The 47,946-nt window shown below is 65.5% G+C and carries 55 protein-coding genes and 1 tRNA gene (1 of these 56 running past the window's edge); 22 read left to right on the top strand and 34 right to left on the bottom strand.

The window, feature by feature from the left end:
- Window positions 1-373: the 5' portion of an extensin family protein gene (locus tag Q0139_RS15205; RefSeq protein WP_298024020.1), read on the bottom strand. Its footprint begins 359 nt before the window's first position; 373 of the gene's 732 nt are visible here — the first part of the coding sequence; its start codon is at window positions 371-373; its stop codon lies beyond the left edge, outside the window.
- A gap of 87 nt (window positions 374-460) precedes the next feature.
- Here Q0139_RS15205 and Q0139_RS15210 point away from each other — a divergent pair, with 87 nt between their 5' ends.
- Window positions 461-1,297 carry a class I mannose-6-phosphate isomerase gene (locus tag Q0139_RS15210; RefSeq protein ID WP_298024023.1) on the top strand — a complete coding sequence of 279 codons (837 nt, stop codon included), beginning with the start codon at window positions 461-463 and terminating at the stop codon, window positions 1,295-1,297.
- Here the strand turns inward: Q0139_RS15210 and Q0139_RS15215 are convergent.
- Entirely contained in the window at window positions 1,294-1,899 is a 606-nt protein-coding gene (locus tag Q0139_RS15215) for a hypothetical protein (RefSeq protein WP_298024025.1), read from the bottom strand. The genes Q0139_RS15210 and Q0139_RS15215 overlap by 4 nt on opposite strands.
- A 74-nt stretch (window positions 1,900-1,973) precedes the next feature.
- Window positions 1,974-2,756: an NUDIX domain-containing protein gene (locus tag Q0139_RS15220; RefSeq protein ID WP_298024027.1), complete on the bottom strand. Its 783-nt coding sequence runs from the start codon at window positions 2,754-2,756 to the stop codon at window positions 1,974-1,976.
- 172 nt (window positions 2,757-2,928) lie between these two features.
- On the opposite strand from Q0139_RS15220, the gene Q0139_RS15225 reads away from it, so the two are divergent.
- A tRNA-Leu gene (locus Q0139_RS15225) sits at window positions 2,929-3,015 on the top strand.
- Window positions 3,016-3,147: 132 nt separating this feature from the next.
- Complete coding sequence (locus tag Q0139_RS15230) at window positions 3,148-4,293, top strand: nitronate monooxygenase (protein WP_298024031.1); 1,146 nt, start codon at window positions 3,148-3,150, stop codon at window positions 4,291-4,293.
- 217 nt (window positions 4,294-4,510) lie between these two features.
- On the opposite strand, the gene Q0139_RS15235 is transcribed toward Q0139_RS15230, so the two are convergent.
- The 4 genes from Q0139_RS15235 to Q0139_RS15250 all read right to left on the bottom strand — a co-directional run bounded on the left by Q0139_RS15235 (window position 4,511) and on the right by Q0139_RS15250 (window position 9,422).
- The gene (locus tag Q0139_RS15235; protein ID WP_298024034.1) at window positions 4,511-7,192 is read right to left on the bottom strand and encodes a carboxypeptidase-like regulatory domain-containing protein; all 2,682 of its coding nucleotides are present in this window, start codon (window positions 7,190-7,192) and stop codon (window positions 4,511-4,513) included.
- A gap of 34 nt (window positions 7,193-7,226) precedes the next feature.
- Entirely contained in the window at window positions 7,227-8,060 is an 834-nt protein-coding gene (locus tag Q0139_RS15240; RefSeq protein WP_298024036.1) for a molecular chaperone, read from the bottom strand.
- Window positions 8,061-8,249: 189 nt separating this feature from the next.
- A complete protein-coding gene (locus Q0139_RS15245) occupies window positions 8,250-8,744 on the bottom strand; it encodes a DUF4402 domain-containing protein (protein ID WP_298024039.1) in 495 nt (164 codons plus the stop codon).
- Between the two features lie 141 nt (window positions 8,745-8,885).
- A complete protein-coding gene (locus tag Q0139_RS15250; RefSeq protein ID WP_298024043.1) occupies window positions 8,886-9,422 on the bottom strand; it encodes a DUF4402 domain-containing protein in 537 nt (178 codons plus the stop codon).
- A 99-nt stretch (window positions 9,423-9,521) separates the two neighbouring features.
- Here Q0139_RS15250 and Q0139_RS15255 point away from each other — a divergent pair, with 99 nt between their 5' ends.
- The 5 genes from Q0139_RS15255 to Q0139_RS15275 all read left to right on the top strand — a co-directional run bounded on the left by Q0139_RS15255 (window position 9,522) and on the right by Q0139_RS15275 (window position 15,116).
- On the top strand, window positions 9,522-10,586 hold the full coding sequence (locus Q0139_RS15255) for a type III polyketide synthase (protein WP_298024046.1): 1,065 nt from the start codon (window positions 9,522-9,524) through the stop codon (window positions 10,584-10,586).
- Entirely contained in the window at window positions 10,583-11,275 is a 693-nt protein-coding gene (locus Q0139_RS15260; RefSeq protein WP_298024049.1) for a methyltransferase domain-containing protein, read from the top strand. The genes Q0139_RS15255 and Q0139_RS15260 overlap by 4 nt, the downstream gene beginning before the upstream one ends.
- Window positions 11,254-12,342 (top strand): FAD-dependent monooxygenase, encoded by a 1,089-nt coding sequence (locus tag Q0139_RS15265; protein WP_298024052.1) that lies wholly within the window; start codon window positions 11,254-11,256, stop codon window positions 12,340-12,342. The genes Q0139_RS15260 and Q0139_RS15265 overlap by 22 nt, the downstream gene beginning before the upstream one ends.
- Window positions 12,343-12,373: 31 nt before the next feature.
- Window positions 12,374-12,769: a peptide-methionine (R)-S-oxide reductase MsrB gene (gene msrB / locus Q0139_RS15270; RefSeq protein ID WP_298024055.1), complete on the top strand. Its 396-nt coding sequence runs from the start codon at window positions 12,374-12,376 to the stop codon at window positions 12,767-12,769.
- A 256-nt stretch (window positions 12,770-13,025) separates the two neighbouring features.
- Window positions 13,026-15,116 carry a transglycosylase domain-containing protein gene (locus Q0139_RS15275; protein WP_298024059.1) on the top strand — a complete coding sequence of 697 codons (2,091 nt, stop codon included), beginning with the start codon at window positions 13,026-13,028 and terminating at the stop codon, window positions 15,114-15,116.
- Window positions 15,117-15,247: 131 nt separating this feature from the next.
- Here Q0139_RS15275 and Q0139_RS15280 read toward each other — a convergent pair whose 3' ends face one another.
- Genes Q0139_RS15280 through Q0139_RS15290 form a run of 3 tightly spaced genes read right to left on the bottom strand, consistent with a single transcriptional unit; the run spans window position 15,248 to window position 16,996 of the window.
- Window positions 15,248-15,958 carry a M48 family metallopeptidase gene (locus Q0139_RS15280; protein WP_298024062.1) on the bottom strand — a complete coding sequence of 237 codons (711 nt, stop codon included), beginning with the start codon at window positions 15,956-15,958 and terminating at the stop codon, window positions 15,248-15,250.
- Window positions 15,939-16,334, bottom strand: coding sequence for a YcgN family cysteine cluster protein (locus Q0139_RS15285; protein ID WP_298024180.1), 396 nt, complete (start codon window positions 16,332-16,334; stop codon window positions 15,939-15,941). Before Q0139_RS15285 ends, Q0139_RS15280 begins: the two co-directional genes overlap by 20 nt.
- Before the next feature lie 47 nt (window positions 16,335-16,381).
- A complete protein-coding gene (locus Q0139_RS15290) occupies window positions 16,382-16,996 on the bottom strand; it encodes an SCO family protein (RefSeq protein ID WP_298024065.1) in 615 nt (204 codons plus the stop codon).
- A 60-nt stretch (window positions 16,997-17,056) separates the two neighbouring features.
- Here Q0139_RS15290 and Q0139_RS15295 point away from each other — a divergent pair, with 60 nt between their 5' ends.
- On the top strand, window positions 17,057-17,674 hold the full coding sequence (locus Q0139_RS15295) for an ankyrin repeat domain-containing protein (RefSeq protein WP_298024067.1): 618 nt from the start codon (window positions 17,057-17,059) through the stop codon (window positions 17,672-17,674).
- Between the two features lie 145 nt (window positions 17,675-17,819).
- On the opposite strand, the gene Q0139_RS15300 is transcribed toward Q0139_RS15295, so the two are convergent.
- The 10 genes from Q0139_RS15300 to Q0139_RS15345 form a co-directional block, all read right to left on the bottom strand.
- Complete coding sequence (locus Q0139_RS15300; RefSeq protein ID WP_298024070.1) at window positions 17,820-18,320, bottom strand: MmcB family DNA repair protein; 501 nt, start codon at window positions 18,318-18,320, stop codon at window positions 17,820-17,822.
- 53 nt (window positions 18,321-18,373) lie between these two features.
- Window positions 18,374-18,715: a DUF1491 family protein gene (locus tag Q0139_RS15305; RefSeq protein WP_298024072.1), complete on the bottom strand. Its 342-nt coding sequence runs from the start codon at window positions 18,713-18,715 to the stop codon at window positions 18,374-18,376.
- On the bottom strand, window positions 18,712-19,188 hold the full coding sequence (locus Q0139_RS15310; RefSeq protein ID WP_298024183.1) for a PaaI family thioesterase: 477 nt from the start codon (window positions 19,186-19,188) through the stop codon (window positions 18,712-18,714). Before Q0139_RS15310 ends, Q0139_RS15305 begins: the two co-directional genes overlap by 4 nt.
- Window positions 19,181-19,648 (bottom strand): PTS sugar transporter subunit IIA, encoded by a 468-nt coding sequence (locus Q0139_RS15315; RefSeq protein WP_298024074.1) that lies wholly within the window; start codon window positions 19,646-19,648, stop codon window positions 19,181-19,183. Before Q0139_RS15315 ends, Q0139_RS15310 begins: the two co-directional genes overlap by 8 nt.
- A gap of 74 nt (window positions 19,649-19,722) precedes the next feature.
- Entirely contained in the window at window positions 19,723-20,304 is a 582-nt protein-coding gene (gene raiA, locus Q0139_RS15320) for a ribosome-associated translation inhibitor RaiA (RefSeq protein ID WP_298024077.1), read from the bottom strand.
- A 64-nt stretch (window positions 20,305-20,368) separates the two neighbouring features.
- On the bottom strand, window positions 20,369-21,076 hold the full coding sequence (gene dnaQ, locus Q0139_RS15325; protein ID WP_298024080.1) for a DNA polymerase III subunit epsilon: 708 nt from the start codon (window positions 21,074-21,076) through the stop codon (window positions 20,369-20,371).
- Window positions 21,064-21,678, bottom strand: coding sequence for a dephospho-CoA kinase (gene coaE, locus Q0139_RS15330; RefSeq protein ID WP_298024083.1), 615 nt, complete (start codon window positions 21,676-21,678; stop codon window positions 21,064-21,066). The genes dnaQ and coaE overlap by 13 nt, the downstream gene beginning before the upstream one ends.
- A gap of 10 nt (window positions 21,679-21,688) precedes the next feature.
- Window positions 21,689-22,495 carry a shikimate dehydrogenase gene (locus Q0139_RS15335; RefSeq protein ID WP_298024086.1) on the bottom strand — a complete coding sequence of 269 codons (807 nt, stop codon included), beginning with the start codon at window positions 22,493-22,495 and terminating at the stop codon, window positions 21,689-21,691.
- On the bottom strand, window positions 22,492-23,043 hold the full coding sequence (locus Q0139_RS15340; protein WP_298024089.1) for a Maf family protein: 552 nt from the start codon (window positions 23,041-23,043) through the stop codon (window positions 22,492-22,494). The genes Q0139_RS15335 and Q0139_RS15340 overlap by 4 nt, the downstream gene beginning before the upstream one ends.
- A 32-nt stretch (window positions 23,044-23,075) precedes the next feature.
- The gene (locus tag Q0139_RS15345; protein ID WP_298024093.1) at window positions 23,076-23,906 is read right to left on the bottom strand and encodes a pyruvate, water dikinase regulatory protein; all 831 of its coding nucleotides are present in this window, start codon (window positions 23,904-23,906) and stop codon (window positions 23,076-23,078) included.
- 325 nt (window positions 23,907-24,231) lie between these two features.
- Here Q0139_RS15345 and hemE point away from each other — a divergent pair, with 325 nt between their 5' ends.
- From hemE to Q0139_RS15365, 4 genes are all read left to right on the top strand, one after another.
- A complete protein-coding gene (gene hemE / locus Q0139_RS15350) occupies window positions 24,232-25,269 on the top strand; it encodes a uroporphyrinogen decarboxylase (protein WP_298024096.1) in 1,038 nt (345 codons plus the stop codon).
- On the top strand, window positions 25,266-25,712 hold the full coding sequence (locus Q0139_RS15355; RefSeq protein ID WP_298024099.1) for a CopD family protein: 447 nt from the start codon (window positions 25,266-25,268) through the stop codon (window positions 25,710-25,712). Before hemE ends, Q0139_RS15355 begins: the two co-directional genes overlap by 4 nt.
- Window positions 25,713-25,869: 157 nt before the next feature.
- Window positions 25,870-27,126 (top strand): transcription termination factor Rho, encoded by a 1,257-nt coding sequence (gene rho, locus Q0139_RS15360; RefSeq protein WP_298024102.1) that lies wholly within the window; start codon window positions 25,870-25,872, stop codon window positions 27,124-27,126.
- A gap of 22 nt (window positions 27,127-27,148) precedes the next feature.
- A complete protein-coding gene (locus Q0139_RS15365; RefSeq protein WP_298024105.1) occupies window positions 27,149-27,871 on the top strand; it encodes a TerC family protein in 723 nt (240 codons plus the stop codon).
- A 4-nt stretch (window positions 27,872-27,875) separates the two neighbouring features.
- On the opposite strand, the gene Q0139_RS15370 is transcribed toward Q0139_RS15365, so the two are convergent.
- The 5 genes from Q0139_RS15370 to Q0139_RS15390 are packed head-to-tail and all read right to left on the bottom strand — an operon-like array spanning window position 27,876 to window position 30,687.
- On the bottom strand, window positions 27,876-28,766 hold the full coding sequence (locus Q0139_RS15370; RefSeq protein WP_298024109.1) for a retroviral-like aspartic protease family protein: 891 nt from the start codon (window positions 28,764-28,766) through the stop codon (window positions 27,876-27,878).
- Between the two features lie 53 nt (window positions 28,767-28,819).
- On the bottom strand, window positions 28,820-29,212 hold the full coding sequence (locus tag Q0139_RS15375) for a nuclear transport factor 2 family protein (RefSeq protein WP_298024112.1): 393 nt from the start codon (window positions 29,210-29,212) through the stop codon (window positions 28,820-28,822).
- A 19-nt stretch (window positions 29,213-29,231) separates the two neighbouring features.
- A complete protein-coding gene (locus tag Q0139_RS15380; RefSeq protein ID WP_298024115.1) occupies window positions 29,232-29,519 on the bottom strand; it encodes a hypothetical protein in 288 nt (95 codons plus the stop codon).
- Window positions 29,516-30,223 carry a dienelactone hydrolase family protein gene (locus tag Q0139_RS15385; RefSeq protein WP_298024118.1) on the bottom strand — a complete coding sequence of 236 codons (708 nt, stop codon included), beginning with the start codon at window positions 30,221-30,223 and terminating at the stop codon, window positions 29,516-29,518. Before Q0139_RS15385 ends, Q0139_RS15380 begins: the two co-directional genes overlap by 4 nt.
- Complete coding sequence (locus Q0139_RS15390; RefSeq protein ID WP_298024120.1) at window positions 30,211-30,687, bottom strand: methylated-DNA--[protein]-cysteine S-methyltransferase; 477 nt, start codon at window positions 30,685-30,687, stop codon at window positions 30,211-30,213. Before Q0139_RS15390 ends, Q0139_RS15385 begins: the two co-directional genes overlap by 13 nt.
- Window positions 30,688-30,715: 28 nt before the next feature.
- Between Q0139_RS15390 and Q0139_RS15395 the strand changes: the two genes are divergently transcribed.
- Genes Q0139_RS15395 through Q0139_RS15420 form a run of 6 tightly spaced genes read left to right on the top strand, consistent with a single transcriptional unit; the run spans window position 30,716 to window position 36,515 of the window.
- Entirely contained in the window at window positions 30,716-30,988 is a 273-nt protein-coding gene (locus tag Q0139_RS15395; RefSeq protein WP_298024123.1) for a DUF6489 family protein, read from the top strand.
- A gap of 18 nt (window positions 30,989-31,006) precedes the next feature.
- The gene (gene mnmE / locus Q0139_RS15400; RefSeq protein WP_298024126.1) at window positions 31,007-32,290 is read left to right on the top strand and encodes a tRNA uridine-5-carboxymethylaminomethyl(34) synthesis GTPase MnmE; all 1,284 of its coding nucleotides are present in this window, start codon (window positions 31,007-31,009) and stop codon (window positions 32,288-32,290) included.
- Window positions 32,291-32,348: 58 nt separating this feature from the next.
- The gene (gene mnmG / locus Q0139_RS15405) at window positions 32,349-34,211 is read left to right on the top strand and encodes a tRNA uridine-5-carboxymethylaminomethyl(34) synthesis enzyme MnmG (protein WP_298024129.1); all 1,863 of its coding nucleotides are present in this window, start codon (window positions 32,349-32,351) and stop codon (window positions 34,209-34,211) included.
- The gene (gene rsmG, locus Q0139_RS15410; RefSeq protein WP_298024132.1) at window positions 34,208-34,840 is read left to right on the top strand and encodes a 16S rRNA (guanine(527)-N(7))-methyltransferase RsmG; all 633 of its coding nucleotides are present in this window, start codon (window positions 34,208-34,210) and stop codon (window positions 34,838-34,840) included. Before mnmG ends, rsmG begins: the two co-directional genes overlap by 4 nt.
- The gene (locus Q0139_RS15415; protein WP_298024134.1) at window positions 34,837-35,619 is read left to right on the top strand and encodes a ParA family protein; all 783 of its coding nucleotides are present in this window, start codon (window positions 34,837-34,839) and stop codon (window positions 35,617-35,619) included. Before rsmG ends, Q0139_RS15415 begins: the two co-directional genes overlap by 4 nt.
- Complete coding sequence (locus Q0139_RS15420; protein ID WP_298024138.1) at window positions 35,616-36,515, top strand: ParB/RepB/Spo0J family partition protein; 900 nt, start codon at window positions 35,616-35,618, stop codon at window positions 36,513-36,515. Before Q0139_RS15415 ends, Q0139_RS15420 begins: the two co-directional genes overlap by 4 nt.
- A 121-nt stretch (window positions 36,516-36,636) precedes the next feature.
- Here the strand turns inward: Q0139_RS15420 and holA are convergent, their stop codons facing one another.
- The 4 genes from holA to Q0139_RS15440 form a co-directional block, all read right to left on the bottom strand.
- Entirely contained in the window at window positions 36,637-37,662 is a 1,026-nt protein-coding gene (holA, locus tag Q0139_RS15425) for a DNA polymerase III subunit delta (RefSeq protein WP_298024141.1), read from the bottom strand.
- Window positions 37,659-38,186: an LPS assembly lipoprotein LptE gene (gene lptE, locus Q0139_RS15430; protein WP_298024186.1), complete on the bottom strand. Its 528-nt coding sequence runs from the start codon at window positions 38,184-38,186 to the stop codon at window positions 37,659-37,661. Before lptE ends, holA begins: the two co-directional genes overlap by 4 nt.
- 92 nt (window positions 38,187-38,278) lie before the next feature.
- Window positions 38,279-40,810, bottom strand: coding sequence for a leucine--tRNA ligase (leuS, locus tag Q0139_RS15435; RefSeq protein ID WP_298024144.1), 2,532 nt, complete (start codon window positions 40,808-40,810; stop codon window positions 38,279-38,281).
- A 47-nt stretch (window positions 40,811-40,857) separates the two neighbouring features.
- Window positions 40,858-41,292, bottom strand: coding sequence for a DUF3576 domain-containing protein (locus Q0139_RS15440; protein ID WP_298024147.1), 435 nt, complete (start codon window positions 41,290-41,292; stop codon window positions 40,858-40,860).
- A gap of 217 nt (window positions 41,293-41,509) precedes the next feature.
- Between Q0139_RS15440 and Q0139_RS15445 the strand changes: the two genes are divergently transcribed.
- Complete coding sequence (locus tag Q0139_RS15445) at window positions 41,510-42,226, top strand: porin (protein WP_298024149.1); 717 nt, start codon at window positions 41,510-41,512, stop codon at window positions 42,224-42,226.
- A 12-nt stretch (window positions 42,227-42,238) separates the two neighbouring features.
- Here Q0139_RS15445 and Q0139_RS15450 read toward each other — a convergent pair whose 3' ends face one another.
- Complete coding sequence (locus tag Q0139_RS15450) at window positions 42,239-42,823, bottom strand: thiamine phosphate synthase (protein WP_298024152.1); 585 nt, start codon at window positions 42,821-42,823, stop codon at window positions 42,239-42,241.
- Between Q0139_RS15450 and Q0139_RS15455 the strand changes: the two genes are divergently transcribed.
- Entirely contained in the window at window positions 42,822-43,505 is a 684-nt protein-coding gene (locus Q0139_RS15455; protein WP_298024156.1) for a YggS family pyridoxal phosphate-dependent enzyme, read from the top strand. The two genes, Q0139_RS15450 and Q0139_RS15455, sit on opposite strands and share 2 nt — an antisense overlap.
- 108 nt (window positions 43,506-43,613) lie before the next feature.
- Window positions 43,614-44,282: an HAD family phosphatase gene (locus Q0139_RS15460; RefSeq protein WP_298024159.1), complete on the top strand. Its 669-nt coding sequence runs from the start codon at window positions 43,614-43,616 to the stop codon at window positions 44,280-44,282.
- Window positions 44,283-44,285: 3 nt separating this feature from the next.
- On the opposite strand, the gene ribA is transcribed toward Q0139_RS15460, so the two are convergent.
- The 4 genes from ribA to Q0139_RS15480 all read right to left on the bottom strand — a co-directional run.
- Window positions 44,286-45,350, bottom strand: coding sequence for a GTP cyclohydrolase II (gene ribA / locus Q0139_RS15465; RefSeq protein WP_298024162.1), 1,065 nt, complete (start codon window positions 45,348-45,350; stop codon window positions 44,286-44,288).
- On the bottom strand, window positions 45,343-46,137 hold the full coding sequence (locus Q0139_RS15470; RefSeq protein WP_298024165.1) for an exodeoxyribonuclease III: 795 nt from the start codon (window positions 46,135-46,137) through the stop codon (window positions 45,343-45,345). Before Q0139_RS15470 ends, ribA begins: the two co-directional genes overlap by 8 nt.
- Window positions 46,138-46,629: 492 nt before the next feature.
- Complete coding sequence (locus tag Q0139_RS15475) at window positions 46,630-47,262, bottom strand: outer membrane lipoprotein carrier protein LolA (RefSeq protein WP_298024168.1); 633 nt, start codon at window positions 47,260-47,262, stop codon at window positions 46,630-46,632.
- A 111-nt stretch (window positions 47,263-47,373) separates the two neighbouring features.
- On the bottom strand, window positions 47,374-47,946 hold a 573-nt coding region (locus Q0139_RS15480), incomplete at its 5' end, for a DNA translocase FtsK (RefSeq protein WP_298024171.1).

Consider the following 47,946-nt stretch of genomic DNA (forward strand, 5'->3'; position numbering starts at 1 on the left):
ATTCCCAAAGCGACAGCGCCGCAACCACCGGGCAGCTGATCGTAACGTCCGTCGGGGCGAGCACGACCTGCTGCGGCCCCGATGCAGCGGTCGGGCGCGTCGCGTCGGAATAACTGCAGTTCGGCCCGGAATCGCGTGGCGGCAAGGCTTCATAGGCTATCCCCGCATCGTCGAGCAGGTTGCGGCATAACGGCGTATCGCCGGTCAGCCGGGAAAGCTTTCGGCCCGTAAAGGCACCCACCGGGTCGGCAAGATCGAGCTGGGTCCAGGGCAGGTCTTCGGGATTGGATCGCGCCCAGAGAAGCGCCATCGCGATGGCGGCGAGAATGATCGCGGCTACCGCCAGACCTTTGACGATATTCAGCGTGCACATGGATTGTCACGATATTTTTGCATATCAGGGCCATAACGCATGGTGGCGGCAAACGTCCCGCCAAAGCGAGAAGCCGGAAGGATCGTCATGCCCGCCACGCGCCTTGCGACGCGTACCGTCGAAAAAGTCTGGGGCCGGTACAAGCTCGGTCTCGGCTTCGGCGACGCGCCCGAGGGCGGCGAACCGGTCGGCGAGATCTGGTTCGAGGGCGGTGAGGGCGTTCCCGATACGCTGCTCGTCAAATATCTGTTCACGAGCGAGAAGCTCTCCGTCCAATGCCATCCCGACGACGCGACGGCGCAGGCGCGCGGCCATCGCAGCGGCAAGGAGGAATGCTGGCTGATCCTCGATACAGAACCCGGCGCAACAATCGGCATCGGGCTGAAGGAGCGTGTTTCGCCCGAAGAACTGCGCGCGGCGGCGCTCGACGGGTCGGTCGAGAATATGCTCGACTGGAAGCAGGTGGCGCCGGGCGACATCTTCTACCTGCAGGCCGGGACGATCCATGCCATCGGCGCGGGCGTGACGCTGCTGGAGGTGCAACAGAATGTCGACCTCACCTACCGGCTCTACGATTATGGCCGCCCGCGCGAACTCCATCTCGACGAAGCGATGGGCGTCGCCGAGCCCGCACCGTGGGCGGCGCCGGACTGTCCCGGCGCGCCGGAGCCGGGACGCGAGATCCTCGCCGCCGGGCGCAAATTCGTGCTCGAACGGTGGAACGGCGCGGTTTCCGGCACCCTGGCGCCCGTGCCGGGCCGGCCGCTCTGGCTGATCCTGCGCGACGGCACAACGTTATTGGGCGGAGAACGGCTCACGCCCGGCGAGGTCTGGGTGTGCGATGAGTCGGCACCGCTCGCACACGATGGCGACATGCTGGTTGCCTATGCGGGCAGCGACGTCGCCGAAACGCTGATCGCCTAGTCGCGCGCGTCGAGTATGGCGCGGACGCGGTCGCGCAGCTCCTCCGGAACCGCCGTGCCGATCAGCGCATCGCTGTCCTCCGGATCGCGAATCGCGATATCGCGCGCGAGCCGGTCGCCGAGCCCCGCGGCGCGCATCGCGACATAGCGGCGGGCGGTCTCGGCGGGCGTGCCGAAGATCGGCGCCGAGCTCTGCGCCAGCCGGCTGCTCGCATCGCCGCACAGGAAATCGACGATCGCTGCATCGCCGGCCGAATTGCTGGCGCGCGTAAAGCTGATCGGGGGCGCGGCCTGCCCGCTGGGCAGGGGCACCTGGCGCCCCGCTTCGTCGAGCAGGTCGGTGATCCGCGCCGTCGCTTCTCCCGCCGCACAACGCGCCTCGGTCGTCGCGCGCGCAGCACCGCCGAACTGCCCGTCTCCGTAAAAGAACAGCACCATCGGCCAGCGCCCGGCCCCGGCGAGCGCCGGCTCGTAGGAAGCGAAAGCGACGCCGTCCTCCTCGGCGTACACAAGATAGGTGCCGCGCGGCGTTCCCGCCTCTTGCGCGACGGCGGTGGCGGGGATTGTCGACGCCGCGACGAGCGCGGCCATACGCAAGGTCATGCAAATTCCTTTCGCCCGCCGCCATCCGGCCGGCGGCATGAATTGCCGATGAAGGGCAAAGCTGGCCGGGCCGGTCAGGCGCGGCGCTCATTGCCGAGCGGCTGACCCGTCACGGGATAACCCGCATCGTCCGGAATGCAGATCCAGCGTTCGCCGTCGCGCTCTTCGGTCCAGGGGGTGATCATCCGGACCGGGATCGATTCGGCATGTGCACGGGCGGTCGCGAAATCGCTCCATTGCGCGAGCCGCTCCAGATTGCGGTGCGTGGGGAAGATGATCGAACATTTGCCGGCCTCCGCCTCGTCGATCACTTGCTGCGCCGCCGCCCAGCGGCTCGATACGCTTTCGCCGCCATCGGCCTGATGCGCGTCGCGTTCGGGCGCGCGGGCGATGAAGAACCAGGTGTCGAAGGTCCGCTCCTGCCGGAAATTCGGCTTCCACCGTGCCCAGGGGGTCATCACCGAAAGGTCGAGCCGGTGCCCCGCCGTCGCCAGCATCGCGCCGAAATCGCCTTCCTCATGCAATCCTTCGCGCATCTGCGCCGCGCCGATCTCGTCGGGCATCGGATCGAAACCGACGGCGACGCCCGTTTCTTCCAGCGTCTCGCGAATCGCAGCGACCCGGCCGGCCGTCTCGAGCTTGTCGTCCGGCGCTCCCCGAACCAGCGCCTCGTTGGCGGCCAGCGCATGATCGCCTTCGTCGATCCGCCCACCCGGGAAGACCATCGCGCCCCCGGCGAACGCCATTTTCGCGGCGCGCTCGACCATCAGGACTTCGGGCGGCCCGTCCGCGCTGTCGCGCATCAGCACCAATGTGGCGGCGGGGATGCCCGCCTTGTCTTCGACTTCTTCCAACATGCCGGCCTTGCTACACCGATGATCGGACACCGCAAGGGAGGACGCCGCTTCCACCGCGAGTTCGGCCCTTCGGAGCCGAGCCGCGCAAGGCCATTGCGCCCCCCTGTAGCCTTTGCTAGAGGCACGCGCCTGCCGAAGGCCGGACCCCGCGTCCGCGCCCCTCCCGGACTGTGCGGTCGTGGCGGAATTGGTAGACGCGCAACGTTGAGGTCGTTGTGGGCGAAAGCCCGTGGAAGTTCGAGTCTTCTCGACCGCACCAAAGATGTCCGGGCAGGCGTCCATATTCTAACCTATTGATATAAAATCGTTATTTGTGACGTCATGGCTGCACGCTTGACAGCGCGCGGCCAGCGGTTTCTGACATCGGCAAATCCGAAAGAGGACGTGTCCGATGATGAATTCCCCGATCTGCGAGATGCTGGACATCGAATTCCCGCTGCTCGCCTTTTCGCATTGCCGCGATGTCGTCGCCGCTGTTTCGAAGGCGGGCGGCATGGGCGTGTTCGGCGCGGTCAACCTTTCGCCCGACCGGCTGCGCGAAGAACTCGACTGGATCGACAAGAATTGCGGCGGCAAGCCCTATGGTATCGACCTGATCGTACCGAACAAGTTCGAGGGCAAGGGGGAGAAGCGGACGGCGTCCGACATCGCCGCGGCCTTGCCCGAACAGCACAAGGCCTTCGCCGCGCATATCCTTGAGGATCACGATGTCGACGCCTCGGGGCTCGACGAATCGCGCGGGATTTCGTCGAACTTCGCCAATAACATGCAGGCGGAAGGCGCGGCGAGCAGCCTCGAGGCGGCGTTCGAATATCCGATCAAGCTCGTCGCCAACGCACTCGGCGTTCCGCCGCCCATCATGCTCGAACTCGGCAAGAAGCACGGCGTACCCGTCGCCGCGCTGGTCGGCGCGAAGGAGCATGCGATCGCGCAGGTCCATGCCGGGGTCGATATTCTCGTCGTCGCCGGCGGCGAGGCGGGCGGCCATTGCGGCGAGGTCTCGACAATGGTGCTCGTGCCCGAGATCGCGCGCGGGCTCGAAGCGATCGGCGCCGATACGCCGATTCTCGCGGCCGGCGGGATCACGACCGGTGAGCAGATGGCCGCCGCGATGGCGATGGGCGCGGCCGGCGCCTGGTGCGGGTCGGTCTGGCTGACCACGGCCGAGGCCGAAACCAATCCGGTGGTGAAGGAGAAGATGCTGGCCGCGACCTCGCGCGATACGGTGCGTTCGCGTTCGCGCACCGGCAAGCCCTCGCGCCAGCTCCGCTCGCCCTGGACCGATGCCTGGGAGGCCGAAGATGCGCCGAAGCCGCTGCCGATGCCGCTGCAATCGCTGATTTCCGAGCCCGCGCTGCGGCAGATCGACAAGCTGAGCCAGGGCGGACATGAGGGCGCAAAGAGCCTCGCCACCTATTGGGTGGGGCAGGGCGTGGGGCTGATGAACCAGAGCATGTCGGCCGGCGACGTCGTCCAGCAATTCAAAGAAGAGTTTGCGGCGGCTTACGAGCGGCTGGCGGGCGCAATCGGCGGGTAACTGGGGTTTTTGAACAGTCAAAAAGTTGCGCCAAGTCGTCTGGCGCAACTTTTCATAGTCAGGACCTCGCTGTCGCGAGATCGCCTCACCAGCCCGCACCCCCACCCGGCCTCCCATTCAGGATACGCTCGTGGGAGGCCGGGTGGGGGTGCGGGCTGGTGCGGCGCTTTGGCGCTAGCCAAAGTCTGACAAACAATTCCGGTGCGGCGAATTCCCGCTAGGGAATTTCTGACAGATCAGCACGCGCGCTACCATCGATGGCAATCGTACCCAGCCGTACGCTGTCATCTTCGTCCGATACGAACGCCCGGCGGCCGAGCGTGGGACTGATACGCAGCGCCTGGGCGGAAAGTTGCGCCACGCGGACCGAATATTCGCCATAGGGCACGCCTTCGAACAGGAAAAAGCCGTCGAAATCGGTGCGAACCGTCTTCACGGCGCGGCCCTCGACATCGACAAGCTCGAGATCGACCCCTTCGAGCCCGGATCCGTTGCGGACGAGCACGCCTTCGACCTCGCCAGCGCTGACGAGCGCGATTTCGACCTCGGCCGCGACGCCCGGACGCGGCGTGACGACCACGCCGGGTCCGCGCGGCTGCACGAACGGGTCGGAAAGCGAGGATGTATCTATGCCGATCAGCACCGGGCGATAGGGTGTTAGGTTTTCGGCAATGGCGAGACCCTGATCGTCGGTCGGCTGGTCGGTCAGCGCGCGCCCGGCCGTGATTTCGACGTCCGGTTCGAGCGGTTCGTCCGGCTGGCGAATGCCGTCATTGTTGAGATCGCGATACACACGCACCACGGCCTGCCCGCCGGTCGCCTGACGCGCGGAAGTGACGCGAACGCCGCCGCGCGGATCGGGTCCGATCGAGAATGCGAGGTTCAAACCGGCCGCGACCGAGCCGTCGGTCGCCGCTTCGGCCGATGCGGTCAGCGCGAAATGCTCGAAACGCCGAACATAGCCGATCGAAGCGCGCGCGCGATCATATTCGGCCTGGTAACCGAGCTCGGCACGCCACGAACTGCGCTCGCCGCCGCCCCATTCGCCGGTCAACGTCGCGCTTTCGAAACGGCGATCGGGACTGAGCCGCCATCTCGCCTCGCCCCGCAGCCTGACTCCGCCGATGCGGCCGTTCGCCAAAATCGCCGCGGTCGTATCGCGCGGCGGATCGGGGCCGATACGGCCGCGCTGATCGCGCAGGCCCACTTCGCCCGTCACCGAAAAGCCGCGGAAATTCGCCGAAACCCGTCCGGCCAGCTCGAATTCCTTCCGGCCGTTGGTGAATTGCTCGTAATTCGCCTGCAACCGCACGGGCAGCGTGACGCGCCCGAGCTGCACCGAATAATCGGCCGCCACTTCGTGCTTCCATTTGAGCGTGTCGCCATAGCGTTCGGTTCGGAAATCGTTTGCATAGAGCGATTCGGCGCTCAGATAGAGCCGCCCGAACCGGCCGAGCAGCTGCGCGCGCGCCGCATAGCCGCCATTGTCGGCCCAGGCGCCCGTCACTTCGATCAGCGCCGGACCGATAGCGCGGCGAACCGATCCTTCCATGACGGTCAGCCGCTGATCGTCGATCACGAGGTTGTTGAGCTGGAAAGCGAGCGCCGTGCGCGCATCGATCCCGCGTTCGAGCCCGAAACCGGCGCGCCAGTTCGACGAACGCCCGAAACTGTAATCGCGCAGATTGACGAGATCGCGATTGTCCTGGCTCGCGCCGGCCCAATACCAGGTCGTACGCGGCGGAATGCTCGAAGCGCCGACATTGATGATCTCGGTATCGCGGCGAGTCTGGCCTTGCGGGCCGTAGAGTATGATTTCGAACCGGTTGATGCCGTAGCGCAGCTCGACATCGGCGAATTCGTACCGCCCGTCGCCGCGCTCCTCCGCAAAGGCGAGCAACTGGCCGTTGCGATAGAGCTCCGCATCCCATCCGGCCGGCAATTCGCCGCGAAATGTCTTGCGGTCGAACGAATCCGGCCGGTCGATCGGCCGGTTCGACACGAAAAAGCCGCGGCCGGGCATCGATTGCACGGCGATCGGCGAGCTCTGGCTCGATACGTCGCCGAGCGCGAACTGCGTCGCGCGCAGCGGGCCGAGCAGGTTCGGCTCGTTCGAGTTGCGAAAGGCGCGCATCCGGAGCGAATTGGGCACGCCGTCCGTGTCCGAAGCGAGCCGGGCATCGACCGATGCCGTCAAGAGTTCGCCCGAGGCGTAGATCTCGTAGCGGCGGTCGAGCCGTGTCCGGCCGCCCGCGCGGCGATCGCGGATCGCGCCGATATTGACCACCGCGTCGACCGACGGGGTGCGCCACATGCGGTAGGGGGTATCGGCCTGGGGCAGGCTCGACAGGTCGAAATCGATGTCGCGGCGGATCCGCGTCGCGCGATTCCGCCGCTGCATCGCCAGTTCGACCGGCAATGGCTCGTCCGAGGTGACGGTCAGAACGGCGTTGCGCATATCGGGATCGAATTCGACGCCGAGCCAGCGGCTGAGCGCGCCCGTTTCGATGCACCAGCCTTCCGGCGCATCGTGGATCGCATCGGCGGGGATCGCGCCCTGCGCCTCGCCATAGCGGACACGTCCGCTGGCGCGGTTGATATCTATCTGATTTTCTTCGTGAAATGCCCAGCCGCTCGCACGATTTGCGCCCTCGTCGATGGCGACAGGCACGTCGAGCGCCTCGATCGTATCGCCCAGGTCGACGCAGATGCCGTCGGGCGTCTGATAGCCGCGCACGCCATCGCCCAGCCGATACTGGCCGAGGCGCAGGTCGAACAGCAGCGAATCGTCGGGATGCGGCTGCCAGCCGCCCTGCGCCGGCGCCATGACGGCGCCGAACAGTGCGACAAGGCCCGCAATCCCGGCCTTGATCGAAGGAAGGAGGCGCGGTTTCGCCATCAGGGCGGCTCCGGCATCGCCGGGCTCCCCGCCCTTACTGCAGCGTCGCCGAAAGCTCGGCGATCAGGCCGCCGCCTTCCGATTCGGGCGCGCGATACTGGATCCGCACCGGGCCCGCGAGCGAACCCTGATACTCCTCGCTGACCGGCAGCGTGACCGTACGCTCGCCGATTTCCGCATAGGCGGCGATGCCGCGCGCGCGGACCACTGGGATATCGACACCCGGCTTGGTCACGACGATTTCGCCATAGGTCGATCGGTCGCCATTGCGGCTCAGCGTGAAACTCAGCGATTCGCGGCCATCCTGGCGCACGATGCGCGGATTCGAGATGGCGGCGGTAACCTGCAGATCGCCGTTGCGAACGATGATCGGGATGGTGACGCCGTAGATCGGGATCAGCCGGATCGAAAAGCCCTCCGCGCTGTCATCGGTCTCCGCGGTGACGGGCGTCGGTCGCGGAACCGCACGAAAAAGCATGTGGACGCGATATTCGCCATCGGCGAGTTCGGGCGGCACGCGCGCGCCGATCCGGATCGCCTGCGGCTGGTTCGGCGGCAGCGTCACCCGGCGGGGCGCGTAGCGGATCATGTCGAGCGCGGCCTGTTCCGCGGCATTGGGCGTTTCGACCTCGGCCAGGCTGCCATCGGGCAGCATGCGCCGAAGCTCGAGCGAGATCCGATAATCCGCCTCTTCGGTGCCGATATTGTTGAGGATCACCTCGGTCCCGCGATTCCCGTCGAGCACGACGCGCGTCGGCGCGACCAGCAGGTCGTTGGCATGGGAAGCAGTGGTCGCGGTGAGCGCGGCGACGCTGAGAAGGGCGCCGGCGGCCAGCCCGCGCAAGCGCGAAGAACGAATAGACGTCATGGAAAATAATCCCCCGGAAAAACGGCGCGAAATGCCCCGCAACGCCCGAAGAACCTGCCAAAATATGGTTATTATTCGGTCAAGATTTCGGGCGCCGGCACAAACAAAAACCCGGCGGCGCAGTGAGGGCGCCGCCGGGTTTTCTCCAAGGCACGGCCGAGGCGCAAAGGCCCCGGCCGCTGGAGGAAGCTATTGATAGTCGACCTGGACCGTGAAGTTGCCGGTGTAGCTGCCGGCCGCCTGGTTGGCGCCGACGGTCAGGTTGCCACCGACATAGAGCGTGTCCGAACCCGAGCTCATGTCAAGCGTGGAGCCGGAAAGGCTGATCGGCATGTTCGCGCCCGGGCCGGTCAGCGCGGTCAGGCCGCTGAGGCCCGAAACCGTGACCGCAAGGCCCGACGCGCCGGTGACCGTGAAGGCCGCCGAGGCCGGCGTGCCCGAACAGGTCAGCCCGCCGCAGTTGCGCGTGCCGGCAGCGTTCGCGGCGACCGTGACACTGGCCGAAGCCGACGTGCTCGGAACCAGCGAGCCGAAGCTCAGATCGGCGGTCTTGGTAACGGCGACCTGCTGCAGGATTTCGGCCGTCGCGGTGGCGCTGGCCGTCGCGGCATTCGCGGTTCCCGCACCGAGCGCAACCGAAGCGGTAGCGGCGGCAACGGCCGCCAGCTTGATCATCTTGTTCATTGCAAAAGTTCCCTTTTTCGCATCCGATTAAAAAGAACGGTGCGTCCCCCGCGCCATTCGAGAGTGCTTTTCGCCGAACGCGCTTCAGATTTTCCGAAGAGATGTGGTTAACGTGGAATAAATTTTCGACGACGGCCCAGCCTATTCGTATTCGGCGGAAATCCTTAATCTTCCCCGGAAATTTCCGGCATCGGTACCGTCGACATCGATCCGCCCGCCGATCCGGAATTCCAGCCGGCCGTCGGCATCGAGCCGCGGCTGGCCCGGAAGCGTACTGCTAAGGTTCGTCAATTCGATGCGGTCGCCACCCGCCGCGCGCAATTCGATCGTGGCCGGCAGGTCGACGCGGACGGCGCGATTCGGCTGCCCCCGCAACGTCACCCGCGCGGTCACGGCAAGTCCGCCCATATCGCCCAGCCCGCCATAGGTTCGGCGTTGCCCGGTTACCGGATCGAGTTCGGCGGAGCCGCCGGCGTCGCTGAGTACCGCATAGCGCGCGAATTCGAGATCGGTCTCGATATCGATACGCAACGGCCGGCCCGGCAATATGCCGCCAAGGCCCGGCGGGCCGTCTCCGCACAGCCGGCATTGCTGCGCGCTGGCGGGAGCCGGCGCGACAGCCATGACGACCGCGCAGCCAATTGGCACAAAGGCGGAAATGACGGGTTTCACGGGCATCATTTTGCGCCATTTTGCGTCTACAATTCGTTAACTGTGGTAATTGCGCGATGCCCGGCCCAGATAGGCCGCGTCGCAATCGGAAAGTTCTCCCGCCCCTTGTCCCAGCCCGTCCCGCATATCAACGCGCTCGCCACCGCGACGCCCGATCACGACATCCATGCCGCCTTTATCGGCTGGGCGCGCGAGCAATTGTCGGATCCGCGGGAACGCGCACTTTTCGAACGAATGGCGAAGCGCGCGGAGATCGGCCATCGCTGGTCCGTGCTGCCGAAAACGGCCGATGGCGGCTCGCCGATCGCCCCGGGCGGCTTTTACGCCGACGGAATGCCGCCGACATCGGCGCGAATGGCGGTTTACGGCAAAGCGGCCCCGGAACTGGCCGAAGCCGCCGTTCGCGGCCTGCCCCACCTTTCCGGCATTACCCATCTCGTCGTTGCCAGTTGCACGGGCTTCACCGCGCCCGGGATCGACCAGTTGCTCGCCGATCGGCTCGGCCTGCCCGGCACCATCGAGCGGGTCCTGGTCGGTTTCATGGGCTGTTACGGCGCGGTCACGGCGCTGCGCACGGCGCGGCATATCGTGCGGTCCGAACCCGATGCGCGCGTGCTGGTGGTGACGGTCGAGCTTTCGACGCTGCATCTGCAGCCCGAAGCGGCGCTGGAGCCGCTGCTCGCGATGCTTCTTTTCGGCGACGGCGCGGCGGCGGCGCTGGTGACGGCCGACAAGGCGGGAATGACGCTGGAAGCCCCGTTTTCGGCCACGCTCCCCGATTCAGGCGAACTGATCCAATGGGCCGTGGGCGACACCGGTTTCGCCATGCACCTTTCGGGCGAAGTGCCCGGCCTGATCGCCGAGGCGCTGAGCGATGGAGGCTTTCGCGAAGCCTTGTGCGGCGGCGCGCCATGCGAGGCGATCGACGGCTGGGCCGTCCATGCCGGGGGGCGCTCGATCCTCGATGCCGTTCAAAAGGGCCTCGAACTCGATCCGGGCGCGCTCGACGTCTCGCGCAGCGTGCTCGGCGACCATGGCAATATGTCCTCGGCAACGCTGATGTTCGCGCTCGAACGCGTAATGGCCGGGCCGCCCGTCGAACGCGGCGTCGCGCTCGCCTTCGGTCCGGGGCTGGCCGCCGAGGGCTTCGGCTTTTCGAGCGCATCATGACCGGGCTTGCCGCCCGCACCATCGCCGAAGAGCAGATGGATGCGGCGGACCTGCCGCCCGAAACCTATGCCAGGGTCCTCGAAGACCTTGAAAGAGCCAATCGCTGGACCTTTTCGGCGCGCCCGACGCTGGGCTTTCTGAAGCGTGCTGTCGGCGATCGGCGGGAATTCTCGCTGCTCGACGTCGGGTTCGGCGAGGGCGGGATGCTTCGCGCGATCGCGCAATGGGCGCGAAGACGCGGTATTGCCGCCCGACTGACCGGGGTCGATCTCAATCCGAAGAGCCGCGCCGCCGCCGAGGCAAAGACGCCCGCCGAACTCGGCATCACCTATACGACCGGCGATTATGCCGATCTCGGGCGGTTCGATCTGATCGTGTCGAACCTCGTCGCGCACCATATGACGCCCGACCAGCTCACGGCGTTCATCCATCACATGGAGGCGAACGCGAAAATCGGCTGGTTGATCAACGATCTCCACCGGCACCGCTTTGCCCATGGCGGCTATCCGCTGCTCGCGCGGATCATGGGCTGGCACCGCATCGTGCGCGAAGACGGGACGCTGTCGATTGCCCGCAGCTACCGCCCGCATGAATGGCCGCCGATTCTGGCGGCGGCAAGCATCGCGCCCGAAACCGCGCGCGTGTTCCGCGCCTTTCCCTTCCGGCTATGCGTCGAACGGCTGCGCTGATCGTCGGCGGTGGGCCGGCCGGATCGGCCGCCGCCATCGCGCTCGCGCGCGGCGGGGCGGAGCCGGTGCTCGTCGAGCGGCAAGCCGAGATCGGCGATGCATTATGCGGCGGATTTCTAAGTTGGCGGACGCTGGCGCAGCTCGACGCCCTGGGCCTCGATCAGGGCCAGCTCGGCGGACATCGGATCGATCGCGTGGCGATTTTCGCCGGAGATCGCACGAGCGAGTCGAAATTGCCGCACCCATCCATGGGTCTTTCGCGCCACAGGCTCGACACCCTGCTGCTCGCGCGCGCTAAGGCCGAAGGAGCCGCGATCCTGCACGGGATCGGCGCGCGATCCGCAGCGGGCCCCGGCGAAGTTCTGCTCGACAATGATGACGTCATGGACGCAGACGCGCTGTTTCTCGCCACCGGCAAGCACGAGCTGCGCGGGCTGAAACGCGACGCGGTGCCCGAAGAGGATCGCTGGATGGGGCTGCGCTACCGCTTCGCGCCGAACGCGGCGATGACGCGGCTTTGCGCAGGCGCGATCGAGCTGCATCTGTTCGACCATGGCTATGCGGGGCTGCTGCTGCAGGAGGACGGCAGCGCCAATCTGTGCATGGCGCTGCGCAAATCGCGACTGAGCGAGGCGGAAGGCGATCCGGCCTCGCTGCTCGAACGGCTCGTATCGGACCATCCGGCGCTGGCGCAGCGCGTGGAGGCGGGCGCGCCGGTCGCGCAGGACGCCATCGGGCTTGTCCCCTATGGCTGGCGGGCGCGCGAGACGCAGCCGGGCCTGTTCCGGCTGGGCGACCAGGCCGCGGTCATTCCGTCACTGGCGGGCGAAGGACTCGGTATTGCGATCGCCAGCGGCACGGCCGCCGCCGAAGCCTATCTTGTCGGCGGGCCCGATGCGGCGCCGCGCTTCCAGCGCGACTTCGCCCGGCGCGCGAAAAGGCCACTGGCGCTGGCCGGGCTGTTCAAATCGCTGGCCGAGAAGCCTGCGAGCGCCATTCGCCTGGCCCGTCTGGCGCGATTGCCCGGCCTGGTGTCGCTGGCCTCGCGCCTGACTCGCATCGCTTGAACGGACGCGGCGCAACGGCCATATTCGCGCCATGGAAAAGCTCGACCTGACAGACGCCGAATGGCGCGACCGCCTGACCCCCGAACAATATCATGTGCTGCGCGAAGCGGGCACGGAACGGGCGTTCGGCGGCAAATACAACGACAACCATGCGGACGGCGTCTATCATTGCGCCGGATGCGGCCTTCCGCTGTTCGACAGCCGCGACAAATATGACAGCGGTTCGGGCTGGCCCAGCTTCACCAGGCCGATCGACGAGGAAGCCGTCGCCGAAAAGACCGACCAGTCGCACGGCATGGTGCGCACCGAGAGCCTTTGCGCGCGCTGCGACGGCCATCTCGGCCATGTCTTCCCCGACGGCCCTCCGCCCACGGGCCTGCGTTACTGCATGAACAGCCTGTCGCTGGATTTCGAGGAGAGGGAATAGGGATCTGATCGTCAGACTCGATCTTTCGGTCGAGCGCCGCACCGGCCCGCACCCCCACCCGGCCTCCCACGAGTGTATACTGAATGGGAGGCCGGGTGGGGGTGCGGGCCGGTGCGGCGATTTTCCGGCAGGAAAATTCTGACAATCAAAATCCACACGCCAACGAAAGCAAAGCCTCTCCTCCCCCGATTCACTCCCCATTCAGCCGCAGGATTGGCTTGTGAGCGCTCAGGTTCGCGCTTAGGGCAAACGCAGCATGGCGGCATCACGAGCATCTGAGCGCGGATGGTTCTGGCGCTTCACGATCGGCACGATCAAATATGGGCTGTATTTCGCCCTTCTGGCCCTCGTCGCGCTCGTCGTGGCGGTCGGCATCGCGATGTCGTCGCTGCCCGATTACGAGACGCTGCAATCCTCGCCCAACGGCCAGACGGTGCGCGTCCGCGCCGCCGACGGCACGGTCATTTTCGCCATGGGGCCGAGCTATGGCCAGTGGCTCGACTATGAAGAAATTCCCGAAGTCATGCGCGACGCGATGATCGCGGTCGAGGATCGCCGGTTCGAGAGCCATTTCGGCGTCGATCCGATCGGCGTCGCCCGCTCGGTCCGCGTCCGTATCCAGCGCGGCGCATGGACGCAGGGCGGTTCGACGATCACCCAGCAGCTGGCGCGCAACCTGTTCCTCACCAACACCCGCACCTTCGGCCGCAAGATCCGCGAGATGATCCTCGCGCTGGCGATGGAGCGGACATACTCCAAGGAGCAGATCCTCGAACTCTACCTCAATCGCGTTTATTTCGGCGGTGGCGCTTACGGGATCGACGCGGCTTCGCGGCGTTTCTTCGGGCATAGCGCGCGCGAGCTCGACCTGTCCGAAGCCTCGGTGATCGCCGGTCTCGTCAAGGCGCCGTCGCGCTATTCGCCGACGGCCGATGCCGAAGCCGCGATCGGCCGCGCCGGCGTCGTGCTGGACCTGATGGTCGAAACCGGCGCGATTACGCAGGCACAGGCCGATGCGGCCGAGCCCACCGAAGTCCGCCTCGCGCCGCAGCCGCGGCAGAACAGCGTGCGCTATTTCACCGACTGGGTGCTGGCCCAGCTCGACACGGTGGTCGACGAGACGCGCGCGCCGCTCGATGTCTGGACGACGCTCGACCTCGACATGCAGGCGCGTGCCGTCAACTCGATCCGCGCGCATACGCCGGCCGGGGCGCAGGGCGCGCTCGTCGCGCTCGATCGCGACGGCGCGGTCCGATCGATGGTCGGCGGCACCGATTACGTTACGTCAAACTACAACCGCGCCGTCACCGCCGTGCGCCAGCCGGGATCGGCCTGGAAGCTGTTCGTCTATCTCGCCGCGCTGGAAAACGGTTACACGCCCGAGGACCGGGTCGTCGACGAACCGGTCGAATGGGATGGCTGGCAGCCGCGCAACAGCGGCGGCCGCTATTCGGGCGAGATCGATATCCGCACCGCCTTCGCCTATTCGGTCAATACCGTTGCCGCGCAATTGGGCGCGGAAGTCGGCACGTCGACCGTCGCCAATATGGCGCAGCGTTTCGGCATCACCACGCCGATCAACACCCATCCCTCCATGGTGCTCGGCACCTCGGAAGTCCGCGTCATCGACATGGCCCGGGCCTTCGCCGCGGTGCAGGCGCGCGGCGTCGCGATCCAGCCCTATGGCATCGTCAAGGTGACGATGGAGGATCGTGATACACAGGAGGAGATCGAACTCTACCGCGCCGAGGTCGATATGTCGCGCGTCCTGGTCGCGCCCTATGTCGCCGCCGAAATGACCGACCTGCTGCAGACGGCGGTCAACACCGGCACCGGCCGCGCCGCGCAGATCGGCCGCCCCGTGGCGGGCAAGACGGGGACGACAAGTTCGAACAAGGACGGCTGGTTCATCGGCTTTTCGAGCGGATTGACCACGGCGGTCTGGATGGGGCGGGACGACGCGCGGCCCGTTGGCGGGCTGCAGGGCGGACGGGCGCCCGCGCGCGCCTTTTCCGACTTCATGCGCTATGCCGTGGCGAGCCGCCCGATCGAGGAATTCGATACCGAGGTGACGCTGCCCGACTGGCAGCTCGAGGGCGAGGACGACGCCTATTTCGGCGATCCCTATGAGGACGACATCTTCGTCGACGAGAACGGCATGCCGATCGAGGATCCGCGCGGCTATGCCGAACCGTCGCCCTATGACGATTACGGCGTGCCCGAAGAAGAGATGGACGACGAGTTCTTCGACGAGGCGCTCCGCCGCCGGCGGCGCGATCCCGAACCGGTCCCGGTACCCGACCGCCGACCGCCGCCCGCCATTCGCGGCGACGATCCTGTTCTTTAGGGTCTGACTTTCTCGTCATTGCGAGGAGCCGAAGGCGACGCGGCAATCCAGAGCCGCGCGCGTTTCAAATTGCGGCTCTGGATTGCTTCGCTGCGCTCGCAATGACGGTGCGTGGAGAACGCGATGACGCCCTACACGCCCACCCGGTAGAGCCCCGCCCCATGCTCGCGCAGCCAGCGCCGCTCGGCCTTGGGTTCTCGGCCCAACAGCTCGGCGACCAACGCATGGAAGCGCGGTGAATGGTCCATATACACGCGGTGCGCGACCTCATGCGCGACCGTCGCCGACAGCACCTCGGGCGGCGCCATAACGAGCCGCCAGTTGTAGCGAATTGCCCCCGACGACGCGCAGCTTCCCCAGCGGCTGCGCGCATCGCCGATCGCGACCTTCGAAACGGTGACGCCCGCAATGGCCGCATAGTGATGCGTCTCCTCGGTCAGCACACGCTTCGCCTCGGTCTTGAGCCAGCGGAGGACACGCCCCGCCAGCGCCTCATCAGGACCACCGAGACCTAACCTGCCATCGGCCAATCGCACTGTGCGGGGCCGCGACTCCTCCCAGTCGATGGGAAGTTCCGCGCCGCGATAGGGAATCGTCCCGCCCGCAAATATCGGCCGGTCTTCCGGTACCTTCGCGAGCTCGCCCTCGATCCATGGCCGCTGCTCCTCGGCCCAGGCCAGCGCCCGTTTCAGGCTCGCCCGCTTCGGCATCGTCATCAGGACACGCCCGTCGCGCGGGTCGACGCGCAGGCGCAGCCCGCGCGATTTCGGATGGCGGCGCACGACCAGCGACCGTTCGACGCTACCGCCCGCGAAAACGAGATCAGAGCTCGCGGTCGACAATATGATGTTCCAGATTACCTGCCTTGAGCTCGGATATCGTCCATCCGCGCACCGATTCGCCCGCTTCATGCACCGCCTCGCGATCGCCGCAGACGAGATAATGCCAGCCGGGAAGCGACTCGCCCTCGGCGACCAGCCGATAGGCGCAAGTGCGCGGCAGCCAGGTGATCTTGCGCATCTTGCGCGCCGTCAGCCGCAGGCAATCGGGGACGATCGCCTTGCGGTGGCGATAGTCGGTACAGCGCGCCTGTTCGATATCGAGCAATTTGCAGGCGACGTTCGTTGGCGCGATCTCTCCGGTGTCCGCGTCCTCGACCTTGTGCAGACAGCATTTGCCGCAGCCGTCGCACAGCGCCTCCCATTGCCCGCGATCCATCTTCGCAAGCGGCGTGGTTTCCCAGAATCGCGCCGGTTCGGCCACGCTCAGGAGGCCCAACGGTCGATTTCGGCGGCGACGTCCTCGGGCGATGCACTCATGTCGAGATTGACGAGCGGCTCGCCTTCGGGGCCGTACATGATGACATTGTTGCTGTGATTGACAAGATAGCCCTCGGCGTTCTGGCCTTCGGGAATTTCGGCATAGGAGCCATAGCGCTGCACCATGTCCGCCAGCACCTCGGGCGATCCCGTCAGCCCCAGCAGGCGCGGGTGGAAACTGTCGGTGAACTCGGTCAGCACTTCGGGCGTGTCGCGCCCCGGATCGACGCTGATGAAGATCGGCTGGACGCGCGCGGCGAGATCGGCGTCGCGCTCTTCCAGAGCCCGCATCGCCTGGCCGAGCTTCTGCATGTCCACCGGGCAGACATCGGGGCAGAAGGTGTAACCGAAATAGATCAGCCGGTATTCGCCCGCGAAATCGGTATCGCGCACCGTCTCGCCGGTTTCGCTGGTCAGTTCGAACGGTCCGCCCATCGCCGCGCCTTCGAGCGGCGGCGGACCCGGCGGCGCATCGCCTTCGCCCGCGCCGCCCGAACAGGCGGCGATGGCAGCGGCAACGAGAAGAGCAAGGAGCGTACGGGTGCGGCGAAGATCGTTCATGACAGCGCCAGCCATGCTTTGCTAAGGCTGTGCTGACAAGGCTCAACAGGACCGGTTTTCATGCGTTTTCGTGTTTTTCGACCTCTTGCCGCCCTGGTGGCGGCGATCGGCATTGCGGCCATTGCGATGCCTGCCAGCGCGCAATATACCTCGCGCTACGAATTTCTGAACGGCGTGCGCAATGGCGATTTCGAAGCCGTGCGCGCCGCGGTCGAACAACCCGGCTCGACGGTGATCAACGCGCGAGAGGAGCGCACCGGCGACGGCGCGCTTCATATTGTGACTCGCAATCGGTCCCTGCAGTGGCTGCTCTACCTGCTGCGCGCGCGCGCGAACCCGAACCTGACCGACCGCGATGGCAATACTGCCCTCCATATCGCGTCACAAATCGGCTGGGCCGAGGGCGTGCACTGGCTCAACGTCGTACAGGCCAATGTGAATGCGACGAACGGCCGCGGCGAAACACCCCTGGTGCTGGCCGTGCAGCAGCGCAATTCCGAGATTGTCCAGCAGCTGATCGAGGCCGGCGCCGATCCCGATATCACCGATGCCGTCGTCGGCCGATCGGCGATGGATTATGCCCGGCAGGATCCGCGCGGCGGCCAGATCCTGTCGATCCTCGAGAGCGCACAGCCGCGCGAAGAGCAGCGGCAGGTGGTGGGGCCGGTTCTGGACTGAGGGTTTGTTTGTCAGAAAATTCCTAACGGAATTTCGCCGCACCAGCCCGCACCCCCTCCCGGCCTCCCACTGAGTGTATCCTGGATGGGAGGCCGGGTGGGGGAGCGGGCTGGTGCGGCGCTCGACCGAAGGTCGAGTCTGACAATTAGAGCTCCCCGAAATTCGGATCGTCGAGCGCCAGCAGCCGCGCCGCTGCGCGGCGCGCAAAGCGCAGTGTTTCGGCCTTGCGCCGGGACGCAGCCGTCTTGCGCAGGGCCGCCTCGCGCGCCACGGCCGCGTCATAGGCGTCCGCAACGAGAAGCCCGGCCAGTTCGGGCTGCAAATCCTCCCGATCGAACAATGAAAGATCGAAACCCTGCGGCACAGCCCAGAAATAACGGTCGCAATAATCGAGATAGTCGGGCCATTTTCTGTCGCCGAGCAGGTCGGCGCGGCTGACCTTGATCTCGACGATGGTGATCGCGCCCTTTGCGTCGAGCGCCATGATATCGGCGCGCCGGCCATTGCCGAGCGAAACTTCGCACAAGGCGATCAGTCCCTGACGAAAGAAGAGCCGCGAGACGCCGCGCGCGACATCGCGCGCCACGGGCGAATCGTCGAAACAGGGCTCCCCGGTCAGCTGCGCGGATTCGCTTTCAGCATCCATGCCGCCGCGATAGAACAGATGCGGAACTTTTGGAAGCGCCGGCCGCCTGCCGGTCAGTCGATGCCGACCATTTGCTGCAGCCAGTCGGGATCCTCGATCCCCTCGATCTCGACCACCCAGATATCGGGATCGAAGCGGCGGCGCTTTTCGAGATATTCGGCATAGTCGGAGGCCCCCGAACCGGCTTCGGGGCCCGTGGCGCGCCAGATATAGCGGTCGTCGGGGCCGAGGCCGCGCTCAAACATCGCTTGCGTGTCGCCGCGCGGCGCCCAGGCGACAATGACCGCGCCGGAGATCGCATCGCCATGCGACAGGACCATCGCCCCGCCGCCCGCCGCTTCCGCACTGCGCCGCAACGCCCCCACCAGCATGTCGCTCGTGATCCGGGCGTTCACGCCGGAAACTCGTACCCGTCGAGCGAAGACAGCGGGATCTTCGATTTCATAAAGGTGCCCGTGCCCCGCGCCGCCTCTTCGCCATCGGCATCGAGCAGGCGCGATTCGGCAACGAAGACGCGCCGGTGCCCGCTGATCCAACGGCCTTCGGCGGTGATCGGACCGGCTTTGAGCGGGCTGGTGAAGAGCAGGTTGAACGCCGTGGTCAGCAGAAATCGGTCCGACACGAGGCTGTTCGCGGCGTAGAATCCGGCATCGTCGAGCATCTTGAAATAGCTCGTCCCGTGCGCGGCGCCGGCGGCGTGATAATGCGCCTCGGTCAGTTCGAACCGGATGCGCGCGAAACCCGATTCGACGATTTCGAGCGACGAGTTCCAGAGCCGGTTGATCGGCGCCGAATCATAAAGCGATTCGAGCGCGCGAAAATGCGCGGCGGCCCCGGCAAGCGGCGGCGAAGGCGCTTCGTCAGGCAGCGTCGGCCTCTTCGCGATGGGCGAGCAGAGCGAACAGCGCGTCGGGCGAACGCGCGCCGCGGAGCTTGGCGACGAACGCGCGGTCGCGGAACTGGCGGCTGATCCGGGCAAGCGCGCGCAGATGCGACGCGCCATCATCGACAGGTGAGAATAGCGCGAAGACGCAATCGACCGGCATATCGTCGACCGACTGATAGTCGATCGACTCGGCGAGCCGCATGAAGACCCCGAAGGCCCTGTCGATGTCGGGCAGTCGGCCGTGCGGGATCGCGATGCCGCCGCCGAAACCGGTCGTTCCCAGCGCCTCGCGCTCGTTCAGCCGGTCGACGATGATATCGGCATCGACGCCCGAAAGCAGGCCGGCCTTGGCGGCCAGCGTCCGCATCAGATCGGCCTTGGTGACGACGGCCACGCCATAGACGATGCCGTCGGGCGACAGCAGGTCTTCGAAATCAGTCATATCCCATATCCCGACCCCCCGAACGGGCAGGCCCTTTGCTCCAGATACACAATGGCGGCGCCGGTGGTATCGCCTCAGGCGGCGCGATCGGGCTCTACCCAGCCGATCGTGCCGTCGCGGCGCCGATAGACCATGTTATATACCCCGGTGTCCGAATTTTTGAAGAGCAGCGCATTGGTATCGCGCAGATCGAGCATCCAGACGGCGCTCGACACGCCGGTTTCCGGAACGTCGATACTGGTTTCGGCGACGATCGGCGGATTGTCCGCCTGTTCGGCTTCCTCTTCGGCCCCCTGAAAAACCGTATAGCCTGCGCTCGGCTCGGCCCAGGCAGGCGCCTCGCCATTGTTCTTGTGGTGATCCTTGAGCCGGTTCATGTGCCGCCGCAGCTGCTTTTCGACCCGCGTCGCCGCGTCCTCGAAGGCGGCATGCGCGTCGCCCGCGCTCGACGCTTCGGCACGCAGCGTCACGCCCTGCATGATGTGCGAGACGATGGCGCAGGAAAAACCGTGATCGTGCGGACCTTTTCCGAAGGTTACCTGGGAAGAAATTGCGCGCGAGAAATATTTGTCCGCGATGCCCGACATGCGCTCCTCGACATGTTCCTTCAGCGCATCGCCTGTTTCGACCTGATGTCCCGATACACGAATTTCCATTTGGCTACCTTTCTTCCAGAATTCCGGCCAGAACGGCCTGGGCGTGCATCATCAACGCGCGCCCTCACTCTTTGTTCGCCGCCACCTCCCAAAGCGGATCCTTCAATGTGCCGACAAAAGCGGCGTGCCGTTCGCGCTCCGCCTCGCTCGCTTGATGCGGACGCGCGGGACGAACAGGGCGCGACAGTTGCACGACATCGGCATCGCCGCTGTGCCGGCCGTCACCCGCCGGTTCGTCTTCGACGAGGGTGAGGCCGATCTGTCGCCCGCCCATCAATTCGACATAGACCTGCGCCAGCAGCTGCGCGTCGAGCAGCGCGCCGTGGAGGACGCGCTGCGACCGATCGATCCCGAACCGCGTGCACAAGGCGTCGAGGCTGTGCTTGGCGCCGGGATGGCGGGTCCGCGCGATGGCCAGCGTATCGACCATACGCTCCATCGCCACCGCGTCGCGCGCGCAGCGCTTCAGCTCGGCATTGATGAAGCCGAAATCGAAATTGGCATTGTGCGCGACGAGCGGGCTGTCGCCGATGAATTCGAGGAAAGCCTCGCATTCCTCATGGAACAGCCGCTTGGACGCGAGAAACGCGTCCGAAAGCCCGTGCACGGCATAGGCCTCGCTCGGCATGTCGCGTTCGGGATTGAGATAGACGTGGAAGGTGCGGCCCGTTTCGACACGGTTGACCAGCTCGATGGCGCCGATCTCGACGAGCCGGTGCCCGTCAGCGGGGCTGAGGCCGGTCGTTTCCGTATCGAAAACTATCTCGCGCATTGCTTGCAATATTGGACGTCATGGGCGCGGAGGCAAGTGACAAGTGCGTCGACCTGGCGCTCCGTCTCGGCCAGCGGAACGCCGGTATCGATAACGAAATCGGCGCGTTCGCGCTTTTCCGAATCGGGCAGCTGCAATTTGAGGATATGCGCGAATTTTTCCTCGCTCATCCCGGGGCGGGCGAGGACGCGTTCGCGCTGGACGTCAGTGGGCGCGGAAACGACGATCACGCCGTCGAGTCCGGCTTCGCCCGTCTTCTCGTAGAGCAGCGGGATATCGAACACGACCATCGGCGCATTGGCATGTTCCTCGAGAAACGCGCGCCGCGACAGACCGACCGCCGGGTGGACGAGTTCTTCGAGCGCGGCCAGTTTCTCCGCATTGCCGAGCACGGCTTTCGAGAGTTTCGCACGGTCGACGCCTTCCGGCCCCGTCGTTCCGGGAAAGACCGCTTCGATCGCATGGACGAGATCGCCGCCCGGCCCCTGCAGCCGGTGCACCTCGGCATCGGCATCGAAAACGGGGACGCCATTGCCCGCGAACATCGCGGCGACGGTGGACTTGCCCATCCCGATCGACCCGGTGAGGCCCAAGATCATCATGGTCGCATCATCATCTCGTCAGAAGCTCCCGCAATTCGGCGTCATGATCGCGCGGCGCGGGCGCGTCGAAAAACAGTTCGAACGCGGCCGCGGCCTGACCGATCAGCATTTCCAGACCGTCGACCGTATCGAGTTCTCGCGCGCGCGCCGCGCGCAACAGCGGCGTTTCCAGCGGGGCATAGACGAGATCGTAGACCACTGCATCCTCGGGCAGCGGCGACAGATCGAGATCGAGCGGATCCTGTCCCTTCATGCCGAGCGGGCTGGCATTGGCGAGGAGTGCGGCAGGCGGCAGCGGTGCATCCAGCGGCAGCGCCTCGCCTTTCAGCCCGAAATGCGCGAGCAGCGCCGCGCCCTTGAGCGGGGTGCGATTGAGCAACGTGACCGGGCCCACATCGGCTTTCGAGAGCGCGAACAATACCGCCCGCGCCGCGCCGCCGGCACCCAGGACGATCGCCGGCGCGCCGGAAAGCGGCATATCCGCGATCGGCGCGAAAAAGCCAGCGGCATCGGTATTCGTCCCGATCAGCGCGTCGCCGTCGCGCAGGACGGTGTTGATCGCGCCGATCGAATCGCGCACGCCGCCGCGATCCTCGACATGATCGAGCGCCGCAACCTTGTGCGGAATGGTGATATTGCAGCCGCGCCAGTCCGGATCGGTGCGCCGTTCGGCGAAATAGTCCCCGAGCGTATCGGGCATCACGCGGTGCGCACGGTAATCGGCCTCGATCCCCAGCTTTTCGAGCCAGAACCCGTGGATCAGCGGCGATTTGGAATGGGCGATCGGATCGCCGATCACTTCGGCATAGGCCGTCATGACGCCACCACCCCGCGCACGCGCAGATAATCGAGCAGCGGGAGGAGCGGCAGTCCGCGGATCGTGAAATCGCTACCCTCGATGCGGGAGAAAAGCTGCACGCCCATCGCCTCGAGCCGATAGGCGCCGGCGCAATAGCCGATTTGGGGCCATTCGGCATCGAGATAGGCGGCGAGGAAATCATCGGAAAAATCGCGCATCGTCAGCCGCGCCGTATCGATATGCCGCCAGACCGGGAGGCCGCCCTCGCAGATCACCATCGCGCTATGCTGTGCATGGCGCTCGCCGCGCAGCCGTTTCAGATGCACCTCGGCTTCCTTGCGGTCCGCCGGCTTGTCGAAGATCCGTTCCTCCAGCGCAGCGACCTGGTCGCAACCGAGCACCAGCGCTTCCGGATAACGCGCCGACAGCTTCGTCGCCTTCAGCTCGGCGAGCGCATCGGCGAGATCGCGCGGGCCGATCCCGTCGGCGAGCAGCGCCGCCTTGGCTGCGTCCTCGTCCACGCCTGCCGTCATGGCGTCGAACGGGACTCCCGCCGCCTCGAGCATCGAGCGGCGCGAGGCGCTTTGCGAGGCGAGAATCAGGCGGATGTCGATTCTCCCCCGGCGCGCCTGTCCGACACGATGTTGAGGATGGCTGCCGCGCTTTCCTCGATCGACCGGCGCGTCACATCGATGACCGGCCATTCATTGTCGGCAAAGATGCGGCGCGCGAAGGCGACCTCCTTCTTCACCCGTTCATTGTCGACATAATCGGTTTCGGGCGCCTGGTTCAGCGACAGCAGCCTGTTGCGCCGCACTTGCACAAGCCGGTCGGGACTCGTCGTCAGCCCGACCACGATCGGATGCTTGAGCCCGTAGAGCGATTCGGGCGGCGGCGATTCGGGGACGAGCGGGATATTGGCGACCTTGAAACCGCGATTGGCGAGATAGATGCTCGTGGGCGTCTTCGAAGTGCGCGACACGCCGGCAAGGACGATATCGGCCTCCTCCCAGTCTTCGGACGCCAGCCCGTCGTCATGCGCGATCGTATACTGGATCGCTTCGACGCGGCTGAAATAGGCGGCATCGAGCATGTGCTGCCGCCCCGGCCGTTCCTTCGCCTCCATGCCGAGCATATGCGAAAGCGCATCGATCACAGGGTCGAGCGCCGATACGGCCGGCAGCCCCATCATCCGGCAGCGGTCTTCGAGGCGCGCGCGGACATTGTGGTCGACCATCGTGAACAGGATCAACCCGGGCTGCTTGCCGACATCCTCGAGCACGCGGTCGAGATGGCCTTCGGTGCGGACCATCGGCCAGAAATGCTTGATCGTCTCGACATCGTCGAACTGTGCCAGCCCCGCCTTGGCGATGTTTTCGAGCGTTTCCCCCGTCGAGTCCGAGATCAGATGGAGATGCAGGCGGATCATCGAAGGGAAGCGGCTCCTGTTGCGGACAGACTTGTGGAAAAGCCTCTCGATCGCGCTAGCGGAAATCGGAGGATCGAAGCAAGCGGCACGCTTTCGGATTCGGTGCGGGATTCCATCCGGCGAGTCTTGCACAGGGCCGCTGATTCAATCACAGGCTGTGGATTGCGGGGACGCCGGAATCGACTCCGGCGGAATCTCTTGGGCCGATCCGAGTCAAGCTGTTGGCATGGAGCGGCGCGCCGAATAAACCCCGCTGCCAAGCCGCCAACCACTTCATCAAGATTCTTATATAATATAAGAATAGATATTAGAGGGCCTGCCCGAATTGACCGTTCCGACCGACAAGCCCTTGCTCGCCGTGCTGTCAGGGGAGCGGCGGGATCCCCCTCCCTTCTGGCTCATGCGCCAGGCGGGGCGCTATCTTCCCGAATATCGCGAGCTGCGGGCAAAGAAGGGCGGGTTTCTCGATCTCGTCCATGACAGCGAGGCTGCGGCCGAGGTCACGCTGCAACCGATCCGCCGTTTCGGCATGGCCGGCGCGATCCTGTTTTCGGATATCCTGACCGTTCCGCATGCGCTGGGGCAGGATCTGCGGTTCGTCGCGGGCGAGGGGCCGCGTCTCACGCCGATTCTTTCGGAGCACGGGTTGGACGAGCTGACTCCCGATCTGACGCTGCTCGACCCGATCTACGAGACCGTGCGGCTTGTTGCCGGTGCATTGCCCGATGAAACCACCTTTCTCGGCTTTGCGGGCGGCCCCTGGACGGTGGCGACCTATATGGTGGCGGGGCAGGGCAGCCGCGACCAGGCCGAGACGCGCCGCCTTGCCTATGGCGACCCGGAACGGTTCGGCGCGATCATCGATGCGATCGCCGCGCTGACGATCGACTATCTTTCCGCGCAGATCGATGCTGGAGTCGATGCCGTCCAGCTCTTCGACAGCTGGGCGGGAAGCCTGTCGCCGGCGCAATTCGAACGCTGGGTGATCGCGCCGACGGCGGGAATCGTCGCAGCGCTCAAGCAGCGCCATCCCGATACGCCGGTCATCGGCTTTCCCAAAGGGGCGGGCGGAAAGCTCGGGCCTTATGCCCGCGAGACGGGCATCGATGCGATCGGGCTCGACGAGACGGTCGATCCCGCATGGGCACATCGCGAGCTGCCCGACGCCATGCCGGCACAGGGCAATCTCGATCCGCTGGCGCTGATCGCGGGCGGCGAGGAGTTGCGCGCCGCGGTGGCCGATATCCGCCGCGCGCTCGCCGGCCGCCCGCATATCTTCAATCTCGGCCATGGCATCCTGCCCGACACGCCGATTGCCCATGTCGAAGCGCTGCGCGATATGCTAGCCGAACCGCTGCAATGAGCGAAACGCTTGCCCTTGCCTATCCGTGGCTGAAGGCCGCGCATCTGATCTTCGTCATCTTCTGGATGGCGGGGCTGTTCATGCTGCCGCGCTTTTTCGTCTATCATCAGGAAGCGCCCGAAGGGTCCGACGAGGCAAAGGCCTGGGTCACGCGCGAGGACAAGCTGGCGACGATCATCATGAACCCGTCGATGCTGATCGTTTGGGTGCTGGGCCTCGCGCTGGCCTATACGGTCGATGCCTGGATGCAGCCCTGGTTCCATGCCAAGCTGCTGCTCGTCGTCCTGCTGTCCGGCTATCAGGGCTGGCTGATGAGCTATCGCAAGAAGCTCGCGGCGGGGGAGCGGCCGATTTCGGGGCGGCGGATGCGGATGCTCAACGAAATTCCGGGCATCGCGGTCGCGCTGATCGTGATCCTCGTCATCGTGCGGCCCTTCGGCTGAACGGTCGCGTTCGAATCTTGACTTGAGCCTGCGCCGCTCCTAACTCGGCCCTCAAGAGCGCGCCCGTCCGCGGCAGCGCAATCCATTTCCCGGCACCCGAAATTCCAACCTTCCCGGCGCCGTATTCCCAAACATCCGTTGGTTCAGGACACCACACATGCATCTGAAAGATTTGAAACAGAAAAGCCCGGCCGAACTCGTCAAGATGGCCGAGGATCTGGGCGTCGAGGGCGCCTCCACGCTTCGCAAGCAGGACCTGCTGTTCGGCATCCTCAAGGTCGAGAGCGAAAATGGCGAGCAGATTTTCGGCATGGGCACGATCGAGGTGCTGCCGGACGGCTTCGGCTTTCTGCGCAGCCCCGAGGCGAACTATCTCGCCGGCCCCGACGATATCTATGTCTCGCCCAATCAGGTCCGCAAATTCGGGCTTCGCACCGGCGACACGGTCGAAGGCGAAATTCGCGGGCCCAAGGACGGCGAACGCTATTTCGCGCTGACCAAGGTCGTGCAGATCAATTTCGACGATCCCGAATATCTCCGCACCCGCGTCAATTTCGACAACCTCACCCCGCTTTATCCCGATGAACGGCTGAAGCTCGAGATCGAGGACCCGACGATCAAGGACAAGACGGGGCGTGTTCTGGATGTGGTCGCGCCGCTCGGCAAGGGCCAGCGCTGCCTGATCGTCGCGCCGCCGCGCGTCGGTAAGACGATCATGATGCAGAACATCGCCAAGGCGATCGCGGTCAACCACCCCGAATGCTACATGATCGTGCTGCTCATCGACGAGCGGCCCGAGGAAGTCACCGACATGCAGCGCACGGTGAACGGCGAGGTCGTGTCCTCGACCTTCGACGAACCGGCGACGCGCCACGTCCAGGTGGCCGAAATGGTGATCGAAAAGGCCAAGCGCCTGGTCGAGCACAAAAAGGATGTGATCATCCTGCTCGACAACATCACCCGCCTCGGCCGCGCCTACAACACGGTCGTGCCGAGCTCGGGCAAGGTGCTGACCGGCGGTGTCGACGCCAACGCGTTGCAGCGTCCGAAGCGCTTTTTCGGCGCCGCGCGCAATATCGAGGAAGGCGGCTCGCTGACCATCATCTCGACCTCGCTGATCGATACCGGCAGCCGCATGGACGAGGTGATCTTCGAAGAGTTCAAGGGCACCGGCAATGCCGAAATCGCGCTCGATCGCAAGGTCGCCGACAAGCGCATCTTCCCCGCGCTCGACGTAGGCAAGTCCGGCACGCGCAAGGAAGAGCTGCTCGTCGACAAGGATACGCTGTCCAAAATGTGGGTGCTGCGCCGGATCCTCATGCAGATGGGCACGGTGGACGCGATGGAATTCCTGCTCGACAAGATGAAGGATTCGAAGACAAACGCCGATTTCTTCGATTCGATGAACCAGTAGCGCCGGAGCGCGTTGGCCCGATATGTTCGAACTTCTGAGCCAGATTTCCCACGCCGCGCCCGAACTCGGTTCGTTGACCGATATCTGGGGCGCGATCGTCAACGATTTCCGGAACATCACCGAGCCGGCCGCCTTTGCGGCATTCCTGCAGGTGCTGGCGATCGACATCGTGCTGGCCGGCGACAATGCGATCGTCGTCGGCGCACTGGCCGCGGGCCTGCCGCCGGACCAGCGGCGCAAGGTCATCATCATCGGCGTCATGGCCGCGCTCGTCCTGCGGATCGCCTTTGCGCTCGTGGTGACGCAGCTGATGCAGATCGTCGGTCTGATCTTTATCGGCGGACTGCTGCTGATCTGGGTCGCGTGGAAAATGTGGCGCGAGGTGCGCGAAGGCGCGATGTCCGCCGGTTCGCCCGAAATAGAGGGCGACGAGCATTCGGGACTCAAGCCGGCGAAGAGCTTCGCCGGTGCCGCTTGGGCCGTCGCCGTAGCGGACGTTTCGATGAGCCTCGACAATGTGCTCGCCGTCGCCGGCGCGGCGCGCGAGCATCCCGGGATCCTGATCGTCGGCCTGATCTTCGCGGTCGCGCTGATGGGCCTCGCGGCGAACATCATCGCCAAATATATCGAGCGCTATCGCTGGATCGCCTATGTCGGCCTCGTCGTGATCCTCTATGTCGCGGTGAAGATGATCTACGAGGGCTGGGTCGATCCGAGCGTCGGCATCGGCACCTTCTTCGGCTGACGGGCTAACGCGCGATCAGCAATCGGCTGCGCGGATAATCGAGGACGAAGCGGCGATCGGCGAGCGCCTCGATGCCGAGGATCATCGCCGGCCGCCCCTCCATGCCGAGTGCGTCGAACAGCGCGAGATCGGCGACGCCGAGGCGCGAGGGGCCGAACTGGGCGCCGCCCAGCGCGAAGCCCGACAGGTCGAACTGGTTCATGATCTGCACCTGGCCGGAAGCGCCGAAGACGCCTGTTTCCGATGCGCTTTCGGGGATCTGCTCGATGCCGAGCGCGCGGGCGGCCGCGGTATTCACGTAATTCTGCACCGCCCCGGTATCGACGAGCGCGGGGAGCGTCAGCCCGCCGATCCGCGCTTCGACGATCAGGAAACCGTCGCGCCGTTGCCAGGCGGGAATGCTGTCCCATCGCGTTTCGCCGCTCATGCGCAGGAAATCCGTTCGGCGGGCGTGGAGCCGCATGGCCCGCCCCGGCATGTCGAATTCGACGACATGACGCCGCAGGATATCGGCGCCCAGCAGTCCGTCCGCACGAACTTCGCGCGCCTGGGCGGGCAGGTTGAACGCCCCGAGTTCGCTGAAACGCCGGTTGCCGATGGCGAGGCTGGCGAGGCGGTAATAGTCGAGCGCCGTGTTGCCCGTGGCTCCGCGCAGTTCGGCCGGGAGGCCCGATGGACGGATGCGCAGCCGGCGGATCGTCGCTTCCGACAGCATGGTCTGCGTCGCCGCGCTGTCGACGATAAATCGCGCCGGCGTCCCGTTGTTGAGCAGCACCTCGACCTGCGGCAGGCCGAGCCACGGCGTTTCGATGCGAAGCTCGGTCGCCCGCTGCGCTGCCGCGGCTGGCGCGAGCATGGCAATGGCGAGAAGCGCGCTGATCAGGCGGAGCAACATGATGCGCGCCTGCCTGCCCGGCGGTGAACCGGCATTGAACGGCATCTCGGTCGTCAGTTGGCGCGTTCGAGCTGCGCGCCCATCATCTCCCAGACCTTGTTGACCGCCTTCAACGGCCGGACGAGGACCTTGAAATCCTGGATCAGCCCGTCTGCATTCCAGCGGATGATATCGACGCCGTTGACATGGATGCCGTCCATCTCGGCAGTGAATTCGAGCAGCGCGTTGTCGCCTTCCGCGAACATGCGGACATATTCGAATCTGTTGCCGGAGAAGACGTGATCGGCGGCGGCGAGATAGGCGAAGACCTTTTCGCGGCCTGCTTGCGGCGTGTGCACGACCGGCGAATGGAAGACGGCGTCCTCGGCCAGCATGGTCCGGAGCGTGTCGTGATCGGGGTTATCGATATAGGCCAGCCAGCGCTGCAGATTCGGATTGTCGGTCATCGGTTTTCCTTGTCGCCGGTCAAATCAGCGGAATGGCGCGCCATGGCACGTCGATCGGCCCGGGCCAATCCGGCAGGTCGTCCGACTCGATCAGACGGCCGGGCTGTGTGTTCATGTGTCCGGTTTCGTGCCATTTCACAATATCGCCTGCCGCAAGCTCGGCTTTTTCGAGCAACAATATCGGATCGCCGAAGACCGCACGGGACGTGACCCGCTTTCGTTGCAGCCAGCCGCGCTCGGTGGCAACGAGCGTCAGCGTCCGGCCGCCGAAGAGGCGGCGTCGGTCGCTGATCAGCTGGAATTTCATCCAAGGTTCTGGGCGAAGAACTCCATCGTTCGCCGATCCGCCAGCGTGGCGCCTTCCTCGTCGCGGCGGTCGCCAAATTCGGTGGCGAAACCGTGATCGAGACCTTCATAGTCGTGCAGCGCGACTTTCGGATGGTCGTCCAGCCCCTCGTGCATCGCCTTTTGCGCGTCCTTGTCGACGAAATGATCCTCGGTCGGAACGTGCAGCAGCACCGGATGGGCGATGGCGTGTTTTTCGCCGAGCAGGCCGTCGATCCCGACGCCGTAATAGCCGACGCTGGCGTCGATATCGGTCCGCGCTGCCGTCATGAAGGCGAGCCGGCCGCCAAGGCAGTATCCGACGCAGCCGACCTTGGCGCGGCCTTCGCCCTTCAGCTCGTCGCGCGCGGCATGGATCGTCGCCTCGATATCGCGGACGCCCTGATCCTGGTCGAACTTGCCCATCAGCTCAATGGCGGCCTGGAATTCGTTCGGGATGTCGGGATCGAGTTCGACGCCCGGTTCGAGCCGCCAAAAGAGATCGGGCGCGAGCGCGAGATAGCCCTGCTCCGCCAGCTTGTCGCATTTGCGGCGGATGCCGGCGTTTACACCAAAAATCTCCTGGATGACGATGATCGCGGCCTTGGCGCCGCCTTCCGGTTCGGCGCGATAGGCCTTGAACATCTGTTCGCCGCTCAATGTGGGGATTTCGATCATGCCGCCCATAGCCGGGGCTCCTTCCGATTTTCCAGTTGCAACAAGTGTCTCTTGGTCTCAACGCCTTCGCCACCTGAATAGTGCCCGATACTCCCCTTCGTGCCGATGACCCGGTGACAGGGGACGACGATCGGGAAGGGGTTGCGGCGGCAGGCCTGGCCGATGGCGCGCGGCCCCGAGCCGATCCGGCGCGCAACCTCGCCGTAACTCTGCATCTCGCCATAGGGGATGGCGACGATGGCGGCGCGGAGTGCGTTGCCGCGTTCCGATTGTAGCGGTGCCAGCGGCAGGTCGAAGGCTTCGAGCGTGCCGGCGAAATAGGCGGCGAGCTGCGCCGCGGCTTCGTCGAGCAGGGGATGACCGGAGGCGTCGTCGGGGGCCTTGCCGCCGATGATGGTAATGGCCTCCAAGGCCTCTTCGCCGGCCGTCAAACGGATCGCGCCGAGCGGACTTGCGACGATACGGCAGGTCATGGACGCGGTTTCGCGCATTGCGTATGGAATGGCCAGTTCTTTCTGGGAGAAGGCGCACATGAAAGTCACCGTCGATGTCGATTGCACGCCCGAAGAGGCGCGCCGCTTTCTCGGCCTGCCCGATCTGGGGCCGGTTCACGACGTCTATCTCGACAAGCTCAAGGAAACGATGAGTGAAGGGATCACGCCCGACACGATCGAGAAGCTGATGAAGAGCTGGGGGCCGATGAGCGAGGCCGGGCTTTCGATGTGGTCGCGCTTTTTCGATCAGATGGGCGGCGGCTCCTCCAAGAACAAATAGCATCGTCCCCAAAGCGGCATGAGCGACGACACGATCTTCGCGCTGTCCACGGGCGGCCTGCCGAGCGCGATCGCGGTGCTGCGTATGAGCGGACCGCAGGCGGGCGAGACGGTATCGACCTTGGCTGGTGCACTCCCTGCGCCGCGTACGGCGAGTCTGAGACTCTTGCGCGATCCTGGGACCGGCGACCCGATCGACCGCGCCCTGGTCCTGTGGTTTCCCGGGCCGGAGACGGCCACGGGCGAAGATGTTGCCGAGTTTCATATTCATGGCAGCCGTGCAGTGGCCGCGAGATTGCGCGAAACGCTCGGCGCTATGGCCGGACTGCGCGCGGCCGAAGCGGGAGAGTTCACCCGGCGCGCCTTTCTGAACGGACGGATGGACCTGGCGGCGGCCGAGGGACTGGGCGATCTGCTGGAGGCGGAGACCGAAGCGCAACGGCGCCATGCCCTGCGCGTCGCCGAGGGCGGGTTGGGAGCGAAGATCGGCGAGTGGCGCGATCGGCTTCTCGGTGCGGAGGCACGGCTCGAGGCGGTGCTGAACTTCTCCGATGAGGGCGATGTCGACGAAGGCGATGAGAGATTTGCCCTGGAGCTAGCGGAGTCTGTCCAATGTGAAATGCAGGACATGCTGGACGCGCCGCCGGCGGAGCGGTTGCGGGACGGCGTTCGCGTCGTTCTTGCCGGCCCGCCCAATGTCGGCAAGTCGACGCTTTTCAACGCGTTGGTGGCGCGCGAGGCAGCGATCGTCTCGCCGACGGCCGGGACGACACGCGATGTGATCGAGGCGCCGGTCGATATGGCGGGTATCCCGATGGTGCTCTGCGATACGGCCGGACTTCGCCTGGCCGGTGACGATATCGAAGAGGAAGGCGTGCGCCGGGCGCGCGACCTGCTGAACCGGGCGGATATCGTCCTATGGCTGGGCGCGGCGGGCGAAGCACCTCAGCACGATCGCGTGATCGAGCTTGCGGCCAAGGCGGATATCGATAGCGCTGAGCGGGACGAAGGCGTGTTGGTGCTATCCGCTGTCAGCGGCGTGGGGATGGCCGCTTTGCGCGATGAGTTGGTCCTGATGGCGCGCAACCTGCTTCCCGGCGACGGCGAATATGCGCTCAACGCGCGGCATCGCGACATTGTGCGCGAGGCGGCGGTGATATTGACGCAGGCGGAGAGTGGCGATTGGATCCTGCTCTCGGAAACGCTGCGCCAGGCACGCCGGGTTCTCGACCGGCTGACCGGCGAAAGCGGTGTCGAGGATATGCTGGATGCGCTGTTCGGACGGTTCTGCATCGGCAAATAGCGCGCGTGTTTCACGTGGAACGCTTTTCCTGGCCCGGTACCGGTGATATGGGCGCGCCATGAATCGGCGGCAATATGATGTGATCGTGGTCGGGGGCGGCCATGCCGGATGTGAGGCGGCTGCAGCGGCCGCACGCGTTGGTGCGCATGTTGCGCTGGTATCGATGCGGCGCGACATGATCGGCGCCATGTCCTGCAATCCCGCAATCGGCGGGCTGGGGAAGGGGCATCTGGTCCGCGAGGTCGATGCGTTCGACGGCCTGATCGGCCGCGCGGCCGATGCAGCGGCCATCCATTACCGTATGCTCAACCGCAGCAAGGGCGCGGCGGTTCGAGGACCGCGCGTGCAGGCCGATCGGAAACTCTATCGTGATGCAATCCACCGCCTGATAGGCGAGCAAGGCAATCTCAACATCGTTGAGGCCGAGGCGACGGCGCTGCGGCTTGCTGACAACGGTGCCATAGTGACCGGCCTCGTGATCGACCGCGGCGCTGAGGAACTTGCCGCGCGCGCGGTGATCCTTGCGACCGGGACGTTTCTGGGGGCGAGGCTGCATTTCGGCATGGAGAATCATGCCGGGGGCCGGGCCGGGGAGCGCGCGGCTACGGAGCTGGCGAAGCAGCTTTACGATGCCGAACTGCCCATGGCGCGGCTCAAGACGGGAACGCCGCCGCGGCTCGATGGCCGCACGATCGACTGGGCGGGACTGGAACGGCAGGAGTCGGATCCGGACGGTTGGACGATGTCGCCTGCCACGGCCACCCGATGCAATCCGCAGCTCTTCTGTGCGATAACGCGGACCAATAGCGAAACGCACGATATCATCCGGGGTGCGCTTGATCGATCGCCGCTGTTTTCGGGTGAAATCGATGGGCAGGGGCCGCGCTATTGTCCCTCGATCGAGGACAAGATTCATCGCTTCGGTGATCGCGACGGTCATCAGATTTTCCTCGAACCCGAAGGGCTGGACGATCCGCTGGTCTATCCGAACGGCATTTCAACATCTCTTCCCGCCGATGTGCAGCTGGCCTTTCTGCGGACAATATCGGGACTGGAGCGCGTCGAGATCGCGAAGCCCGGCTATGCCGTTGAATATGACCATGTCGATCCGCGCATTCTCGGCCATGATCTGGGCGTACGGACGATGCCGGGACTGTATCTCGCCGGGCAGATCAACGGCACCACGGGATATGAGGAGGCGGCGGCACAGGGGCTTGTGGCCGGGATCAATGCCGCGCGCTTTGCGCTAGGCGAAGCGCGCGCGACCCTGACGCGCGACCAAAGCTATATCGGCGTCATGATCGACGATCTCGTGCTGCAGGGGGTCACCGAGCCCTATCGTATGCTGACGGCGCGTGCCGAATATCGCCTTCGCCTCCGCTCGGACAACGCGACGAGCCGGCTTACGGCCGTTGCGGACCAATGGGGCTGCCTATCGCCGGGACGGCGCCGGGCCGCAGAGGCGTATATAGATTCGAGGGATAGGGCGTTGACAGCAATGTCCGAACCCGTTCGCGCGGATTTGGCCGAGCGCGCGGGGGTCCCGGTCGGCCAGCACCGGGAGACGCGCTCGCTTGCCGAGTGGTTGGCCCTGCCGTGCGATGGTGCGGCATCGGCACGGCGAATGGCGCCCGGGTTGGACGGTATTGCCGAAAGCGCTCTCGAAGAGGCGATCGAGGACACGCGCTACAAGCCCTATCTCGAGCGTCAGGCCGGCGAGATCGCACGGCTGCGATCCGACGAAGCGGTGCGCATTCCCGAGACGCTGGACTTTGCCACTATTCCGGGGCTTTCGAACGAAATGGTCGAACGGTTGACCCGTGCGCAGCCCGCAACGCTCGGCGAAGCATCGCGCATTCGCGGAATCACGCCCGCTGCGCTCGCCGCAATTCTTGTTCACGCCCGCAAGCGCGCAGCATGATGGACGAAGCCGGGGCGAAGGCCTGGTTGCGCGATGCGTTCGATGTTTCACGTGAAACATTGGAGCGACTCGAGGCCTATGTCGCGCTCCTGCTGGCCGAAGCCAAAAGCCAGAACCTGATCGCGCACTCGACGTTCGATTCAGTCTGGAGTCGCCACATCGTCGATTCCGCGCAACTACTGTCATTCGCGGACACATCGGACCCATCGCGGCGCTGGCTCGATATTGGTACGGGGCCGGGGCTGCCCGGCCTCGTCCTCGCGATCCTGGGTTGTCAGGTGACCCTCGTCGAATCGCGCGGCCGACGCGTCACCTTTCTCTACGAGGCGGCGGAAACCCTCGATTTGCAAGCGAATATCAGGATCGAAGGCAAGCGTCTCGAAACGGTCGAAACGGTCCGCCATGACATTGTGGCGGCTCGTGCCTTTGCGCCCATGGCCAAGACATTCGAACTCGCCGCCCGCTTTCTCGGCAAGGACGGCATGTGGATATTGCCACGGGGTAAGTCTGTGGAGGAGGAACTGGCCGCCGCTCGCGACTCGTGGCAGGGTGACTTCCAGACTGTCCAAAGTGTAACGAATTCCGAAGCGTTCATTGTCGTCGCGCGGAATGTCAGGAGGCGAAAATGATCCGCATTGCGGTCGCCAATCAGAAAGGCGGGGTCGGAAAGACGACGACGGCGATCAACCTCGCCACGGCGCTCGCCGCCTCGGGTTGGAAGGTGCTCCTGATCGACTTGGATCCGCAAGGCAATGCTTCGACCGGCCTCGGCGTGCCGTCCGAAGCGCGGAAGCTTTCGACCTATGAGCTTCTGACCGGCGATGCCACTGTGGAAGAATCGGTCATGCCGACCCGCGTTCCGCGCCTCGATCTCATTCCGGCAACCGTCGACCTGTCGGGCGCGGAAATCGAGCTTGTCGATATCGACCGCCGAACCGAACGCCTCGATATTGCCTTGGCCGATGCGCCTCAGGGGCGATGGGACATCTGCCTGATCGATTGCCCGCCTTCGCTGGGATTGTTGACTGTGAACGCGCTCGTTGCCGCACCGTCTCTGCTTGTGCCGCTGCAATGCGAGTTCTTTGCGCTCGAGGGGTTGAGCCAGCTGCTCAATACCGTCGAGCGCGTCCGCGCGCGGTTCAATCCCGATATTTCGATCTTCGGCGTCGTGCTGACGATGTACGACCGGCGCAACAATCTCTCAGGCCAGGTCGCCGACGATGTTCGCGCCGTGCTCGGCAAGCTCGTCTTCGATACCGTGATTCCCCGCAATGTGCGGCTGTCCGAGGCGCCGAGCCATGGGCTTCCCGCGCTGATCTACGATATGAACTGCCCCGGATCCGAAGCCTATATGGCGCTCGCCCGCGAGACGATCGCGCGGCTGCCGGCCAAGGCGGAAGCCGCATGAGCGATCCGAAGGAAAAGCCCGTCAAGCGCCGCCCGACCGGTCTCGGGCGCGGACTCTCGTCGCTTCTGGGCGAGGTCGAGAAGGAAGCGCCGGTCTCTGGCCCCACGCCCGATGACGGCGCGGTGCAGCTACTCCCGGTCGACCGCATTTCGCCGCATCCCGATCAGCCGCGCCGCCATTTCGACGACGAGGCGCTGGGCGAACTGGCGAAGTCGATCGAGGCGCGCGGCGTCATCCAGCCGATCGTCGTCCGGCCCGCCGGTCGCGGCTATCAGATCGTCGCCGGCGAACGCCGCTGGCGGGCCGCGCAACGGGCGCGGCTCCATGACGTCCCGGTCATCGTCCGCGATTTCGACGATGCCGAAACGCTTGAGATCGCGCTGGTCGAGAATATCCAGCGCGAGGATCTCAATGCGATCGAAGAGGCCGAAGCCTATAAGCGGCTGATCGACGATTTCGGCCATAGCCAGGCGGCGCTCGCCCGGCTGGTGCACAAGTCGCGCAGCCATGTCGCCAACCTGCTCCGGCTCCTCGACCTGCCGGAAGCAGTGCGCGCGATGGTCGTCGAGGGCACGCTCGACATGGGCCATGCCCGCGCGATCATTTCGGCGCCCGATGCCGAGCAGCTTGCGAAACGCATTGTCAACGAAGGCCTTTCGGTGCGCGCAGCCGAAGCGCTCGCACGTGACGCCAAGCCTTCGACCGGCGCGAAAGCGTCGAAAGCCCCGGCGGAGCGCGATCCCGATATCGTCGCGCTCGAAAGGCGGCTCGGCGATGCACTGGGCCTCAAGGTGCGTGTCGATCATCAGGGGAAGGGCGGCTCGGTCAAGCTCGACTATTCGACGCTCGATCAGCTCGACCTGATCTGCCTGCGGTTGAGCGGCGGCAGTTTCTAACGCGTTGCCGGGCCCGACTGTCCGTTAGCCCTGAGCTTGTCGAAGGGCGTTTCTCCATCGAGAGCCGGGCTTCGCCAAGCTCAGCCCTAACGGAATTGGGCTCAGCCAAAGACCGACAAACCTAGCGCAGCGAACGCGCCTTGCGCGTGATCGCGAACAGCTCCTCGTCGACACCGATCGGACCGGCACCGCCCGAGCTCTTGACGGCACGCTCGGCGGTCAACGTCCGCTCGATCGCCGTCGCCAGCGCATCCGAGCGCCAGCGGCGCAATTGTCCCGAAATGCTGTCGCGATCCTTCCAGAAGATCGAACGCCCCGCCTTGGCGATCACGGAATCGGTGCTGTTGCCCTGTTCGACCTCGGCGCGGAGCCGGGCGAGAAGGTGCAGCCGTTGCCGCACGCTCCAGAGCACGGGAATGCCTTCCTTGCCCTCCATGCGGAGCCGGTCGAGCTCCTGGTCGAGCTCGTCGACACGGCCCGTGAGAACCAGATCGGCAAGCTTCATCATGTCGCCGTCCTCGCTCGCCGCGCCCACGGCATCGACCGCCTGATGGTCGAGCTTGCGCGGCCGATCGGGCGCCGCGTCGAGATAATTGGCGTATTTGGCGATCTCCGAATCGAGGATCGAGCGGTTGCCGCCGCAGGCCTGCGCCAGCCGGTGCGCGACATCGGGGGTGACCTGCACGCCGGCCTGCTGCGCTGCCTCGATCACCATCCGATCCGCGTCGCGCCCCTCGAGCGGGTAGCTGGCAAAGGCCATGATCGCCTTGCTGGCGTTGGCAAGCTTGACGAGCCGGCTGTTGCCGCGCAGCGCATCGCCGACCGCGACGACCGGATTGCCCGCCTTCTCGGCGCTTTCCAGCGCTTCGACGGCGGCGAAGATTTCGTCGCCTGCGGGATCGATCCGGATCCAGCGCTTGACGCCGAACAGCGAGATGGCGGCTGCTTCGTCGGCGAGCAGCGCGGGATCAGACTTGAGATCGGACGCGGAAAGATCGACGCGCTCGGCCTCGGCACCCATGGCCTGACCGAGTTTGGCCGCCAGCGCTTCCGAACCGGGACGGTCTGGGCCGTAAACGAGATAGAGCCGGATGTCGTCGGATGGCGCTGCCAGCGCCCGTTCGATCTCGTGCCGCTTGGCCTTCACTGAACCGCTTCGGTTTCGAGCTCCAGCTGCTGCTGGTCGGCCCGGCGTTGGGCATAGAGCGCGATCCGCGCGACGATCTCGTCGGCGACGATCTCGGTCAGCCTTTCAAGCGCGGTGTTCTCCGCCGCGATCGTCGCATATTCGGAGGAAACGACGTCGATGCCCGAATCGGACCCTGCCGTGTCGTCGAGCAGCACGGTGCCGCGATCGGCGGTGACGAGCTGAAACCGCGCGCGCAGGGCACGGCGTTCGCGGGTCACGGCATTGTCGGCGCGCACGCCGAAACCCGTGATCTGGTCATCGAGCACGACTTCGAGCCGGTAGCGCGGCTCCTGCTGCACCACCGCGCCGAGCCGCGCCTGCAGTGCGCCGCGCATCAGATAGCCGGCGCGCCCCGGAATTTCGCCGACCTCAACCGCGCCGAGCGTCTGCGCCGACGCGCTATTGGCGTTCCCATAGAGCGGGCGCAGGCCGCAGGAGGAGAGAAGGGGGGCGGCGAGGAAGAGAGCCAGCACGACGAGAATCCAACCGCGCTCACCCTGAGCCTGTCGAAGGGTGTTCGAACCGGACCCTTCGACAGGCTCAGGGTAAGCGCGGGGGGGATGGCGATGGCGCATCACGCGACGATGTTTACCAGTCGATCGGGCACGACGATAACCTTTTTCGGCTCCGCCCCGTCGAGCGTGCGGACGATCTTGTCCGATGCGAGCGCCATCGCTTCCAGTTCGGCCTTGGCCGCGCCCTTGGCCGCGCTCAGCGTGTCGCGCAGCTTGCCGTTGACCTGCACCGCAATGGTAACCTCATCCTCGACGAGCAGGCTCTCGTCCACGTCCGGCCAAGCGGCGTCGGCGGCCAGGCCTTCCTCGCCCAGCTTGGCCCAGGCTTCTTCGGCGAGATGCGGGACCATCGGCGCGACGAGACGCACCAGCATCGCCACCGCATTGTCGCGGCTGGCGGAGGCATTGGCCTTTTCGATCGCATTGGCGAGTTCATAGATCTTCGCGACCGCCTTGTTGAATCCCAGCGACTCGATATCCTCGGCGACTCCGGCGATCGTCTGGTGCAGCTTGCGGTCGAGGTCGCGATCTTCCTTAGGGGCCTCTCCCGTGCCGCCGCGTTCGCCATCGACCAGCCGCCAGAGCCGCTGGACGAAGCGCCACGCGCCCTCGATCCCTGCCTCGCTCCACGGCAAATCGCGCTCGGGCGGCGAATCGGACAGCATGAACCATCGCACGGCATCGGCGCCGTACTGGTCGACGATGGGATCGGGATCGACGACGTTCTTCTTCGACTTCGACATCTTCTCGACGCGGCCGGGAGAGACCGGCGCGCCGCCCTCGACCATGATCCAGTCATCGCCGTCCTTGCGGACCTCATCGGGTGAGAGCCAGCTGCCGTCCCCCGCCTGATAGGTCTCGTGCGTCACCATGCCCTGCGTGAACAGCCCGGTGAACGGCTCCTTGATGTCGAGCATGCCCATGCGATTGAGCGCGCGCGTCCAGAAGCGGGCGTAGAGCAGATGCAGGATCGCATGCTCGACGCCGCCGATATACTGGCCGACGGGCAGCCATTTCTCGGCCTCTGTCTTGTCGAAGGGCCTGTCGTGGGGCTGGCTCGCGAAGCGGATGAAATACCAGCTAGAATCGGCGAACGTGTCGAGCGTGTCGGTTTCGCGCCGCGCCGGCTCTCCGCATTCCGGGCAGTCGACATGTTTCCATGTCGGGTGCCGGTCGAGCGGATTGCCCGGCGTTTCGAAGTCGATATCCTCGGGTAGCACGACGGGCAGCTGGTCCTTGGGCACGGCGACGGGCCCGCATTCATCGCAATGGACGATCGGGATCGGCGTGCCCCAATAGCGCTGGCGCGACACGCCCCAGTCGCGCAGCCGCCATTCGGTCGTGCCCTCGCCCCAGCCTTCGTCTTCAGCACGAGCGATGACCGCCGCCTTGGCGTCTTCGATTTCCATGCCGTCGAGGAAGCGCGAATTGACGAGCGTGCCCTCACCGGAAAACGCTTCGTCGCCTTGATATTCGGAATCGGTGCGCTCGCCGTCGGCAACGACGCGGCGGACGGGCAGGCCGTATTTGCGGGCGAAGTCGAGGTCGCGCTGGTCGTGCGCGGGCACGCCGAAGACCGCGCCGGTGCCGTAATCCATCAGCACGAAATTGGCGATGTAGAGCGGCAGCTCCCATTCCTCCTGGAACGGGTGAAGCACGGTCAGCCCGGTGTCGTAGCCCTTCTTCTCGGCCGTTTCGAGTTCGGCGGCGGTCGTCCCGCCGGCCTGGCATTCGGCGATGAAGGCGGCCGCCTTCGCATCCTTTTCGGCCAGCGCCTGGGCGAGCGGATGATCGGGCGCGACGGCGACGAAGCTGGCGCCGAAGATCGTGTCGGGCCGCGTCGTGAAGACGGTGAGCGTGCCCTGCCCGGCAACGGTCTCGCCCAGCTTGAAGCGGAAGCGCAGCCCCTGGCTCTTGCCGATCCAGTTTTCCTGCATCAGCCGCACCTTGTCGGGCCACTGATCGAGCTCGCCCAGCCCCGCGAGAAGCTCGTCGGCGAAATCGGTGATCTTGAGGAACCACTGGCTGAGCTTGCGCCGTTCGACGGGCGCGCCCGAGCGCCAGCCCTTGCCGTCGATCACCTGCTCGTTGGCGAGCACGGTCATGTCGACAGGGTCCCAGTTGACCGCGCTTTCCTTGCGATAGACGAGACCCGCCTCGTAGAAATCGAGGAACAACGCCTGCTCATGCCCGTAATAATCGGGCTCGCAGGTGGCCAGTTCGCGGCTCCAGTCGAGCGCGAAACCCAGCCGCTTCAGCTGCGATCGCATCGCGGCGATGTTCGCGCGCGTCCATTCGCCGGGATGGACCTTCTTCTCCATCGCCGCATTTTCCGCCGGCATGCCGAAGGCGTCCCAGCCCATCGGGTGCAGCACCTCATGCCCCGTCATCCGGCGATAGCGGGCGAGCACGTCGCCCATCGTATAGTTGCGGACATGGCCCATATGGATGCGCCCCGATGGATAGGGGAACATCTCGAGGACGTAGCTTTTCGGCTTTTGCGCGTCGCTATCGGCGGTGAAGGTCCCGGCGTCTTCCCAGGCCTTCTGCCAGCGCGCATCGGCCGCTTGCGGATTGAAGCGAGACGGCATGGCGCTTTCTTTCGGTCAGTTCGGCATTGGCCGCAAGGGCCGTGTTGCTATCCGATTACGGCGTTGCGGCGAAGCTCGCGGGCGCGGGTGAGGATGATCTCCTCGAGCCGCTGGACGGTCGCCGCCTGCACCGGCGCTTCGAGCCATTGCGAACCGTTGTAGAGCTGCCGCGAGGCGGCGACGCTGAGCGCATCGGCGCGCAGGTTCGTATCGAGGATCGATACGGTTACCTTCATCCGCTCGGTCGGCGCGGCGGGGTTGGCGTACCAGTCGGTGATGATCACGCCGCTGCTCGCATCGGCCTGCACCAGCGGCGCGAAATCGAGCGTGTCGAGCGCCGCGCGCCACAAATAGCTGTTGACGCCGATCGTCGTGACCTGGGCCGGGGCCAGCTCGCGCTGCGGCCGGTCGTCGCCTCCGCCGCAGGCGGCCAGCGCGAGCGCCGGGACGGCGGCAAGGGTGATGACGGAAATACGGGGCATGATACTCACCTCGTCGGGAAGCGTTATGGTGTCGCAAAAGCGCAATGGCCCCCGCTTATAGAGGTTCGCCTTGGCCCCGCAAGCCGGGTTTTGGCGATTGGGGGTGCGCGGCTGTGGAGAGTCGGCAACAGTCGGCCGGATTCGACTCAGAAGCGGCTGGAATGACTCGGCCTCTTCATGTTAGGGCAATGTCGCAGGGAGAAATATCTCAAGGGTCATGACAGGGCGTTTTCTCATCACGGTGCTTTCCGCGAGCACGATTCTTGCCGCCGGTGCGATGCTTTCCGCCGGTGAGGCAGAGTCGCAGGCGCGTTCGCTGTCGATGCGGCCGAGCTCGATGGGCACCTTCACGCCTGCCTCCGCCGATCCGCGGATGGCCCGCGAACTGCGCCGCGCCGGCATTTCGAGCCGCGGCATGCGGTTCACGCCGTCCTCGCGTCGCGACGATGACCAGCCCGTGACCGTCGCCGTGCGTGCCCGCGCCAACACCCCTGCCCAGGCGGCGCGCGAAGCCGAAGTCGCGATGGCGACGACGTCGGCGACCTCGGTCACGGCGATCACGCCGTCGGCATATAATCTCGGCGTCTCGGTCGGCTGGCGGCGCTTCGCCATTTCCGGCGATGTCGGACGGGTCGACAGCGGCCTGCTTCCGGGCCGCAGCCGCGAATCGGCCGATGTCGGCGTTTCCTATTCGGGCAATCGCTGGTCGACCCGCGTGCAGATCTCCGCCGATCGCCCGACCGAACAGACGCCGAGCCTGATCGGCGACGACGAGCGCGTGGCACTCGATGTCGGCGGCTCCTATTCGATTGCGCGCAACATCGATATCACCGGCGGCGTCCGCTATCAGCGGCAATACCGGATCGAGCGCCCGGCGCAGGACGACCGGCAGGACAGCCAGGCCGTCTATGTCGGAACCGCCTTCCGCTTCTAGCGCGACCGGTTTTCAGCCTTTCGGCGTGAGCGCGCCGATCCCCGCCCAGCCGTAAATCCCGAAGCGCCGCAAGGCTTTTGCGCGTGCTGCGTTCATACCGCCCAGCGCGATGACGGGCGCTGCCGCTTGTTGCGCCAATGCGCCGAATCGCAGCGCGCCCAGAGCGGGCTCGCCGGGATGCGAGGCTGTTGGGAAAGCGGGTGACAAAAAGACCGCATCGGCACCGGTCTTCGAAGCCGCAACCATCTCACGGGCATTGTGGACGGCGACGGTGCGAATCATCTTGGCAGGGGCCTTCAGCGGCGTGCGCGAATGCCACCCATCGGCCTTGGCGGCGCGGGCGAGTTGCCGGCTGCCCGCGACCACGAACGCCAGATGCCGGCGGTTGGCGATCTTGCGAATCCGGCGCGCCATCGCCCGGCGTTCGGGATCGGACAGGCTGTAATGCCGAAAAACGATGCCGCTCCCGCGCGGCAGCGCTTCGATGGCGTGCCATAGCGCGTCGCCCTGCCGCTCGTCGGTCATCAGCCACAGCCGGGGCAGGGGAAAAGGAAGAGGGTGGCCGCGCCGCACGACGGTTTCTATAGCATCGGCCATGACCGCAGGCGATATCCAAGGCACTCCCGAAACGCGGCTCGAAGCCGTCCGCGAGACGATGGCGCGAGCGGCGAAGAAGGCGGGGCGCGATACCGGAGAGATCGAGCTCATCGCGATTTCGAAGACGCATGATGCAGACGCGATCCGGCCGCTGCTCGACGCCGGCCAGCGCGTCTTCGGCGAGAATCGGGTGCAGGAGGCACAGGCCAAATGGCCCGAACTGCGCGACGCCTATTCCGATGTGGAACTGCACCTTGTCGGCCAGCTGCAATCGAACAAGGCGGCCGATGCGGTCGAACTGTTCGATGCGATCCATTCGGTCGACCGGCCATCGCTCGTCAAGGCGCTGAAAAAGGCGTTCGCCAACACCGAACGGCGCCCTATGCTGTTCGTCCAGGTCGATATTGGCGAGGAGGAGCAGAAGGGCGGCTGCGCGATCGACGCGCTGCCCGCCTTTCTCGATCGCTGCCGCGAGGCGGGGCTGGAGATCGCCGGGCTGATGTGCGTGCCGCCGCTCGATACCGAACCTGCCCCCTATTTCGCGCTGCTCGCCAAACTGGCGAAGGAAAACAGACTGGCTGCGCTATCTATGGGTATGTCGGGCGACTATGAGACCGCCGTCATGTGCGGTGCCACGCATGTTCGTGTCGGCACGGCATTGTTCGGTGCGCGCGGAGGTTAGTTCCCGACCGTTTGCCCTGAGCTTGTCGAAGGGCTGCCCTTCTTCTCCAGGTGAAAAAGGCAAAAGCAGGGCTTCGACAAGCTCAGCCCAATCGGAATAGGGATATTCATGCGCTTCGATGCCATCATCTTCGATTTCGACGGGACGATCGTCGACAGCGAAGTCACCGCGAATACGCTCCTCGCCGAACAGCTGACGAGCCTCGGTCTCCCGACGACTCTCGATCAGGCGCTCGACGATTATTGCGGCCATAGCTGGCACTATTGTGCAGGGCTGATCGAGGAGCGGCTGGGGCGGACTTTGCCCGAGGGGTTTCTGGACCGCTTCTACTATACGGCGCGGGACCGGCACCTGCGCGAAATGCGTCTGATCGCGGGGGCCGAAGATTTCATCGCCGCCCATCCCCATCGCGGCCGTGCGATCGCGTCGTCCAACGACCGCGAATGGCTGACCGGTTGTCTCGACCGGCTGGGGATCGCATCGCACTTCGGCGGCCACGTCTACAGCGCCGCCGACCTGCCGCGCGGCAAGCCGCATCCCGACGTTTATCTACACGCTGCCGACGCAGTCGGGGCGTCTCCCTCCCGCGCGCTTGCCATCGAGGACACACCCATTGGCGCGCAATCAGCGGCGGCGGCGGGAATGACGGTTGTCGGCCTCCTCGCCGGCGGCCATGTTCGGGACGGTCATGGCGAACGGCTCAGCGAGGCCGGCGCCCATCACCTCGTTGCCGATTATGCCGAACTCGCGGCGTTGCTTGCCGACCTGGAGCGCTGAAATCTACAACTGGTGGCCGGTCCGGTCGCGTTTCGTCGCGAGATAGCCCTCATTGTGCGCGTTGACGCCATGGATATGCGCTACGCGTTCGGCAATGGCGATCCCGGCGTCCGCCAGCCCCTCCGCCTTGGCCGGATTGTTCGTCATCAGCCGCACCTCGGTCTGGCCGAGCAGCGTCAGCATCCGCGCGGCAATGCCGAAATCGCGCGCATCGATCGCAAAGCCGAGCCGCGTGTTCGCATCGACGGTATCGAATCCCTGATCCTGCAGTGCATAGGCGCGCAGCTTGTTGACGAGCCCGATGCCGCGCCCTTCCTGGCGCAGATAGAGCAGGATGCCCCAACCTTCCTCGGCCATCGCCGCGAGTGCGCCCGAAAGCTGCGGGCCACAATCGCATTTCAACGAGGCGAGTACGTCGCCGGTCAGGCATTCGCTGTGGATTCGCACGAGCGGCGGCTTGCCGCTCGGCGACCCGATTATCAGCGCGACATGCTCCGCGGCATCGGCGCGGTGGCGGAAGGCGACGATCTCGCCTTTCTCGGTTGCGGCGACCGGCAGCTTTGCCCGGGCGGCGATGAACAGGTCGGACGGATCGCGATAGGCGGCCAGATCCTGCGGTTCGACCGCATCGGTCGTCGCCCTGCCGGGCCGCACAAAAACCGCCGGGAGCAAATTCGCCAGCCGCGCCAGCTCCAGCGCGGCGACGGCAAGATCGCCATCGGATTCGGGCAGCGCCTTGAACGGACCCTTGAGCGGCGTCGTCAGATCGAAGGCCGGATCCGCCATGGCGATGGCGGCGGGAAGGTCGTGCCACGATTCGCGGCGGACGCGGACCGGGCGATCGGGTTCGGCCGCTGCCCGCTGATTGGCGAGTTTGAGCGTCTGCGCGCGCCCCGCGCTCAGCAGTATATCGGCCGGCGTGTCGCCGTCGAACGTTTCGAGCGAAGCGCTGTCGGCGGTCTCGATGGCGAGAATCTCGATCGCGCGCTCGCCTTCGGCCAGCGTGACGGGCCAGCCTCGGCGCAGCGCATCGATGGCGCGCGCCGCGCGTTTGCCGCCGTCAGACACGAAATTCCGTCACCAGCGGGACGTGATCGGACGGCTTTTCCCAGCCCCGCACGGGTTCATGGACGTGGTGGGCGACGGCGCGTTTGGCGACGTCCGGGCTCGCCCACATATGATCCAGCCGCCGCCCGCGATCGGACTTCGCCCAATCCTTCGCGCGGTAGCTCCACCAGCTGTAATAGCGTTCGGGCGAGGGAATGAATTCCCGGCCCAGATCGACCCAGTCGTTCGCCGCCTGCAACATGCCCAGCGCCTCGACCTCGACCGGCGTGTGGCTGACGACCTTCAGCAATTGCTTGTGGCTCCAGACATCCGATTCGAGCGGCGCGACATTGAAATCGCCGACGAGCACGGTCGGCTCGTCCAGCGCGTCGGACCATTGCGTCATACGCTCGAGGAAATCGAGCTTCTGTCCGAATTTGGGATTCTGTTCGCGATCCGGCAGATCGCCGCCCGCCGGAATATAGACATTGTCGATCCGGAAACCGCAATCGAGCCGCGCGCCGATATGCCGCGCCTCGCCATTGGTCTGCCAGTCGAAGCAACTCCGGTCGTGCAGCGGCACCTTCGAGACGATCGCGACGCCATGGTGCATCGGTTGGCCGCAGAGGAGCTGGTGCTCATAGCCGGCGGCGCGCAGTGCATCGACCGGGAAGGTGTCATCGACGGTCTTGGTTTCCTGCAGGCAGAGGATGTCGGGCGCTTCCTCGGCGAGAAACTGCTCGACAATGCCGAGGCGGAAGCGGACCGAATTGATGTTCCATGTCGCGATCTTGAGGGTCGAGGCCATGGCGAGGCTCTATACGGGCTGGCGACGAAGCGCCACCGGGGGAGAGTTGTTTGTCGGCTTTGTATTTTGTCAGAGAATTCCTGGCGGAATTCCGCCGCACCGGCCCACACCCCCACCCGGCCTCCCACTTAGTGTATTCTCATGGGAGGCCGGGTGGGGGTGCGGGCTGGTGCGGCGCCGAGCCGAAGGCGAGGTCTGATCAAAAACGTCTGACCCCAAAACCCGAAGGCCCCCGCTCCGGGGGCATTGGAGCGAGGGCCTGGCCTTGCAGTTCGTCACGCAAGGCGGGAGGCGATCCGGGCCGGGCAACAGGGGAAATCCCGGTCGGACCTCTGTGCCTCCACGCCTTCCCTTCTACGCGGAATTTCCTGTCGCGATCATGAATGGCGGTGGGTGATTTCGGCCGGGACGGCGCCGATTATGAGACGATCCGACGGCCGGCGCCGACGAACCGATCCGGCGGCCCGGGGCCGGCTCGGTTTGCCTGCAAAATTACCGGCGGCGGTTGCGTGGCCGGGGGTCGCGATAGCGGAAGGTCGAATCGGCGATCTGCATGCCGAAACGCTGGTTCGACAGCCGGATCGTCGTCAGGTTGTTCTGCGAATCGAGCACCGTCCAGCCGGTCAGCAACAGCCCGCCGGGCGACCCCGCTGAACGTCGGAAATTGATCGTGATCGTCCCGTATTCCGGATGCTCCGGATCGCGCGCACGAACGCGCAGTTCGCCGGAACTGTTCGAAACGACGCGGGCGAAGCGCGATAAATCGCGATCGGGGTTGAGCAGCACGGCGAGCGGCGAATCGCCGATCGGCCAGCGCTGCACCTGGCGGACGTCGTAATCGACAAAGGTCAGCGCGCGGCCGTCCGACACCACGAGCATGTTGACGTCATCCTCATATTCGAAACGGATCCGGCCCGGGCGCTTGAGGAACATCTCGCCGGTGACCGATTGGCCGGCGCGGTTGGTCTCGACGAAGTTCGCGCGCATCGTGTTGACGCTGCGCAGATGCTGCTGGACCTGCGCGAGCGCGTTCTGCTGGGCTTCGGCGGGGGCGGGCTCAACGATCGCGGCGGTGCCGAGCGCGATTGGCGCGGCGGCAAGGGCGAGGGCGGCAAAGCGGTGCATAATCATCTTTCCGTGTCGTGAAACATTCGGCGCCAGACTGGCACTTGGGCATTGAATGCAGAGTGAACCCGGATGTTCCGTGGGGTTCAGGCGAAGCCGTTCCCGAATTCCCTAAACGGGATTGCCCTCGGTATCGATCAGCACCTCGCGCCGCCCGACATGGTTGGCGGGGGATACCTTTCCCTCCGCCTCCATCCGTTCGATCAGCCGCGCCGCATTGTTGTAGCCGACGCGCAGTTGTCGCTGCAGATAACTGGTCGAGGCCTTCTGGCTCTCGGCGACCACCTGGACCGCCCGGCTGTAGAGCTTGTCTTCCTCGGAATCCTCGCCAAGCGGCTGGCCGTCGAGCGCGAAGCCGCCGTCTTCGGGCTCTTCGGTCACTTCCATGATATAGTCGGGCTGCCCCTGTTCGCGCCAGTGATCGGCGACGCGGCGGACTTCCTCGTCGGAGACGAACGGACCGTGGACGCGCGCGATCTGCTTGCCGCCGGGCATGTAGAGCATGTCGCCCTTGCCCAGGAGTTGCTCGGCGCCCTGTTCGCCCAGGATGGTACGCGAATCGATCTTGGACGTGACGGCGAACGAAATCCGCGTCGGCAGGTTCGCCTTGATGACGCCGGTGATGACGTCGACCGAGGGCCGCTGCGTCGCCATGATCAGGTGGATGCCGGCGGCGCGCGCCTT

Origin of the sequence: uncultured Parasphingopyxis sp. (assembly GCF_937129435.1) — a bacterium.
Lineage (GTDB): Bacteria > Pseudomonadota > Alphaproteobacteria > Sphingomonadales > Sphingomonadaceae > Parasphingopyxis.

Bases quoted from the DNA above. Each gene is read 5' to 3' on its own strand.
- Q0139_RS15355 (WP_298024099.1), top strand. From the start codon at position 25,266: ATGAGCGAAACGCTTGCCCTTGCCTATCCGTGGCTGAAGGCCGCGCAT.
- Q0139_RS15395 (WP_298024123.1), top strand. From the start codon at position 30,716: ATGGCCAGTTCTTTCTGGGAGAAGGCGCACATGAAAGTCACCGTCGAT.
- Q0139_RS15390 (WP_298024120.1), bottom strand. From the start codon at position 30,687: ATGACCTGCCGTATCGTCGCAAGTCCGCTCGGCGCGATCCGTTTGACG.
- Q0139_RS15450 (WP_298024152.1), bottom strand. From the start codon at position 42,823: ATGGCCGATGCTATAGAAACCGTCGTGCGGCGCGGCCACCCTCTTCCT.
- Q0139_RS15265 (WP_298024052.1), top strand. From the start codon at position 11,254: ATGCGTCGAACGGCTGCGCTGATCGTCGGCGGTGGGCCGGCCGGATCG.
- Q0139_RS15345 (WP_298024093.1), bottom strand. From the start codon at position 23,906: ATGATCCGCCTGCATCTCCATCTGATCTCGGACTCGACGGGGGAAACG.
- Q0139_RS15230 (WP_298024031.1), top strand. From the start codon at position 3,148: ATGATGAATTCCCCGATCTGCGAGATGCTGGACATCGAATTCCCGCTG.
- leuS (WP_298024144.1), bottom strand. From the start codon at position 40,810: ATGCCGTCTCGCTTCAATCCGCAAGCGGCCGATGCGCGCTGGCAGAAG.
- raiA (WP_298024077.1), bottom strand. From the start codon at position 20,304: ATGGAAATTCGTGTATCGGGACATCAGGTCGAAACAGGCGATGCGCTG.
- mnmE (WP_298024126.1), top strand. From the start codon at position 31,007: ATGAGCGACGACACGATCTTCGCGCTGTCCACGGGCGGCCTGCCGAGC.
- dnaQ (WP_298024080.1), bottom strand. From the start codon at position 21,076: ATGCGCGAGATAGTTTTCGATACGGAAACGACCGGCCTCAGCCCCGCT.
- Q0139_RS15365 (WP_298024105.1), top strand. From the start codon at position 27,149: ATGTTCGAACTTCTGAGCCAGATTTCCCACGCCGCGCCCGAACTCGGT.
- Q0139_RS15420 (WP_298024138.1), top strand. From the start codon at position 35,616: ATGAGCGATCCGAAGGAAAAGCCCGTCAAGCGCCGCCCGACCGGTCTC.
- Q0139_RS15285 (WP_298024180.1), bottom strand. From the start codon at position 16,334: ATGGATCGCGGGCAATGGGAGGCGCTGTGCGACGGCTGCGGCAAATGC.
- Q0139_RS15370 (WP_298024109.1), bottom strand. From the start codon at position 28,766: ATGTTGCTCCGCCTGATCAGCGCGCTTCTCGCCATTGCCATGCTCGCG.
- Q0139_RS15250 (WP_298024043.1), bottom strand. From the start codon at position 9,422: ATGCCCGTGAAACCCGTCATTTCCGCCTTTGTGCCAATTGGCTGCGCG.
- Q0139_RS15260 (WP_298024049.1), top strand. From the start codon at position 10,583: ATGACCGGGCTTGCCGCCCGCACCATCGCCGAAGAGCAGATGGATGCG.
- Q0139_RS15340 (WP_298024089.1), bottom strand. From the start codon at position 23,043: ATGCTCGAGGCGGCGGGAGTCCCGTTCGACGCCATGACGGCAGGCGTG.
- Q0139_RS15455 (WP_298024156.1), top strand. From the start codon at position 42,822: ATGACCGCAGGCGATATCCAAGGCACTCCCGAAACGCGGCTCGAAGCC.
- Q0139_RS15380 (WP_298024115.1), bottom strand. From the start codon at position 29,519: ATGAAATTCCAGCTGATCAGCGACCGACGCCGCCTCTTCGGCGGCCGG.
- rho (WP_298024102.1), top strand. From the start codon at position 25,870: ATGCATCTGAAAGATTTGAAACAGAAAAGCCCGGCCGAACTCGTCAAG.
- Q0139_RS15290 (WP_298024065.1), bottom strand. From the start codon at position 16,996: ATGAACGATCTTCGCCGCACCCGTACGCTCCTTGCTCTTCTCGTTGCC.
- Q0139_RS15275 (WP_298024059.1), top strand. From the start codon at position 13,026: ATGGCGGCATCACGAGCATCTGAGCGCGGATGGTTCTGGCGCTTCACG.
- Q0139_RS15440 (WP_298024147.1), bottom strand. From the start codon at position 41,292: ATGCCCCGTATTTCCGTCATCACCCTTGCCGCCGTCCCGGCGCTCGCG.
- coaE (WP_298024083.1), bottom strand. From the start codon at position 21,678: ATGATGATCTTGGGCCTCACCGGGTCGATCGGGATGGGCAAGTCCACC.
- Q0139_RS15475 (WP_298024168.1), bottom strand. From the start codon at position 47,262: ATGCACCGCTTTGCCGCCCTCGCCCTTGCCGCCGCGCCAATCGCGCTC.
- Q0139_RS15335 (WP_298024086.1), bottom strand. From the start codon at position 22,495: ATGACGGCCTATGCCGAAGTGATCGGCGATCCGATCGCCCATTCCAAA.
- mnmG (WP_298024129.1), top strand. From the start codon at position 32,349: ATGAATCGGCGGCAATATGATGTGATCGTGGTCGGGGGCGGCCATGCC.
- Q0139_RS15470 (WP_298024165.1), bottom strand. From the start codon at position 46,137: ATGGCCTCGACCCTCAAGATCGCGACATGGAACATCAATTCGGTCCGC.
- Q0139_RS15245 (WP_298024039.1), bottom strand. From the start codon at position 8,744: ATGAACAAGATGATCAAGCTGGCGGCCGTTGCCGCCGCTACCGCTTCG.
- rsmG (WP_298024132.1), top strand. From the start codon at position 34,208: ATGATGGACGAAGCCGGGGCGAAGGCCTGGTTGCGCGATGCGTTCGAT.
- Q0139_RS15460 (WP_298024159.1), top strand. From the start codon at position 43,614: ATGCGCTTCGATGCCATCATCTTCGATTTCGACGGGACGATCGTCGAC.
- Q0139_RS15315 (WP_298024074.1), bottom strand. From the start codon at position 19,648: ATGACTGATTTCGAAGACCTGCTGTCGCCCGACGGCATCGTCTATGGC.
- Q0139_RS15445 (WP_298024149.1), top strand. From the start codon at position 41,510: ATGACAGGGCGTTTTCTCATCACGGTGCTTTCCGCGAGCACGATTCTT.
- Q0139_RS15235 (WP_298024034.1), bottom strand. From the start codon at position 7,192: ATGGCGAAACCGCGCCTCCTTCCTTCGATCAAGGCCGGGATTGCGGGC.
- msrB (WP_298024055.1), top strand. From the start codon at position 12,374: ATGGAAAAGCTCGACCTGACAGACGCCGAATGGCGCGACCGCCTGACC.
- Q0139_RS15240 (WP_298024036.1), bottom strand. From the start codon at position 8,060: ATGACGTCTATTCGTTCTTCGCGCTTGCGCGGGCTGGCCGCCGGCGCC.
- Q0139_RS15295 (WP_298024067.1), top strand. From the start codon at position 17,057: ATGCGTTTTCGTGTTTTTCGACCTCTTGCCGCCCTGGTGGCGGCGATC.
- Q0139_RS15415 (WP_298024134.1), top strand. From the start codon at position 34,837: ATGATCCGCATTGCGGTCGCCAATCAGAAAGGCGGGGTCGGAAAGACG.
- Q0139_RS15385 (WP_298024118.1), bottom strand. From the start codon at position 30,223: ATGGGCGGCATGATCGAAATCCCCACATTGAGCGGCGAACAGATGTTC.
- Q0139_RS15375 (WP_298024112.1), bottom strand. From the start codon at position 29,212: ATGACCGACAATCCGAATCTGCAGCGCTGGCTGGCCTATATCGATAAC.
- Q0139_RS15220 (WP_298024027.1), bottom strand. From the start codon at position 2,756: ATGTTGGAAGAAGTCGAAGACAAGGCGGGCATCCCCGCCGCCACATTG.
- Q0139_RS15210 (WP_298024023.1), top strand. From the start codon at position 461: ATGCCCGCCACGCGCCTTGCGACGCGTACCGTCGAAAAAGTCTGGGGC.
- Q0139_RS15215 (WP_298024025.1), bottom strand. From the start codon at position 1,899: ATGACCTTGCGTATGGCCGCGCTCGTCGCGGCGTCGACAATCCCCGCC.
- Q0139_RS15300 (WP_298024070.1), bottom strand. From the start codon at position 18,320: ATGGATGCTGAAAGCGAATCCGCGCAGCTGACCGGGGAGCCCTGTTTC.